The sequence below is a fragment of the Burkholderia sp. LS-044 genome (genome assembly GCF_004803625.1).
GTDB classification, from domain to species: Bacteria; Pseudomonadota; Gammaproteobacteria; order Burkholderiales; family Burkholderiaceae; genus Burkholderia; species Burkholderia cepacia.
In genome coordinates this window covers 55728-97876 of record NZ_SSWO01000024.1, presented here as the reverse complement: position 1 = coordinate 97876, position 42149 = coordinate 55728, and the positions used below count along the sequence as shown (strand labels likewise).

General features: G+C 68.9%; 39 protein-coding genes (1 of these 39 only partly in view). 26 read left to right on the top strand and 13 right to left on the bottom strand.

Annotation, left to right across the window (positions count from 1 at the left end; all coding sequences use genetic code 11):
• The 5 genes from E9536_RS37600 to E9536_RS37580 form a co-directional block, all read left to right on the top strand.
• Positions 1 to 595, top strand: a 595-nt coding sequence (locus E9536_RS37600; RefSeq protein WP_136472666.1) for a tetratricopeptide repeat protein, incomplete at its 5' end; no start/stop codon positions are given.
• 199 nt (positions 596 to 794) lie between these two features.
• The gene (locus tag E9536_RS37595; RefSeq protein WP_060083208.1) at positions 795 to 1346 is read left to right on the top strand and encodes a hypothetical protein; all 552 of its coding nucleotides are present in this window, start codon (positions 795 to 797) and stop codon (positions 1344 to 1346) included.
• A gap of 486 nt (positions 1347 to 1832) precedes the next feature.
• On the top strand, positions 1833 to 2753 hold the full coding sequence (locus tag E9536_RS37590) for a biotin--[acetyl-CoA-carboxylase] ligase (RefSeq protein WP_048023870.1): 921 nt from the start codon (positions 1833 to 1835) through the stop codon (positions 2751 to 2753).
• Positions 2750 to 3535: a type III pantothenate kinase gene (locus E9536_RS37585; protein WP_048023868.1), complete on the top strand. Its 786-nt coding sequence runs from the start codon at positions 2750 to 2752 to the stop codon at positions 3533 to 3535. Before E9536_RS37590 ends, E9536_RS37585 begins: the two co-directional genes overlap by 4 nt.
• A 197-nt stretch (positions 3536 to 3732) precedes the next feature.
• Positions 3733 to 3975 (top strand): hypothetical protein, encoded by a 243-nt coding sequence (locus tag E9536_RS37580; protein ID WP_136472664.1) that lies wholly within the window; start codon positions 3733 to 3735, stop codon positions 3973 to 3975.
• Positions 3976 to 3991: 16 nt separating this feature from the next.
• Here the strand turns inward: E9536_RS37580 and rfaE2 are convergent, their stop codons facing one another.
• The 6 genes from rfaE2 to E9536_RS37545 form a co-directional block, all read right to left on the bottom strand.
• Positions 3992 to 4477 (bottom strand): D-glycero-beta-D-manno-heptose 1-phosphate adenylyltransferase, encoded by a 486-nt coding sequence (gene rfaE2, locus E9536_RS37575; protein WP_012329309.1) that lies wholly within the window; start codon positions 4475 to 4477, stop codon positions 3992 to 3994.
• A gap of 152 nt (positions 4478 to 4629) precedes the next feature.
• Positions 4630 to 5508, bottom strand: coding sequence for a diiron oxygenase (locus E9536_RS37570; RefSeq protein ID WP_034195849.1), 879 nt, complete (start codon positions 5506 to 5508; stop codon positions 4630 to 4632).
• Positions 5509 to 5973: 465 nt separating this feature from the next.
• Positions 5974 to 7200, bottom strand: coding sequence for a patatin-like phospholipase family protein (locus E9536_RS37560; RefSeq protein ID WP_027789015.1), 1227 nt, complete (start codon positions 7198 to 7200; stop codon positions 5974 to 5976).
• 24 nt (positions 7201 to 7224) lie between these two features.
• Positions 7225 to 8007: a PhaM family polyhydroxyalkanoate granule multifunctional regulatory protein gene (locus tag E9536_RS37555; RefSeq protein ID WP_060349986.1), complete on the bottom strand. Its 783-nt coding sequence runs from the start codon at positions 8005 to 8007 to the stop codon at positions 7225 to 7227.
• Positions 8008 to 8095: 88 nt separating this feature from the next.
• The gene (locus tag E9536_RS37550) at positions 8096 to 8923 is read right to left on the bottom strand and encodes an enoyl-CoA hydratase/isomerase family protein (RefSeq protein WP_136472662.1); all 828 of its coding nucleotides are present in this window, start codon (positions 8921 to 8923) and stop codon (positions 8096 to 8098) included.
• 117 nt (positions 8924 to 9040) lie between these two features.
• Positions 9041 to 10033, bottom strand: a complete 993-nt coding sequence (locus tag E9536_RS37545) for a fumarylacetoacetate hydrolase family protein (RefSeq protein ID WP_027789012.1) — start codon at positions 10031 to 10033, stop codon at positions 9041 to 9043.
• Positions 10034 to 10190: 157 nt separating this feature from the next.
• On the opposite strand from E9536_RS37545, the gene E9536_RS37540 reads away from it, so the two are divergent.
• The 5 genes from E9536_RS37540 to metH all read left to right on the top strand — a co-directional run bounded on the left by E9536_RS37540 (position 10191) and on the right by metH (position 17014).
• Positions 10191 to 11066 (top strand): IclR family transcriptional regulator, encoded by an 876-nt coding sequence (locus E9536_RS37540; RefSeq protein ID WP_027789011.1) that lies wholly within the window; start codon positions 10191 to 10193, stop codon positions 11064 to 11066.
• Between the two features lie 113 nt (positions 11067 to 11179).
• Entirely contained in the window at positions 11180 to 12472 is a 1293-nt protein-coding gene (locus tag E9536_RS37535) for a DUF3108 domain-containing protein (protein WP_136472660.1), read from the top strand.
• Positions 12473 to 12726: 254 nt separating this feature from the next.
• Positions 12727 to 12984 carry a DUF3567 domain-containing protein gene (locus E9536_RS37525; RefSeq protein WP_006477667.1) on the top strand — a complete coding sequence of 86 codons (258 nt, stop codon included), beginning with the start codon at positions 12727 to 12729 and terminating at the stop codon, positions 12982 to 12984.
• A gap of 202 nt (positions 12985 to 13186) precedes the next feature.
• Complete coding sequence (locus E9536_RS37520; RefSeq protein ID WP_027789009.1) at positions 13187 to 14254, top strand: homocysteine S-methyltransferase family protein; 1068 nt, start codon at positions 13187 to 13189, stop codon at positions 14252 to 14254.
• Positions 14255 to 14296: 42 nt separating this feature from the next.
• Entirely contained in the window at positions 14297 to 17014 is a 2718-nt protein-coding gene (gene metH, locus E9536_RS37515; protein WP_059683933.1) for a methionine synthase, read from the top strand.
• Positions 17015 to 17128: 114 nt separating this feature from the next.
• Here the strand turns inward: metH and E9536_RS37510 are convergent, their stop codons facing one another.
• Entirely contained in the window at positions 17129 to 17452 is a 324-nt protein-coding gene (locus E9536_RS37510) for a DUF1840 domain-containing protein (RefSeq protein ID WP_011353361.1), read from the bottom strand.
• A 200-nt stretch (positions 17453 to 17652) separates the two neighbouring features.
• Here E9536_RS37510 and argS point away from each other — a divergent pair, with 200 nt between their 5' ends.
• From argS to E9536_RS37475, 6 genes are all read left to right on the top strand, one after another.
• Positions 17653 to 19434 (top strand): arginine--tRNA ligase, encoded by a 1782-nt coding sequence (gene argS, locus E9536_RS37505; RefSeq protein WP_059695321.1) that lies wholly within the window; start codon positions 17653 to 17655, stop codon positions 19432 to 19434.
• 117 nt (positions 19435 to 19551) lie between these two features.
• Positions 19552 to 20454, top strand: a complete 903-nt coding sequence (locus E9536_RS37500; protein ID WP_119338705.1) for an SPOR domain-containing protein — start codon at positions 19552 to 19554, stop codon at positions 20452 to 20454.
• A gap of 69 nt (positions 20455 to 20523) precedes the next feature.
• Positions 20524 to 21162, top strand: coding sequence for a thiol:disulfide interchange protein DsbA/DsbL (locus tag E9536_RS37495; RefSeq protein WP_059492004.1), 639 nt, complete (start codon positions 20524 to 20526; stop codon positions 21160 to 21162).
• 19 nt (positions 21163 to 21181) lie between these two features.
• Positions 21182 to 21955, top strand: a complete 774-nt coding sequence (locus E9536_RS37490) for an SDR family oxidoreductase (protein ID WP_027789005.1) — start codon at positions 21182 to 21184, stop codon at positions 21953 to 21955.
• A 441-nt stretch (positions 21956 to 22396) separates the two neighbouring features.
• The gene (locus tag E9536_RS37480) at positions 22397 to 23992 is read left to right on the top strand and encodes an ABC transporter substrate-binding protein (RefSeq protein ID WP_060082786.1); all 1596 of its coding nucleotides are present in this window, start codon (positions 22397 to 22399) and stop codon (positions 23990 to 23992) included.
• 199 nt (positions 23993 to 24191) lie between these two features.
• Positions 24192 to 25832, top strand: coding sequence for an ABC-F family ATP-binding cassette domain-containing protein (locus E9536_RS37475; RefSeq protein WP_136472658.1), 1641 nt, complete (start codon positions 24192 to 24194; stop codon positions 25830 to 25832).
• 16 nt (positions 25833 to 25848) lie between these two features.
• On the opposite strand, the gene E9536_RS37470 is transcribed toward E9536_RS37475, so the two are convergent.
• Positions 25849 to 26928 carry an MBL fold metallo-hydrolase gene (locus E9536_RS37470; protein WP_059695314.1) on the bottom strand — a complete coding sequence of 360 codons (1080 nt, stop codon included), beginning with the start codon at positions 26926 to 26928 and terminating at the stop codon, positions 25849 to 25851.
• Positions 26929 to 27233: 305 nt separating this feature from the next.
• Between E9536_RS37470 and aceK the strand changes: the two genes are divergently transcribed.
• The 9 genes from aceK (at position 27234) to bioB (ending at position 37461) form a co-directional block, all read left to right on the top strand.
• Positions 27234 to 29051 carry a bifunctional isocitrate dehydrogenase kinase/phosphatase gene (gene aceK, locus E9536_RS37460; protein WP_060356929.1) on the top strand — a complete coding sequence of 606 codons (1818 nt, stop codon included), beginning with the start codon at positions 27234 to 27236 and terminating at the stop codon, positions 29049 to 29051.
• Between the two features lie 62 nt (positions 29052 to 29113).
• A complete protein-coding gene (gene can, locus E9536_RS37455) occupies positions 29114 to 29884 on the top strand; it encodes a carbonate dehydratase (protein ID WP_059695311.1) in 771 nt (256 codons plus the stop codon).
• A 102-nt stretch (positions 29885 to 29986) separates the two neighbouring features.
• Positions 29987 to 30664 carry an SDR family oxidoreductase gene (locus E9536_RS37450; RefSeq protein ID WP_021157400.1) on the top strand — a complete coding sequence of 226 codons (678 nt, stop codon included), beginning with the start codon at positions 29987 to 29989 and terminating at the stop codon, positions 30662 to 30664.
• Between the two features lie 48 nt (positions 30665 to 30712).
• Positions 30713 to 31150 (top strand): YchJ family protein, encoded by a 438-nt coding sequence (locus E9536_RS37445; protein ID WP_059683922.1) that lies wholly within the window; start codon positions 30713 to 30715, stop codon positions 31148 to 31150.
• 107 nt (positions 31151 to 31257) lie between these two features.
• Entirely contained in the window at positions 31258 to 32535 is a 1278-nt protein-coding gene (locus E9536_RS37440) for a CocE/NonD family hydrolase (RefSeq protein ID WP_060082784.1), read from the top strand.
• Between the two features lie 484 nt (positions 32536 to 33019).
• Positions 33020 to 34366 (top strand): adenosylmethionine--8-amino-7-oxononanoate transaminase, encoded by a 1347-nt coding sequence (bioA, locus tag E9536_RS37430; protein WP_059492011.1) that lies wholly within the window; start codon positions 33020 to 33022, stop codon positions 34364 to 34366.
• Positions 34363 to 35667 (top strand): 8-amino-7-oxononanoate synthase, encoded by a 1305-nt coding sequence (gene bioF, locus E9536_RS37425; RefSeq protein WP_136472654.1) that lies wholly within the window; start codon positions 34363 to 34365, stop codon positions 35665 to 35667. Before bioA ends, bioF begins: the two co-directional genes overlap by 4 nt.
• A complete protein-coding gene (gene bioD, locus E9536_RS37420; RefSeq protein WP_027788995.1) occupies positions 35664 to 36383 on the top strand; it encodes a dethiobiotin synthase in 720 nt (239 codons plus the stop codon). Before bioF ends, bioD begins: the two co-directional genes overlap by 4 nt.
• Positions 36384 to 36438: 55 nt before the next feature.
• Positions 36439 to 37461 (top strand): biotin synthase BioB, encoded by a 1023-nt coding sequence (gene bioB / locus E9536_RS37415; RefSeq protein ID WP_021157406.1) that lies wholly within the window; start codon positions 36439 to 36441, stop codon positions 37459 to 37461.
• A 61-nt stretch (positions 37462 to 37522) separates the two neighbouring features.
• On the opposite strand, the gene E9536_RS37410 is transcribed toward bioB, so the two are convergent.
• The 5 genes from E9536_RS37410 to E9536_RS37390 all read right to left on the bottom strand — a co-directional run bounded on the left by E9536_RS37410 (position 37523) and on the right by E9536_RS37390 (position 41766).
• Positions 37523 to 38611 (bottom strand): suppressor of fused domain protein, encoded by a 1089-nt coding sequence (locus E9536_RS37410; protein ID WP_136472652.1) that lies wholly within the window; start codon positions 38609 to 38611, stop codon positions 37523 to 37525.
• A gap of 72 nt (positions 38612 to 38683) precedes the next feature.
• Complete coding sequence (locus tag E9536_RS37405; RefSeq protein WP_021157415.1) at positions 38684 to 39409, bottom strand: copper homeostasis protein CutC; 726 nt, start codon at positions 39407 to 39409, stop codon at positions 38684 to 38686.
• Positions 39410 to 39529: 120 nt separating this feature from the next.
• Positions 39530 to 39850, bottom strand: coding sequence for a hypothetical protein (locus E9536_RS37400; RefSeq protein WP_247873554.1), 321 nt, complete (start codon positions 39848 to 39850; stop codon positions 39530 to 39532).
• An 80-nt stretch (positions 39851 to 39930) separates the two neighbouring features.
• Positions 39931 to 40317 (bottom strand): hypothetical protein, encoded by a 387-nt coding sequence (locus E9536_RS37395; RefSeq protein WP_027788988.1) that lies wholly within the window; start codon positions 40315 to 40317, stop codon positions 39931 to 39933.
• Positions 40318 to 40479: 162 nt separating this feature from the next.
• Positions 40480 to 41766 carry an EAL domain-containing protein gene (locus E9536_RS37390; RefSeq protein WP_027788987.1) on the bottom strand — a complete coding sequence of 429 codons (1287 nt, stop codon included), beginning with the start codon at positions 41764 to 41766 and terminating at the stop codon, positions 40480 to 40482.
• 296 nt (positions 41767 to 42062) lie between these two features.
• On the opposite strand from E9536_RS37390, the gene E9536_RS37385 reads away from it, so the two are divergent.
• Positions 42063 to 42149: the 5' portion of a Na+/H+ antiporter gene (locus E9536_RS37385; RefSeq protein ID WP_027788986.1), read on the top strand. The gene runs 1581 nt beyond the window's last position; 87 of the gene's 1668 nt are visible here — the first part of the coding sequence; its start codon is at positions 42063 to 42065; its stop codon lies beyond the right edge, outside the window.

Below are 42149 nucleotides of genomic sequence, written 5' to 3'. Positions count from 1 at the left end.
CCGCGGCTCGGGCGACGCGCAGGCGGCGCTCGGCATCGCGCTCGTCGACGCGCGCGAACCGGGGCTGCGCGACGAGGGGCGCGGCTGGCTGGAAACGGCCGCGACGGCGAACGGCAAGGCCGACGCGCCGGCCGCCCGGCGGGCGCAGCTCGCGCTCGGCAAGGCGTTGCTGCTCGGCAGCAGCGACATGCCGAAGGACTATGCACGCGCCCGCACGCTGCTCGGCGAAGCGGCCGCGCAGGGCGACCCGGCCGCCGCGTATTACCTCGGGCTGATCTATCGCAGCGGCTACGGGATCGCCGCCGATCCCGTGCAGGCCGCGCACTGGTTCGAGGTCGCGTCGCGCGCGGACATCCCGGCCGCGGACTTCATGCTCGCGAACGCGTACCGCGACGGCAGCGGCGTGCCGCGCGACGACGCACGCGCGCTCGCGCTGTATCGCCGGGCCGCCGAGCACGAGTTGCCGGAGGCCGTGCAGACGCTCGCGATGGCCTATCGCAACGGCGAGCTCGGGCTCAAGCCCGACGCGGACGAATTCCACGCGCAGTGGATCGAGACCGCGCATGCGCTGAAGCATCCGGTCGTCGCGCCGTGACGCGAACCCGCATCGCACCGGCTGCCTGACGGGCAAGCCCCGACGCTCCGCGCATCGATCATCCGGCAACGGAATCGATCGCGGCGCGCGGGCGCGGGCCTGTTGCATTGCCGCCACCCGGCCGCTCCCCGTCGATCGGCCGGCGTGCGGCGATGCATTAACATGCAGCCTCACAATAAAACCTGAGAGAACTGCATTCATGTCCCTTCGCCTGTCCGGGCGTCGCGCCGCTGCCGTCGGCGCCGCCGCCATTGCCATTGCCCTCTCCGCCGTGCCGCTCGCTGCATTCGCCGCGCCGCCCGCCCAACCCGACATCTTCAACGCCGCGATCTGCAATCCGCCGTTCACGTCGGACCTGATGGACTCGATCTACAACACCGTCAAGGCCACCGATCCGAAGCCGGACGAATCGATGCTGGGCGCCGCGGTCTTCCGACTGCCGGAGCCGATCCACCGGGACGGCTTCACGACACAGCACGTCGTGTTCACCAGCACCGGGATCGGCGTGCTCGTGGACGGCGAAGTCGCCGGCCAGCTCGCGCAACGCTACAAGCTCGCGCCTGAAAAGGGGCATCTGCTGGGCGCGTCGTCGGCAGGCTATTCGCGCCGCCTGACGGTGCGCGGCCCGGGCGGCGCGCTGATCCTCGTGTCGGCCCGCCAGGGCCCGGCGCTGAAGGGCAAGACGCTGCTCGCGTGCGAAATGACGTCCGAAGAAGACATCAAGGCGCTGGAGCAGATGGAAAAGCATTGAGTCGTGCGGCGGCACGCCGGCGCCGCGCGTATGCGGGCGGCCGCGCGCCGCCTTGGTGGTGGATGCTGGTCGGTCACCGCCGGTTGGTCACCGCCGGTTGGTCACTGCCGGTTCGTCGCTACCGGTCGGTCGCTGCCGATTGGTCATTGCCGGTTGGTCATTGCCGGTTGGTCATTGCCGATCGGTCGCCGCCGGTCAGTCGCCGCCGATCGATCGCTGCCGGTCGATCACTGCCAATCGATCACTGCCGGTCGATCGCTGCCAATCGATCACTGCCGGTCGATCACTGCCGATCGGTCGCTGCCGGTCGACCACTGCCGGTCGATCACTGCCGGTCGATCACTGCCAATCGATCGCTGCCGATCGATCACTGCCGATCGATCACTGCCGGTCGATCACTGCCGGTCGATCACTGCCGGTCGATCACTGCCGGTGGCGCGCGCCGCTCGACGCGCGCCACCGCCCCCTGTCGCTACAATAGGCGCCATGAACGCCCCCACCTCCTCCGACACGCCCGATTCCGGCGACGCGCACATCGCGCGCAACCGGCTCGAGGCGCACCTGGACGCCGCGCCGCGTGCGTGGCCGCTCGACATCGTCGCCGCCACCGGCTCGACCAACGCCGACGTCGCCACCCGGCTCAAGGCGCTGCCGCGCCACGCGAACGCGCTGCCCGCGCCGCTCGTGCGCGTGGCGTTCGAGCAGACGGCCGGCCGCGGCCGGCAAGGCCGCCCGTGGTTCGCACAGCCCGGCAACGCGCTGCTGTGCTCGGTCGGCTGCATCGTGCCGCGCCCCGTCGACGCGCTCGGCGGCCTCAGCATCGCGATCGGCGTCGCGCTTGCGGAGGGGCTGGCCACGCTGCCGCTCGACGCCCGCTCGCGCGTCGCGCTCAAATGGCCGAACGACCTGCTGCTGACCGCCACCGACGACGGCACACCCCGCATCGTCGGCAAGCTCGCCGGGATCCTGATCGAAACCGCCTGGGCCAGCGCCGACGCGACCGCCGTCGTGATCGGTTTCGGCATCAACGTCCGCGGCGCGGAAGCCGTCGCCGCGCAGGTCGACGCGCTGCGCGCGCGCGAAGCGACGCTCGCGAGCGGGCTGCCGCCTGCTGCGCTGTCGATCGCGTGCGCATCGGCCAACCTCACCGATACGCTCGCCGCGTCGCTGAACGCGCTCACGCCCGCGCTCGCGCAGTTCGGCGCCGAAGGGCTCGCGCCGTTCGTGCCGCGCTGGCATGCGTTGCACGCGTATGCGGGGCGCGAAGTCGTCCTGCTCGAACAGGGCGTCGAACGCGCGCGCGGCATCGCGACGGGCATCGACGCGACCGGCCAGCTGCTCCTCGACACGCCGGACGGCATCCAGGCGATCGCGGCCGGCGACGTGTCGCTGCGCGAAGCGCAATGAACGAGCCGCACCTGCTGATCGACGCCGGCAACAGCCGGATCAAGTGGGCGCTCGCCGATGCGCAGCGCACGCTCGTCGAGACGGGCGCATTCGGCCACACGCGCGACGGCGGCGCCGATCCCGACTGGTCGAACCTGCCGCATCCGCGCGGCGCGTGGATCTCGAACGTCGCGGGCGCCGACGTGGCCGCCCGGCTCGACGCGCTGCTCGACGCGCGCTGGCCGGGCCTGCCGCGCACGACGATACGCTCGCGTCACACGCAATGCGGCGTGACGAACGGCTACACGACACCCGAACAGCTCGGCAGCGACCGCTGGGCCGGCCTGATCGGCGCGCACGCGGCGTTTCCGGGCGAGCACCTGCTGATCGCGACGTTCGGCACCGCGACGACACTCGAGGCGCTGCGCGCGGACGGCCGCTTCACCGGCGGGCTGATCGCGCCGGGCTGGGCGCTGATGATGCGTGCGCTCGGCACGCACACCGCGCAGCTGCCGACGCTGACCACCGATATCGCGAGCGGCCTGCTCGCGGGTGCGCAGGCCGATCCGTTCCAGGTCGATACGCCGCGCTCGCTGTCGGCCGGCTGCCTGTACGCGCAGGCCGGGCTGATCGAGCGCGCGTGGCGCGACCTTGCCGACGCGTGGCACGCACCCGTGCGGCTCGTGCTGGCCGGCGGCGCGGCGGACGACGTCGCGCGCGCGTTGACGGTGCCGCATACGCGGCACGATGCACTGATCCTGTCCGGGCTCGCGCTGATTGCGGCCGAAGCCGCGCAGGATTGACGGAACCGGCGCCGGCATCGCGCCGGCGTGCGGCGACGCGGGTCCGGACGGACATGCGGCACGCTGACGAAGCGGTACGCGCGGGGCGGCTGCAACGGCCCGTGCATTCGACCGGCGGAAGCCATGAAAAAGCCGGCCATGCGGCCGGCTCGACTGAATGACGTGAACGACGTCGATGACGACAAGGAGGTTCGACGATGCTGCGCTGGCTGATCGCTGTTCTCTTTCTCGCCAACATGCTCGCGTTCGTGGTGGCGCGCGGCGTGTTCGGGCCGCTGCCGTCGGCCGGCCCGCGCGAACCCGGCGTGCTGTCGCGGCAGGTCCGGCCCGATGCGCTGCGCGTGACGCCGCTCGCGCAGGCGACCGACCAACCCGTCGTCGGTGGCCCGATCGCGCCGCCGGCCATCACGACGGCCCCGCTCGCGGCGTCCGCGCCCTGACGGCGCCGGGCCGTACTCAGGACTGCTGCGCGCGCACCTTCTTCAGCAGCGCGGTGGTCGAGCGGTCGTGCTCGAACGGAATCGCCAGCGCACGGCCGCCCCAGCCGCGCACGAGCGCCGATTCCGGCAGCGCGTCCATGTCGTAGTCGCCGCCCTTCACGAGGATGTCCGGACGGACGGCCTCGATCAGCGACACCGGCGTCTTTTCCCCGAACGTCACGACCCAGTCGACGCTTTCCAGCGCCGCGAGCAGTGCCGCGCGGTCTTCCTCGCGATTGATCGGCCGGTCGTCGCCCTTGCCGAGCATGCGCACCGACGCATCGCTGTTCACGCCGACGATCAGGCACGCGCCGAGCGCTTTCGCGTCGGCGAGATACGTGACGTGGCCGCGGTGCAGGATGTCGAATACGCCGTTGGTGAACACGACGGGCGACGGCAGCGACGCACGCAGCGCGACGAGGGCATCACGGGTGATCAGCTTGCGTTCGAAGGTGGCGGACATGGTGGAGATCGGACGAAATGAGCAACGGCGCGCGCGACGGCGGCGCCAGATAAAAAGCCCGCCGGGCTGGCCAGGCGGGCTTCATGCAACGGATACGGCACGACAGCGCTACCGGCCGGCGCGATTTACGCCGGCGGCGGCGCCTGCCGGCCTCAGGCCGGCTGCGCGGCCGACGACGGGCCGCTTTCGGCCTGCAGGCGGCCGGTGACTTCCTTGCGGTAGCGGTTCAGCTCCTGCGCGGTCGCGAACGTGCGCTCGAACAGGATCGACAGGTTGTGCAGGATCCGCTCGACGACCTTCTTTTCCCACTCGCCGTCGAACCGGATCTGTTCGTCGAGCCAGCGCTCGAGCCATTCCGGATCGGGCAGGCGCGACTGCACGGTATCGCGCGGGAACAGCGCCTGGTTCACGTGCAGGTTGGTCGGGTGCAGCGGCTTCTCGGTGCGGCGCGCCGACGCCATCAGCACGCCGATCTTCGCGAACGCCGCGCGCGCGACGTCGCCGCAGTTGTTCAGCGCCTTCTTCATGTAGCGCAGGTAGGCGCCGCCATGGCGCGCTTCATCGCGCGAAATCGTCTCGTAGATCTGCTTGATGACCGGTTCGGTATGCCAGTCGGCCGCGCAGCGGTACCAGTGGTTCAGGCGGATCTCGCCGCAGAAGTGCAGCATCAGCGTCTCGAGCGGCGGCGCCGGGTCGAATTCGAAGCGCACCGCGTGCAGTTCCTCTTCGGTCGGCACCATCTCCGGCCGGAAGCGGCGCAGGTATTCCATCAGCACGAGCGAATGCTTCTGCTCCTCGAAGAACCACACGCTCATGAACGCGGAAAAGTCGCTGTCGTGCTGGTTGTCGCGCAGGAACATCTCCGTCGCGGGCAGCGCCGACCATTCGGTGATCGCGTTCATCTTGATCGTCTTCGCCTGCTCGTCGGTGAGCAGCGAAGCGTCGAACTTGTCCCACGGAATGTCCTTCTCCATGTCCCAGCGGACAGCTTCGAGCGACCTGTAAAGTTCCGGATAAAGCATGGTGTTCATGATGGTCCCACCCCTGTTCTGCGCAATGCGACTTCTCTAAACGTGACTGTTGCCGCAAAGGCGCGCCAAGCGCGCTTTTTGCGGCCAAGACTGTAATTTTACGCGTGAAACCGACCGGCCGGACGCCGATTGCTCGTCCGGCAGCCGGGCGGCCGCGCCGCCGTTGCGGCATGCCGCAGCCACGCTCCGTGCGAACGGAACCGGCTACGCGCTTGCCTGAGTGGGGGCCGGCGCTGGCCGGCTCGCTGACGAGCCCGCCCCCTGCCCCAGGCGGGTTCCCCGTAGGGCCCCGTGCGGATGCCGGATCGGCGGGCTGTTCGATATGGTGTATACGGCGGCGGCCATGATAGCACGCGTGCATGACGGTTCCGAGACGCCTGCCCGGTCGCGCGCCGCCAATCGCGGTGCGGCGATCGGTCGCGGCCGGCCGTCGCGAAAATGCAACCCCGCCACCCTCCCGGCGCATCAGACCCGTATTTCTCCGGTCGCGAGACCGTCGTCCCGCGGCATGCCGGCGGCCGGCGCGCTGCCGCCGTCCGCCAGCGCGATCCAGCCGGCCAGCGTGTCGCGCTGCGCGCGCCCGTCGCGGTAGCCGAGCTCGATCAGTTCGCGCGTGAACGCCTCCTCGAATAGCAGGTAGCTTGCAAACGACGCGCCGGCCGGCTGGCTGCCGCCGATCGCGCCGAGCAGCCCGCGCATCGTCGCCGGCATCTGCTTCAGGTGTTTAGCGGCGATCAGCTCGATACGCTCGGACGGCGCGATCGCGAGCACGTCGACGTGCCGCCAGCCGCTGTCCACCTCGACCTGGTGCGGCAGGTGCTCGATCATCCGGTTGATGTGCTCGATGCGCTCGATGTCCGAGCCGATCGAGTCGAGGAACACGCTCGCGAGCACCTGCTGGCCGATCTGCGCGAGCGTCGGGTAGCCGCGTACCAGCCCCGTGCCGTTCGCGGCCGGAATCTCGGGCCGCGGGTCGGCCGCACCGACCACGACGATCCGGTGCGCGCCGAAGTGGATCGCCGGCGACAGCGGCGCGATCTGCCGGATCGACCCGTCGCCGAAGTACTCGATCTGCCCGTCGAGCACGAGCGGCACGGCCGGGAACACGAACGGAATCGCCGACGATGCGAGCAGGTGCGACGCCGACAGGTCGACGAGCCGCGCGGTGCGCTGCGCGCGCCGCCACGCCTGGATCGGCTCGGCCGCCTGGTAGAACGTGAGGTGCCGGCCGCTCGAATAGCTGAGCGCCGTGATCGACAGCGCGTGCAGCAGGCGCGCCTCGAGCATCTGCTCGATCCGGTGGAAGCTCAGCTCGCGCTGCAGCAGGTGCGCGAGCGGCGCGTTGTCGAGCAGCCCGCGCGGCGAGCGGCGGGCCGCCCAGCCGAACGTCATCGTCGCGAGCCAGCGCGCACCGGCGGCCGCGATGCCGAGCCAGTCGGTGCGATACACGTAGTCGGCACGCAACGGCTCCCAGAATTCGAGCAGGCGCCGCACGCCATGGGAAAAGTCGTCCGCGTGGCTCGCGATCGACGTCGCGTTGATCGCGCCGGCCGACGAGCCGCACACGACCGCGAACGGCAGCGTATGCCGCTGCGGATCGGCCTCGCGCGCGATCTCGGCCAGTGCCTTGAGCACGCCGACCTGATAGGCGGCACGTGCGCCGCCTCCCATCAGAACGAGCGCGAGCCGCATGATCGACCTGCTATCTGCGCCGCGTCACGTCGAACGCTTCGGCGGACGGGTTTCGGGCGACGATGCGGCCGCCGCGCGCGCCGCGGCCGAACCGGTCGCGTCGGCCGCGCCGGTCGCGCCGGTCGATTTGGCACGCTTCGCGGCGGGCTTGCGCGGCGCGGCGGCGGCCGATGCCGGCTTCGCGGCCTGCTCCGGCGCAGCGGCCGCGTCCGGCGGCGCATCGCCCGGCGCGGCGGGCTGCATGCCCGGCTGCGCCATCGCGAGGCTCGCGAGCTGGTTGAACTGCGACTGCAGCAGGTTCCACCAGCCGGCGGGATCGAAGGCCTGCGCGGCGTCGCCCGCGGCTGCATCCGCGGCGGAAGCATCGGCATCCTCCGCCGCCGGCGCATCGCCCGGCGCAGCCGACGCGGATTTCGCCGCATGCGCCGCCGCGACGGCCGCCTCCTCGGCCGCCGACATCGAGCTCTGCGCGAACGCGCCGAACGCACGCAGCGTCGCGAGCGTCGCGCGCTGCACCTCGAGCGCCTGGATCGCCGACTGCAGCATCCCGAGATTGAGCTTCAGCCACTGCTCGACCGCGCGCAGGTCGGTGATGCGCTTGTCGAGTTCCTCGACGCTCGTGAGCGGCGCCATCATGTCGGACATGCTCGACAGCGACGGCGGCAGCCCATGCGCGCCGCCCGGAAACGGCGTCATCGCGCCGAACGGCGACATCCGCATCATGTCCCACATCCGGTCCATCATGTCGGCGGGCTTGAAGCCGGCAAAGCCGGCGAAAGGATTGGAGCCGGGGGCATCGGTCGTCATACGGGCATCCTGGTTGACTGGGTGAGGACGAGGCGGCCGCCATGGGTCGCGCGAGCCGCGCCTGGATCGATCATAGCGCCGGCGCGTGTCAGAACGGGGCGTCGCCGGGGAACTCGGGTGGACGCCGCTCGCGCAACGACCGGAGGCCTTCCTGCACGTCGGGCCCGGCAAACCCCATGAATTCGAGCGCAAGCGACGTATCGAAGGTCGGCCCGGCCGTGCGCAGCCAGTTGTTCAATGCGTACTTGGTCCAGCGGATCGCCGACTGCGAACCGTGGGCGAGCCGCTCGGCCACTTCGTACGCCTTCGGCAGCAGGTCGGCCGGCTCGACCGTGAGCGACACCAGCCCGATCCGCTCGGCCTCCTCGCCGCTCACCGGTTCGCACAGCAGCAGGTAGTACTTCGCCTTCGCCATCCCGCACAGCAGCGGCCACACGATCGCCGCGTGGTCGCCGGCCGCGACGCCGAGGCGCGTGTGGCCGTCGATGATGCGCGCGTCCTTCGCGGCGATCGAGATGTCGGCGAGCAGCCCGGCGACGAGCCCCGCGCCGACGGCCGGGCCATGCATCGCCGATACGATCGGCTTGCTGCAGTTGATCACGTTGTAGACGAGGTCGCGCGCCTCGCGCCACACGCGGGAGCGCACGTCGAAGTCGTTCGCCATGTCCTCGACGAGCGCGAGATCGCCGCCCGCCGAGAAGCCCTTGCCTTCGCCGCGGATCACCGCGACGCGCGTGTCGGGATCGCGGTCGACGTCGCGCCAGATGTCGGCGAGCTCGCGATGCATGCCCGCGTTCGCGGTCGCGAGGCCGCTGCGGTTCGCCCCCTCGCCGCTCATCACGATGTCGAGCACGCCATGGTCGCGGCGCGTCACCTTCAGTGCTTCGTAACCGCCGTATGCGGCGAGATCGGCCATGTGCCGCTCCTTCGAGTCGAGGCTCTTGAATCGAGTGTAGCCAAGCCCGCGCGGACAAACATCAGGCGAAACCCGGCGCGCAGGCCGAAGCCGGGTTTCGCGCAAGCGCCGCGCCGCTTACGCCGCGCCGTCGGGCGGGGCGACCGACTGCTCGATCGCACCGAAGATCGACTTGCCGGCCGCGTCGAACATCTCGATGCGCACGGTATCGCCGTAGCGCATGAATTCGGTCTGCGGCGCGCCATGCTCGATCGTCTCGAGGCAGCGCTTCTCGGCGATGCAGCAGTAGCCGCGCTTCGCGTCCTTGTTCGACACCGTGCCCGAGCCGACGATCGACCCGGCGCGCAGGTTGCGCGTCTTCGCCGCGTGCGCGACCAGCTGGCCGAAGTGAAACACCATGTCGGTGCCCGCATCGGGCTGGCCGACCTTCCTGCCGTTCCAGTGGACGATCATCGGCCGGTGCACGCGGCCTTCGCGCCATTCGTCACCGAGCTCGTCGGGCGTCACGGCGACCGGCGCAAATGCGGTGGCCGGCTTGCTCTGGAAGAAGCCGAAGCCCTTCGCGAGCTCGGCCGGAATCAGGTTGCGCAGCGACACGTCGTTCACCAGCGTGACGAGCCGGACGGCCTTCAGCGCTTCGTCGGGCGACGCACTCATCCGCACGTCGCCGGTGATCACCGCGACTTCCGCCTCGAAATCGATGCCCCACTCCTCCGACGGGCACACGACGTCGTCGCGCGCGCCGAGGAAATCGTCGCTGCCGCCCTGGTACATCAGCGGGTCGGTCCAGAATTCGGGCGGCATCTCGGCGCCGCGCGCGCGGCGCACGAGCTCGACGTGGTTCACGTACGCGGAGCCGTCGGCCCACTGGAACGCGCGCGGCAGCGGCGCCATGCAGTTGGCCGGATCGAATGCGAACGCATTGCGCGCGCGGCCGTGGTTCAGCGCGTCGTACAGGTCGCGCAGCTGCGGCGCGTAGAACGCCCAGTCGTCGAGGACACGCTGCAACGTCGGCGCGATCGCGTCGGCGATCGCCGCGGTGTGCAGGTCGCGCGACACGACGATCAGCTGGCCGTCGCGCGTGCCGTCCTTCAGCGAAGCAAGTTTCATAAGGGGGACTCTGCCGTTGTAGTGACGATGGAGGGAATCTATTTTACGATGGTGAATCCCGGCGGCGCGCCACGATCGTGCACGCCGTTTTCGCCCCGATTTTTCGCCCCCGATTTTTCACCCCCATTCCTGCCGCATTTTCGCGCACCCGCCGCCCATGCCCGCCAGCCCGCTTCCCGATGACGATCTCGCCGACTCCGACACCGACGACGCCGCTTCCGGCGAGCACGGCGAAAACAGCGAGAAAGTCCGTTCCGGCATCCAGTCGATCGAGGTCGGCTTCCGGCTGCTCGACGTGCTGACGAGCGAGCCGCGCGCGATGATGCTGCGCGACCTCGCGCAGCGCGCGGGCATGAGTCCTGCGAAGGCGCACCGCTACCTGGTCAGCTTCTCGCGTCTCGGCGTGGTGTCGCAGGACCCCGTCTCGGGCCGCTACGAGCTCGGCGGCTTCGCGCTGCAGATGGGGCTCGCGCGGCTCGCGCGCGTCGACGGCGTGAAGCTCGCGCGGATCGCGCTGACCGAATTCCGCGACCGCCTCGACCAGACGGTCGGCATCGCGGTGTGGGGCAACCAGGGGCCGACGATCGTGCACTGGATGGAATCGAGCCACCCGGCGAAGGCGTCGCTGAAGCTCGGCGACGTGATGCCGCTGCTCGGCTCCGCGACGGGCCTGCTGTTCGCCGCGTACCTGCCGCGCAGCAAGACCGCCGCGATGCTCGAGCGCGAACTCGCCGATACGCGCCGCTCGCCGCACCATGGCGGCCCGCGCACGCTCGACGAGGTCGAGGCGGTGCTCGCCGACGTGCGCAAGCACGAGGCCGCGCGCGTCGAGGGGATGCTGCTGCCGACGATCCACGCGTTCTGCATGCCCGTGTTCGATGCGGTCGGCGAACTCGCGCTCGCCATCGTCGCGCTCGGCCAGGAAGGCTCGTTCGACATTGCATGGGGCGGCGAGATCGACACGGCGTTGCGCGCATGCGCGCAGAAACTGTCTTACGAACTCGGCTATAGTCCCGACGCGCGCGACGCCTGACGCATTCCGCCCCCGTCACGGCACGCGCGCGAACGCGCGGCGCATTCGACAGTCCGATTCCTGTGGCGCGCGCCGCGCGCCCGACATCACGCGAGCGCCCCGATCCTGTTCCGATGCCCATGCAGCCTGCCGACATCCGCCCGAGTCACGCCTTGCCCCGCCGCTGGCTGCGCGTGGGCATCGCGCTCGTCGTCGTGCTGGTGCTGCACGCGCTCGCCGCGTTCTGGCTGATGCGCAACCGCGACGCGTTCACGCCGCCCGCGCCCGCCGAAGTCCCCGTGCAGATCGAGCTGCTGAAACCGCAGCCGATCGAGCGCCAGCCCGCGCCACCTGCGCCGAAGCCGGTCGAGCATCCGGCCGCGCCCGCCCCGGCGGCCCCCAGGGCCGCCGCGCCGAAACCCGCGCCGGCGCCGGTCCTCACGTCGACGCAAACGGCCGAACACGGCGAGCCGCCGGCCGCCGCGTCCGCGGCGAGTGGCGTACCGGGCGCCTCGGGCGCGCTCGCCGCGTCGGCCGCGGGTGCCGCCAGCGCCACGACACCGGGCCCCGCGACGAACGGCGTGAAGTTCATCGCGCCGCCCTCCGGCGACCTGCAGTACGACACGTTCTACAATGGCATGCAGAACATGATCGGCACGATCCACTGGCGTACAGACGGGCGCACCTACGACCTGTCGGTGTCGATGCCCGTGCCGTTCGTCGGCCCGTTCGCCTATCGCAGCGAAGGCCGCATCGACGCGTTCGGCGTCGCGCCCGACCGTTATGTCGAGAAGCGCGGCAAGCGTCCGGAAGACATCGCGATCTTCAATCGCGAGATCCGGCAGGTCGTGTTCACGCGCACGCCGAACAACGCACCGTTGCCCGACGGCATACAGGACCGCTTCAGCATGCTGATGCAGCTGTCGGGGCTCGTGCGCGGCAATCCGTCTGCGTACAAGCCGGGCGTCACGCAGCAGTTCTTCGTGATCGACAACAACAGCGGCGAGACCTGGCCGATCACCGTGATCGGCGACGAGCAGGTGCAGACGCAGGCCGGCATCATCGGCGCGCGGCACTTCATGCGCCTGCCGCGGCGCAACGGCGACACGCGCCGCATCGACATGTGGCTCGCACCGTCGCTCGGCTGGCTGCCCGCGCGGCTCGTGCAGACCGAACCGAACGGCGCGCAGATCGAACTGTTGTGGCACGGCCCGCTCGCGGCGCCGGGCGCGCCGTCCGACGAGACACCGGCAGGCGGCGCCACGCATGCGCCCGCCGCTGCACCGGCGCCCGAACCGTCGGCCGCACCGGCCGCCGAACCGGCACAACCCGCGCCGCCCGCCGCCGTGCAACCGCCGGCATCACCGGCTGCACAACCGGCTGCACCGCCCGCATCTTCGCCTGTCACATCGCCTGTCACACAGTGAACTCGCGCGCGAATGCGCGTGATTCGGCAATTTCGACCGATTACAGATTTCCGTGAAATCGCCGATGACACTCTTTAACAACTATTTCAGTCCACCGGTCGACAATGGGAAACGTTTCATAGACATCGGCTTCTAACCGATACACCCCACGCAAACGGGAACGGGGTGTGCAGCGCAAGCCCCTTGAAACCGGCAAGGCTCGCCCCACCTAGGGGACAACAAGGCCAGATGCCACTGCGAAGAGGAGTGCCGCCATGCAAATGATCTACAACAGCCCCAACTACTGCGTCGTCGAGTTCGCGCCGCAGGCCGGCCACCACCTGATGAATGCCGGCGGATACGAAATCGTCGACAAGAACGCACAGCGCGAGATCTTCATCGACGGCGAACTTGCCGAACGATTCCGCGCCCACGTGAAGCAGCTGATCGAAGATGAACCGTCGCTCGATGAAGTCGATGAATTCCTCGGACAATTCGACAGCCTGATGATGATGCCCGTCGTACTGCACTGACGACCCGCGGCCCGGCGCCTCGCGCGGCCGGGCCATTCGCCGCGCATCGACGCGGCGCCGCGAGCACTCCGATCATGCCCCTGCCCGGTTCGCCGGGCGGGGGTTTTCATTTGGCGGCCTGGCCGGCGCCGCGCAAGGCCGGGCGGCGCCCATGCGCACCGGCTACAATGACGGTTTTCCCGTCTTCGCCGGTCTTTCGCCCATGTCTGCGACTCCTCTCGCCGCTTCCGTCCCGCTCGACGCGCACTACACGCGCGGCGCCGCTCTGCCTGCGCTGCTGAAATCGCGCATCCTGATCCTCGACGGCGCGATGGGCACGATGATCCAGCGCTACAAACTCGACGAAGCCGCGTATCGCGGCGAGCGCTTCAAGGATTTCCCGCGCGACATCAAGGGCAACAACGAGCTGCTGTCGATCACGCAGCCGCAGATCATCCGCGAGATCCACGACCAGTACTTCGCGGCCGGCGCCGACATCGTCGAGACCAACACGTTCGGCGCGACGACCGTCGCGCAGGCCGACTACGAGATGGAAGATCTCGTCGTCGAGATGAACATCGAATCGGCGAAGCTCGCGCGCGAGGCGGCCGCGAAATATGCGACGCCGGACAAGCCGCGCTTCGTCGCGGGCGCGATCGGGCCGACGCCGAAAACGGCCAGCATCTCGCCGGACGTCAACGACCCGGGCGCCCGCAACGTCACGTTCGACGAGCTGCGCGCGTCGTACTACCAGCAGGCGAAAGCGCTGCTCGACGGCGGCGTCGACCTGTTCCTCGTCGAGACGATCTTCGACACGCTGAACGCGAAGGCCGCACTGTTCGCGCTCGACGAACTGTTCGAGGACACCGGCGAGCGCCTGCCGATCATGATCTCGGGCACCGTCACCGATGCGTCGGGCCGGATCCTGTCGGGCCAGACCGTCGAGGCGTTCTGGAACTCGCTGCGTCACGCGAAGCCGCTGACGTTCGGCCTGAACTGCGCGCTCGGCGCGGCGCTGATGCGCCCGTACATCGCCGAGCTCGCGAAGCTGTGCGACACCTACGTGTCGTGCTACCCGAACGCGGGCCTGCCGAACCCGATGGCCGAGACCGGCTTCGACGAGACGCCTGACGTCACGTCGGGGCTCCTGAAGGAATTCGCGCAAGCCGGGCTCGTGAACCTCGCGGGCGGCTGCTGCGGCACGACGCCCGAACACATCGCCGAGATCGCGAAGGCGCTCGCCGACGTGAAGCCGCGCCGCTGGCCGAACCAGTACAGCGACAACGCCTGACCCGACCGCCCCACGCCCTTCATCACCAGAATTCGCACCGCCATGACCGATCACATGATGCGCCTCGCCGGCCTCGAGCCGTTCAACGTCACGTCCGGAACGCTCTTCATCAACGTCGGTGAGCGCACCAACGTCACCGGCTCGAAGGCGTTCGCACGCATGATCCTCAACGGCCAGTTCGACGAGGCGCTCGCCGTCGCGCGCCAGCAGGTCGAGAACGGCGCGCAGGTGATCGACATCAACATGGACGAGGCGATGCTCGATTCGAAGGCGGCGATGGTGCGCTTCCTGAACCTGATCGCGTCGGAACCGGACATCGCGCGCGTGCCGATCATGATCGACTCGTCGAAGTGGGAAGTCATCGAGGCGGGCCTGAAGTGCGTGCAGGGCAAGGCGATCGTGAACTCGATCTCGCTGAAGGAAGGCGAGGAGGCGTTCGTCCATCATGCGAAGCTGATCCGCCGCTACGGCGCCGCGGCCGTCGTGATGGCGTTCGACGAGCAGGGCCAGGCCGACACGTTCGCGCGCAAGACCGAGATCTGCAAGCGCTCGTACGACGTGCTCGTGAACCAGTGCGGCTTCCCGCCGGAAGACATCATCTTCGACCCGAACATCTTCGCGGTCGCGACCGGCATCGAGGAGCACAACAACTACGCGGTCGACTTCATCGAGGCGACCCGCTGGATCAAGCAGAACCTGCCGTACGCGAAGGTGAGCGGCGGCGTGTCGAACGTGTCGTTCTCGTTCCGCGGCAACGACCCGGTGCGCGAGGCGATCCACACCGTGTTCCTGTACCACGCGATCCAGGCGGGGATGGACATGGGCATCGTGAACGCGGGCCAGCTCGGCGTGTACGCCGAGCTCGACGCGGAACTGCGCGAGCGCGTCGAGGACGTGATCCTGAACCGCCGCGACGACTCGACCGACCGCCTGCTCGAAATCGCCGACAAGTTCAAGGCGGGCGGCGCGAAGAAGGAAGAGAACCTCGAGTGGCGCAACCAGCCGGTCGAGAAACGGCTCTCGCATGCGCTCGTGCACGGCATCACGAACTTCATCGTCGAGGATACGGAAGAAGTCCGCGCGAAGATCGCCGCGGCCGGCGGCCGCCCGATCAACGTGATCGAAGGCCCGCTGATGGACGGGATGAACATCGTCGGCGACCTGTTCGGCCAGGGCAAGATGTTCCTGCCGCAGGTCGTGAAATCGGCGCGCGTGATGAAGCAGGCGGTCGCGCACCTGATCCCGTTCATCGAGGAAGAAAAGCGCCTGCTCGCGGAAGCGGGCGGCGACGTGCGCGCGAAGGGCAAGATCGTCATCGCGACCGTGAAGGGCGACGTGCACGACATCGGCAAGAACATCGTGTCGGTCGTGCTCCAGTGCAACAACTTCGAAGTCGTCAACATGGGCGTGATGGTCCCGTGCAACGAGATTCTCGCGAAGGCGAAGGTCGAGGGTGCGGACATCATCGGGCTGTCGGGCCTCATCACGCCGAGCCTCGAGGAAATGGCGTACGTCGCGTCGGAAATGCAGCGCGACGACTACTTCCGCGTGAAGAAGATCCCGCTGCTGATCGGCGGCGCAACGACCTCGCGCGTGCACACGGCCGTCAAGATCGCGCCGCACTACGAAGGCCCGGTGGTCTACGTGCCCGATGCGTCGCGCTCGGTGTCGGTCGCATCGAGCCTGCTGTCCGACGAAGGCGCGGCGAAGTACCTCGACGAACTGAAGTCCGACTACGAACGCATCCGCGACCAGCACGCGAACCGCAAGGCGCAGCCGATGGTCACGCTCGCCGAGGCGCGCGCGAACAAGACCCGGGTCGACTGGGCGAGCTACCAGCCGGTGAAGCCGAAGTTCATCGGCCGCCGCGTGTTCAAGAACTACGACCTGAACGAGCTCGCGAACTATATCGACTGGGGCCCGTTCTTCCAGACCTGGGATCTCGCAGGCCCGTACCCGGCGATCCTGAACGACGAGATCGTCGGCGAATCGGCGCGCCGCGTGTTCTCCGACGCGAAATCGATGCTCGCGCGCCTGATCCAGGGACGCTGGCTGACCGCGAGCGGCGTGATCTCGCTGCTGCCGGCGAATACCGTCAACGACGACGACATCGAGATCTACAGCGACGAGTCGCGCAGCGAGGTGCTGCTCACGTGGCGCAACCTGCGCCAGCAGAGCGTGCGTCCGGTGGTCGACGGCGTGATGCGGCCGAACCGCTCGCTCGCCGACTTCATCGCGCCGAAGGAATCGGGCGTCGCCGACTACATCGGGATGTTCGCGGTGACGGCCGGCCTGGGTGTCGACGTGAAGGAAAAGCAGTTCGAAGCCGACCACGACGACTACAGCGCGATCATGCTGAAGGCGCTTGCCGACCGCTTCGCGGAAGCGTTCGCGGAAGCGATGCACGCGCGCGTGCGGCGCGAGCTGTGGGGCTATGCGAGCGGCGAGACGCTCGACAACGATGCGCTGATCGCGGAAAAGTACGCGGGCATCCGCCCGGCACCCGGCTACCCGGCCTGCCCCGACCACCTCGTGAAGCGCGACATGTTCGACGTGCTGCACGCGGACGAGATCGGCATGAGCGTGACCGACTCGCTGGCGATGCTGCCGGCCGCAAGCGTGTCGGGCTTCTATCTCGCGCATCCGGACAGCACGTATTTCTCGGTCGGGAAAATCGGACAGGATCAGCTCGAGGACTACGCGCAGCGCATGGCGCTGTCGCTCGACGACGCGCGCCGCGCGCTTGCGCCGCAGCTCTGACCAGCCCTTCGGCGGACGCACCGCCGCCCGCTATCGTCAGACAAAAGAAAAAGCCCGCTCGGAAGCGGGCTTTTTTCTGCCTTTCGATCCTTTCGGACCGCCGGGCAAGGACGCTCAGAAGCCCCAGTGCACGTCGGCTTCGCCGGCTTTCGCTTCGCGCAGCATCGTGAGGAACGGCGCGACGCGCTGGGCCAGGCTCGGCGGCACTTCGTGGTGCGCGTGGTCGGCTTCGTCCTCGTGGAAATGGCCGGCATGCTCGGCGCGCTCCTGCTTCGCCTGCGCAACGGCGCCTTCCAGCTTGGCGATCGCGTGGTCCAGTTCGTCGTGCGTAATCACGCCGCGCTCGCCCAGCTGCTTGCCGACGAGACCCAGCACATACACGGCGAAATCCTTCAGCACGTCGAGATCCTGTGCCGCCTTGCTCTTGAACGTAATCATGACAATTCCCTTTTCATCTTGTTGTGCCTGCGCGGCGAGGTTGGGGAACGCCGGCAGACCGGCGTCCGGCCTCGCGGACGCGGGCCGCCTGAGCGGCATATTAGCACCTGTTAAAATTCTGCGATCCCTGAAACGCGCGCTTAAAAAGCGCGCCGGCGGGCCGGCGTTTCCGGCCGCCACCAACGAAGCCTTCTACCAGCATGCTGCCAGCACACAAACAGACCCTCGAAGCCCTGCTCGCGGATAGCGTCAAGCAGGTCGCACACGCGCTGAAAGGCGCCGACGCTGCATTCGTCGCCCCGACCATCACGCTGGAGCGCCCGAAGGTCGCCGCGCACGGCGACGTCGCGTGCAACGTCGCGATGCAGCTCGCCAAGCCGCTCGGCACGAACCCGCGCCAGCTCGCCGAGCAGATCGTCGCCGCCCTGACCGCCCAGCCGGGCGCGCAAGGCCTCGTCGACGCCGCCGAGATCGCCGGCCCCGGCTTCATCAACCTGCGCCTGTCGGCCGCCGCGAAGCAGGCGGTGATCGCCGCCGTGTTCGACCAGGGCCGCGCGTTCGGCACGTCGGATCGCGAGAAAGGCAAGCAGGTGCTGCTCGAATTCGTGTCGGCGAACCCGACCGGCCCGCTGCACGTCGGCCACGGCCGCCAGGCCGCGCTCGGCGACGTGCTCGCGAACGTGATCGCGAGCCAGGGCTACGCGGTGCACCGCGAGTTCTACTACAACGACGCAGGCGTGCAGATCGGCAACCTCGCGATCTCGACGCAGGCGCGCGCTCGCGGGCTGAAGCCGGGCGACGCGGGCTGGCCGGAAGCCGCGTACAACGGCGAATACATCGCCGACATCGCACGCGACTTCCTGGCAGGCGAAACGGTCGCCGCGTCGGACGGCGAGCCGGTCAAGGGCACGGGCGACGTCGAGGATCTCGACGCGATCCGCAAGTTCGCGGTCACGTACCTGCGCCGCGAGCAGGACATGGACCTGCAGGCGTTCGGCGTGAAGTTCGACCAGTACTACCTCGAGTCGTCGCTGTACAGCGAAGGCCGCGTCGAGAAGACGGTCGACGCGCTGATCAAGGCCGGCATGACCTACGAACAGGACGGCGCGCTGTGGCTGCGCACGACCGACGAAGGCGACGACAAGGATCGCGTGATGCGCAAGTCGGACGGCACGTACACGTACTTCGTGCCGGACGTCGCGTACCACGTGACGAAGTGGGAGCGCGGCTTCACGAAGGTGATCAACATCCAGGGTTCGGACCACCACGGCACGATCGCGCGCGTGCGCGCCGGCCTGCAGGGCCTGCACATCGGGATCCCGAAGGGCTACCCCGATTACGTGCTGCACAAGATGGTCACCGTGATGCGCGACGGCCAGGAAGTGAAGATCTCGAAGCGCGCGGGCAGCTACGTGACGGTGCGCGACCTGATCGAATGGTCGGGCGGCGCGGCGGCGGGCCAGGAAGCGGCGCCCGACCTGATCGACGAAGCGACCATCACGCGCGGCCGCGACGCGGTGCGGTTCTTCCTGATCTCGCGCAAGGCCGATACCGAGTTCGTGTTCGACATCGACCTCGCGCTGAAACAGAACGACGAGAACCCGGTCTATTACGTCCAGTACGCGCATGCGCGGATCTGCTCGGTGCTCAACGAACTGAAGGCGCGCTACAACGTCGACGCCGCGCAGCTGCCGGGTGCCGACCTGTCGCAGCTGACGAGCGCGCAGGCGGCGTCGCTGATGCAGAAGCTGGCCGAGTACCCGGACATGCTCACGCACGCGGCGAACGAGCTGGCGCCGCACGCGGTCGCGTTCTACCTGCGCGACCTCGCTGGTGAATTCCACTCGTTCTACAATGCGGAGCGCGTGCTGGTGGACGACGAAGCGCCGCGCAATGCGCGCGCCGCGCTGCTCGCCGCGACCCGGCAGGTGCTCGAGAACGGTCTGGCGGTGCTCGGCGTGTCCGCGCCCGCCAAGATGTAACGACGCAAGCGGCCCGAACCGGGCAGCGAATGGCCGTGGCAGCGCCCGCCGTCGGATGCCCGCCGTCGGACGCCCGCCGCAGCCTTTTCACGATTCTTTTTGCAGGTGACTCAAGCAATGGCACAACCACGCCGCACTTCGAAACAATCGAAACAAGCCGGAGGGACATTTCTTGGAATCGTGCTGGGCCTGATCGTCGGCCTCGCGATCGCGGTGGTGGTGGCGCTCTACATCACGCGTTCCCCGTCGCCGTTCGTGTCGAAGGTCGCGCCGCCGCCGGCCGACAACGGCGCGAGCCAGCCGCAGCAGTTCGATCCGAACCGCGCGCTGCAGGGCAAGACGCCGGGCCAGCCGGTGCCGCAGGCCGCGCAGCCGGCGCCGCCGAACACCGCGCCCGGCCAGGCCGCGAACCAGACCCAGGGCGGCCTGCTGCCCGAACCGCAGATCGTCGAAGTGCCGCCGTCGGCCAACGGGTCGAGCGGCTCGAACAATACCGGCAGCCCGAACGGCACGACCGCGTCGAACAATGCGTCGTCGGGCAACGGCGTCGCCGTCGCGCCGAAGCCGGCCGACACCACGCCGCCGCCGAAGAAGACGCAGCAGGCGCAACAGCAGCAGCAAGGCGGCGAGGACGACCTCGCACGTTTCGCCGCGCAGAAGCAGGCGCAGCAAGCCGCCGCACAAAAGCAGCAACAGCAGCAACTGGCCGCGAACACGCCGAAGCCGACCTCGTCGGCCACGGCCGCCGCGGCAGCGAAGCCGCCGACCGCGAACGACGCGAATACCGGCTACTTCCTGCAGGTGGGCGCGTACAAGACGGAAGGCGACGCCGAGCAGCAGCGCGCGCGCCTCGGCTTCCAGGGCTTCGAGTCGAAGGTGTCGAAGCGCGATGTCAGCGGTGTGACGTACTTCCGCGTGCGCGTCGGCCCGTTCTCGAAGTTCGAGGATATGAACTCGGCCCGCCAGCGCCTGTCCGATGCAGGTGTCGACACGGCGGTGATCCGTTTCACGAAGCAGTAAGCAACCGGCCGAGCCCACTCAGAACCCGTTACGTTCCGTAACCCGAGCAACTGATTCGACGTTCACAACATGAAAAAACTGCTTAGCACGCTCCTTCTTTCCCTGGGCCTGGCCGCCGGTCTCGCGCAGGCTTCGCCCGCCGCGCCGGTCGCCGGCAAGGACTTCGAGGTGATGAAGTCGCCGCAGCCGGTGTCCGCGCCGGCCGGCAAGGTCGAGGTGATCGAGTTCTTCTGGTACGGCTGCCCGCACTGCTACGAATTCGAGCCGACGATCGAGGCCTGGGTGAAGAAGCAGGGCAGCAACATCGACTTCAAGCGCATCCCGGTCGCATTCCGTGACGATTTCGTCCCGCACTCGAAGCTGTTCTACGCGGTGTCCGCGCTCGGCATCTCCGAGAAGGTCACGCCGGCGATCTTCAACGCGATCCACAAGCAGAAGAACTACCTGCTGACGCCGCAGGCGCAGGCCGACTTCCTGGCCACGCAGGGCGTCGACAAGAAGCAGTTCATGGACGCGTACAACTCGTTCAGCGTGCAGGGCGAAGTGAACCAGTCGGCCAAGCTGCTGAAGGACTACGCGATCGACGGCGTGCCGACGGTCGTCGTCCAGGGCAAGTACAAGACGGGCCCCGCTTACGCGAACAGCATCCCGGGTACCGCCCAGGTGCTCGACTTCCTCGTGAAGCAGGTTCAGGACAAGAAGCTCTGATCCCCGCCCGCGCGCCGGCATGACTACTCCGCTGAAGGTCTTCATCACCGGCGCATCGAGCGGCCTCGGCCTCGCGATGGCCGAGGAATACGCCCGCCAGGGCGCCACGCTCGCACTCGTCGCGCGACGCACCGATGCCCTCGACGCGTTCGCGCGACGCTTCCCGAAGCTGTCCATCTCCGTCTACTCCGCCGACGTGCGCGACGCCGACGCGCTCGCGACGGCCGCCGCGTCGTTCATCGCGACGCACGGCTGCCCCGACGTCGTGATCGCGAATGCAGGCATCAGCCAGGGCGCCGTCACGGGCCAGGGCGATCTCGCGACGTTCCGCGACGTGATGGACATCAACTACTACGGGATGGTCGCGACGTTCGAGCCGTTCGTCGGCCCGATGACGGCCGCGCGCCACGGCACGCTGGTCGGTGTCGCGAGCGTCGCCGGCGTGCGCGGGCTGCCGGGCTCCGGCGCGTACAGCGCGTCGAAATCGGCCGCGATGAAGTACCTCGAAGCGCTGCGCGTCGAGCTGCGGCCGGCCGGCGTCGGCGTCGTGACGATCGCGCCCGGCTACATCCGCACGCCGATGACCGCGCACAATCCGTACCGGATGCCGTTCCTGATGGACGCCGACCGCTTCGCCGCCCGTGCGGCCCGGGCGATCGCGCGGCAGCACGCGTTCCGCGTGATTCCGTGGCAGATGGGTGTCGTCGCGAAGGTGCTGCACGTGCTGCCGCGCTGGCTCTACGACCGCCTGTTCGAGAAGGCGCCGCGCAAGCCGAAGGCCGGCGCGCACTGATCGGCCAAACGGCCCGCGTGACGCATCGCGGGCCGCTTCTCCGCTTCTCCGCTTCTCCGCTTCTCCGCTTCTCCGCCTCTGCGCCTCTGCGCCTCTGCGCCTCTGCGCCTCTCCGTCTCCCCGTCTCCCCGTCTCCCCGCACCGACGCCTAACGGCTTCGACACCTCGAATCGCGGGGCCAGCCCACAACGCTTCCGCACCGTCCTCGCCGTGCCGCTGCCCGGCCTCCCCGGCGCCTGCGCTCCGCCGCTCGCCGCCCCAACACCCGTTCCGTCGCGAACGCAGCCGTTTTTCGGTCAATTCACCGCGTTCAGACGCCTTTTTCCACGCGTCGCGCGCTTTGACGGTATGCTATTCGCCAGCCGCGCCGGCCCTGCCCGCTTCCGGGCCGCGCCCGCATCCCGTCACCCAGCAAAAAACACAAGCCACGTGGGAGATCCTATGCAGGTCAAGCTGTTCGCCGCGGCCGCGCTCGCCGCCGCCCTCGCCGCCCCCGGCCTCGCCGCCGCCAAGCCGCTCACCGTCTGCACGGAATCGAGCCCGGACGGCTTCGACGTCGTGCAGTACAACTCGCTCGTCACGACCAACGCGTCGGCCGACGTGATCTTCAACACGCTCGTGTCGTACGACGAAGCCGCGAAGAAGGTCGTGCCCGCGCTCGCCGACAAATGGGAAGCGAGCGCCGACGGCCTCACGTACACGTTCCACCTGCGCCCGAACGTCGCGTTCCAGACCACCGACTATTTCAAGCCGGGCCGCGCGCTGAACGCGGACGACGTCGTGTTCACGTTCTCGCGGATGCTCGACGATTCCAACCCGTGGCACAAGGTGGCCGGCGCGAGCGGCTTCCCGCACGCGCAGTCGATGGGCCTCGTGAAGCTCGTGAAATCGGTCACGAAGGTCGACGACAGCACCGTGAAGTTCGTGCTGAACGAACCGAACGCGACGTTCGTGCCGATCCTGACGATGGGCTTTGCATCGATCTACTCGGCCGAATACGCGGACCAGCTGCTGAAGGCCGGCAAGCAGGCCGACCTGAACGCGAAGCCGGTCGGCACCGGCCCGTTCGTGCTGAAGAGCTATACGAAGGACGCGCTGATCCGTTACGACGCAAACCCGACGTACTGGGGCACGAAGCCGAAGGTCGACCGGCTGATCTACGCGATCACGCCCGACCCGTCGGTGCGCCTGCAGAAGGTGAAGGCCGGCGAATGCCAGATCGCGCTGTCGCCGAAGCCGCAGGACGTGCTCGCCGCGAAGGGCGACAACGCGCTGAAGGTCGTGCAGACGCCCGCGTTCATGACCGCGTTCGTCGCGCTGAACACGCAGAAGAAGCCGCTCGACAACGACAAGGTGCGTGAAGCGCTGAACCTCGCGTTCGACCGCGCGACCTACCTGAAGGTCGTGTTCGACAACACCGCGACGGCCGCGAACAACCCGTATCCGCCGAATACGTGGAGCTACGCGAAGGACGTCGCGCCGTATGCGTACGATCCCGCGAAGGCGAAGCAGCTGCTCGCGCAGGCCGGCTTCCCGAACGGCTTCTCGACGACGATCTGGACGCGCCCGACCGGCAGCGTGCTGAACCCGAACCCGAAGGTCGGCGCGGAGCTGCTGCAGGCCGATCTCGCGAAGATCGGCGTGAAGGCCGAGGTCAAGGTGATCGAATGGGGCGAACTGATCAAGCAGGCGAAGCTCGGCCAGCATGACATGCTGTTCATGGGCTGGGCCGGCGACAACGGCGATCCGGACAACTACCTGTCGCCGCTGTTCAGCTGCAACGCGGTGAAGTCGGGCATCAATTTCGCGCGTTTCTGCGACGCGCAGCTCGACAAGCTGATCGCCGACGGCAAGTCGACCGCCGACCAGGCCAGGCGCGCGAAGCTGTACGAAGCCGCGCAGAAGATCATCCACGACCAGGCGCTGTGGATTCCGCTCGGCTACCCGACCGCGGCCGCGCTCACGCGTACGAGCGTGAGCGGCTACCACGTGAGCCCGTTCGGGCGGCAGAACTTCACGACGGTCGCCGTGCAGTAACGCGCCCCTCGCGCGTGGCACGCAAGCGACGGTGCGTCGGGCCGTCGCTTGCGGCCCGCGCGCCGCGCTTGCTACACTGCGCGCTCATTCCTCATACCGGACGCCAGCCAAAGTGAACAACTAAGCCTTCCCAAAATGTTTTCGCCGCCGTGCCACGCACGCCGCGCGCGAAGGTCTTCACGCATTTTCGGAGGTGCTTATGGCTGCTGCCACGCCCACCGGCGCGCTCGTCGCGCTTCATCACGTTTCCTTCCGCTTCGACGACGGCGTCACGCTGTTCGATTCGTTCGACCTTTCCATCGACCGCACGCCGACCGGCATCGTCGGCCGCAACGGCATCGGCAAGAGCCAGCTCGCGCAACTGATCGCGGGCCGCTGCGCGCCGAGCACGGGGACGATCGACCGGTCGACGCAGGTCGCCTACGTCGCGCAGCAGCACGACGATGCCGCCGCCGGCCCGCGAACCGTCGCGCAGCTCGCCGCGCTCGATGCGCCGCTCGGTGCACTCGCGCGGCTCGCCGATGGCCGCGCGGAGCCGCACGACTTCGACCTGATCGGCGATCGCTGGGATCTCGCGGAGCGGCTGCGCACCGCGCTCGACGCGGCCGGCCTGCACGACGTGCGCGCCGACACGCCCGCGCAGGCGCTCAGCGGCGGGCAGCGCGCACGCGTCGCGCTGATCGGCGCATTGCTGTCCGGTGCCGGCCTGCTCGTGCTCGACGAACCGACCAACCACCTCGACGCGCCGGGCCGCGCGTGGCTGCGCGCGGCACTCGACGGCTGGCGCGGCGGCCTCGTCATCGTGAGCCACGACCGTGCGCTGCTCGCCGACGTGCAGCGCATCGTCGAGCTGACGCCACAAGGCGCGCGCTCGTACGGCGGCAACTACGCGTTCTACCGCGCGCAGCGCGACGCGGATCAGGATGCCGCGCAAGCGGCGCTCGACAACGCGCGTGCCGAGCGCGGACGCGCGAGGCGCAGGCTCGAACAGGAACACGACACGATCCAGCGCCACGCGGCCGCGTCGCTGCGCGATGCGAAGACGGCCAACCTGTCGTCGGGCGCGAAACAAAGCCGCAAGGGCGCGGCGCGCAACATCATGGGGCAGGTCCGGCGCCACCAGAACGACTTCAAGGCGACGCTCGACGAACGCGTGCAGCAGGCGGCCGCGCGTGTCGAAGCCGATGCGCCCGTGCTGGTGTCGCTGCCGGGCACCGAGGTCAGCGCACGCCGCCAGCTGTTCACGCTCGAACACGCGCGACTGCCGTGGGGCATCGCCGGCGCCGCCGATGGGATCACGTGGTCGGCGAGCGGCCCCGTGCGCATCGCGCTGACGGGCCCCAACGGCTGCGGGAAATCGACGCTGCTGCGGATGCTCGCGGGCGAGCTCGCGCCGTGCTCGGGCACCTGCACGACGCACGTGAGCGCCGCGTATCTCGACCAGCGACTCGCGCTGCTCGATCCGGAGCGTTCGATCGTCGAACAAATTGGGCTGCTCGATACGCCGCTCGCCGAAGGCGAACTGCGCAGCCGGCTCGCGCTGCTGCAGCTCGATGCGGCGCGCGCGACGCAGCCGGCGCGTCAGCTGAGCGGCGGCGAACGGCTGAAGGCCGCGCTCGCATGCGCGTTGTGGCGCGGCACGCCCGCGCAACTGCTGCTGCTCGACGAGCCGACCAACCACCTCGATCTCGAATCGGTGCGTGCGATCGAGGCCGCACTGGCCGGCTTCCCCGGCGCGATCGTGGTCGCTTCGCACGACACCGCGTTTCTCGCGGCGCTCGACCCGACGCACACGATGCAATGGCATCGCGACGGGTGGCGCTACGAACCCGTCGCATGAGGAGAACGAAGCGGTGTCAGCCGGCGCTGCGGAACCGCAGCACGCCGTCGTCGCCCTGCTCGCGCACGAGTTCGCCCGCGAGCCACAGCAGGTTCAGGTGCGCGAGCGCCTCGCCGAGCGCGAACGTCATCTGGTGGATGTCGAGTTCGCGGCGGCGGAACATGATCGGCACGATGTCGGCCGCGCTCATCGGCTTTTCCGCGCACGCGACGCGCACTTCGGCCAGGCGCGCGTCATGGTGTTCGCGCAGTTGCGCGATGCGCGTGCGCACGCCGCGGAACGGCTTGCCGTGCGACGGCAGCACCAGCGTATCGGGCGCCATCGTCTCGTAACGGCCGAGCGACTGCAGGTACAGCGCGAGCGGATTCGCCTCCGGTTCGAGGTCGAACACGGACACGTTCGTCGAGATGCGCGGCAGCACCATGTCGCCGGAGATCAGCACGCCGTCCGCTTCGCTATGCAGCGCGCAATGTTCAGGCGAATGGCCGAAGCCGGTCACGACGCGCCACGTGCGCGCGCCGATCGTCACCGCATCGCCTTCACGCAGGCGCCGGTAGCGCGGCGGCACGGCCGGCACGAGATCCGAGTAGTAGTTGCGACGGTTGCGCAGCTTGTCGAGCGCGGCCGGATCGGTCAGCCCGTGGCGCGCGAAATGATCGGCGGCCGCCGCGCCGCCCGCGTTCGAGCCGTTGCCGGCCGCCATCAGGCAGCCGAACAGGTACTCGCCGAGCGTCATCCACAGCCGCACGTTCCAGCGGCCCTTGTCGCCGCCTTCGCACAGCCAGTTCGCGAGGCCGAAGTGATCAGGGTGGCAGTGCGTGACGAGCACCCGCAGCACGGGCAGGCCGTCGAGATGCGTGTCGAAGATCTGCTCCCAGTGCGTGCGGATCGCGTCCGACGAGATCCCGCAATCGACGATCGTCCAGCCTTCCTGCCCGTCGATCTCGTCGCGCAGCAGCCAGAGGTTGATGTGATCGAGCGAGAACGGCAGCGGCATGCGCAGCCAGCGCACGCCGGGCGCGACCTCGAACGTGTCGCCCGCGGCGGGCAGCGTGTCGGCGAAGGGGTAGTCGAGTTGGTGTTCCAGTGCGTTCATCGGTGGGGCGTCTCGTCGTTATCGGTGCGAATGCGCGCCGGCGGCAGGCCGCGGCGGGCGTCGCGTCGATTCTATCGCCGTCACGCTCGACGCGCGCCCGGCGGCCGCCGCCCCGTCAAAAAAAGTTCGTGCCAGAATCGGTTCCGTACCCGTATCTTTACGCGAAGATGCACCGAACGGCACGCAACGGCGAACAACGCGCCGATTGAAGGCCGTGGGCGCGTCACCCCGAAAGTCATTGAAACGCCGACTTGGGCGCTAAAATGGCGAGTGCTTACAGCCCCTCCCGAACGAGCCTGCACGCAATGAATCACTTCCCCAAACTGCTGTCTTCGCAGATCGGTTTCGACGTCGCGCAGACGATGCTCGAAAACTTCGACCGCCACTACCGGATCTTCCGCGACGCGGCCGTCGAAGCGAAGACGCTGTTCGAGCACGGCGACTGGCACGGGCTGCAGCGGCTTGCGCGGGAGCGGATCACGTCGTACGACGATCGCGTGAAGGAATGCGTCGAGGTGCTGGAAGACGAATACGACGCGGAAAACATCGACGACGAAGTGTGGCAGCAGATCAAGCTGCACTACATCGGCCTGCTCACGTCGCACCGCCAGCCCGAGTGTGCGGAGACGTTTTTCAATTCGGTGTGCTGCAAGATCCTGCACCGCTCGTACTTCAGCAACGATTTCATCTTCGTGCGCCCGGCGATCTCGACCGAGTATCTCGAGAACGACGAGCCGGCCGCGAAGCCGACCTACCGCGCGTACTATCCGGGCACCGACGGGCTCGCGGCCACCCTCGAGCGCATCGTCACGAACTTCCAGCTCGAGCCGGCGTTCGACGATCTCCCGCGCGACATCGGCTGCGTGATGCAGGCGATCCACGACGAATTCGGCCACTTCGACGAAGCGCCGAATTTCCAGATCCACGTGCTGTCGTCACTGTTCTTCCGCAACAAGAGCGCGTACATCGTCGGCCGCATCATCAACGCCGACCGCGTGCTGCCGTTCGCGGTGCCGATCCGCCACGTGCGTCCGGGCGTGCTCTCGCTCGACACCGTGCTGCTGCGCCGCGACCAGCTGATGATCATCTTCGGCTTCTCGCACTCGTATTTCCTGGTCGACATGGGCGTGCCGTCCGCGTACGTCGACTTCCTGTGCACGATCATGCCCGGCAAGCCGAAGGCGGAGATCTACACGTCGGTCGGCCTGCAGAAGCAGGGCAAGAACCTGTTCTACCGCGACCTGCTGCACCACCTGTCGCATTCGAGCGACCGCTTCATCATCGCGCCCGGGATCAAGGGCCTCGTGATGCTCGTGTTCACGCTGCCGTCGTTCCCGTACGTGTTCAAGATCATCAAGGATCACTTCCCGCCGCCGAAGGAAACGACGCGTGCGCAGATCATGGAGAAGTACCAGCTCGTGAAGCGCCACGACCGCCTCGGGCGGATGGCCGATACGCTCGAGTATTCGAGCGTCGCGCTGCCGCTCGCGCGGCTCGACCACGCGCTCGTGCGCGAGCTGGAAAAGGAAGTGCCGTCGCTGCTCGAATACGAGGACGACAACCTCGTGATCAAGCACCTGTACATCGAGCGCCGGATGACGCCGCTGAACCTGTACCTGCAGAACGGCACCGATACCGACATCGAGCACGGCGTGAAGGAATACGGCAACGCCGTGAAGGAGCTGATGAAGGCGAACATCTTCCCCGGCGACATGCTGTACAAGAACTTCGGCGTCACGCGCCACGGCCGCGTCGTGTTCTACGACTACGACGAGATCGAGTATCTGACCGACTGCAACGTGCGCCGCGTGCCGCCGCCGCGCAACGAGGAAGACGAGCTGTCCGGCGAACCGTGGTATACCGTCGGCCCGCACGACATCTTTCCGGAGACCTACGGGCCGTTCCTGCTCGGCGACCCGCGCGTGCGCGACGTCTTCATGAAGCATCACGCGGACTTTTTCGATCCCGCGCTGTGGCAGGCCAGCAAGGACAAGCTGCTGCAGGGTGAATTGCCCGATTTTTATCCCTACGACGCATCGCTGCGCTTCAGCGTGCGCTACCCCGAGCGCTTCGGCGCGACGGACCAGAACGACGGCGAAGGCGACGCGCAGCGCGCCGCCTGACGCCGGTTACACCGAACCCGATACCGATACCGACCCGATTTCCGTCAACGGAAGCCACACCGATGAACACCCAAGACAATCCGCTTTCTCACCTGTTCGACAACAACGAAGCGTGGGTCAAACGCAAGCTCGAAGACGATCCGCAGTTCTTCGCGCGTCTCGCCGACCAGCAGGCGCCGGAATACCTGTGGATCGGCTGCTCGGATTCGCGCGTGCCCGCGAACCAGATCATCGGCCTGCCGCCGGGCGAAGTGTTCGTCCATCGCAACATCGCGAACGTGGTCGTGCACAGCGACCTGAACTGCCTGTCGGTGATCCAGTTCGCGGTCGACATCCTGCGCGTGAAGCACATCATGGTCGTCGGCCACTACGGCTGCTCGGGCGTGAATGCCGCGCTGCTCAACCGCCGCGTCGGCCTCGCGGACAACTGGCTGCATCACGTGCAGGACGTGCGCGAGCGTCACGCGGCGCTGCTCGAGGACTGGCCGGTCGGCGAAGCGCGCTATCGCCGCCTGATCGAGCTGAACGCGATCGAGCAGGTCGTCAACGTATGCCGCACGACGATCGTCAACGACGCGTGGGCCCGCGGCCAGTCGCTCACCGTGCACGGGCTCGTGTACGGCGTGCACGACGGCCGGATGCGCAACCTCGGGATGGCCGTGTCGAACTTCGACGCGCTCGACGAGACCTACAAGCGCTGCGTGGCCGCGCTCACCGCCGGCGGCAACCATGCGCCGGACAACGACATGATCGCGGCGGACGCCGCGCGGCGGCTCGAAGGCGTCGCGCAGGCGGTCGCCGACACGCTGAAGCCGTGCGACGACGCGAAGTAACGCGCAAGCCGCCGGGCGGCCGTTGCCGCGCGGCCGCGCCCCGCATCGAACGGATCTGACACCGGTACCGCCAGGGCGGCGCCAAGCAAAGGAGCGACGGGCATGAAAACCGCATTGATCGTCGGTGCATCGCGCGGCCTCGGCCGCGAATTCGTCCGGCAATACCGGCGCGACGGCTGGAACGTGATCGCCACCGCGCGCGACGACGCCTCGCTCGACGCGCTGCGCGCGCTCGGCGCGCAAGCACATGCGCTCGACATCACGCAGCCCGAGCAGATCGCGGCGCTCGGCTGGAAGCTCGACGGCGAGCGGCTCGATGCGGCCGTGATGGTGTCGGGCGTCTACGGGCCGCGCACCGAGGGCGTCGAGACGATCACCGCCGAGGATTTCGACGCGGTGATGCATACGAACGTGCGCGGGCCGATGCAGCTGCTGCCGATCCTGCTGCCGCTCGTCGAGGACGCACGCGGCGTGCTCGCCGTCGTGTCGAGCCGGATGGGCAGCATCGCCGAGGCGACCGGCACGACCGGCTGGCTGTACCGCGCGAGCAAGGCCGCGCTGAACGACGTGCTGCGCATCGCGTCGCTGCAGACGCGCCACGCCGCGTGCATCTCGCTCCATCCCGGCTGGGTGCGCACCGACATGGGCGGCGCGCAGGCCGCGATCGATCCGGAAACCAGCGTGACCGGCATGCGCCGCGTGATCGCCGAATCCGGCGCGGACGTGTCGCAGGCAAACGGCCGTTTCTTCCAGTACGACGGCATCGAGCTGAGCTGGTAGTCAGCCGGTAGTCAGCCGACAACCGGACGTCGTTAATTCCCGTTTCGCATGATTTTGAACCGACCTGACGCGTGCCCGTGCGGCGGCGCGTCCCCCGCTCCCGCCGGCAAAGCGCCGGCGCCCCGCTACGCGGCCTGCTGCGGCCGCTTCATCGACGGCGGCGAAGCCGCGCCGAGCGCACTCGAGTTGATGCGTTCGCGGTACAGCGCGTACGTGCTCGGCGCGACCGGCTACCTGCGCGCGACGTGGGCCGCGCGCACCTGCCCGCCCGATCTCGACACCGACCCCGAAGCGCCCGACGCGCCGCGCTGGCTCGGCCTCGCGGTCAAACGCCACGCGCCGCTCGACGAACGGCACGCGGAGGTCGAATTCGTGGCCCGCTACAAGATCGGCGGACGCGCTTACCGGCTCCACGAGACGAGCCGCTTCGAGCGCGACGAGCACGGTTTCTGGCGTTACGTCGACGGCGAAGTAAGTGAACGTTGACAAATAGTTGCTGTGTCAGACGCCGGGTAATTCCCGCATTGCACAACCTGAATTTGTCGGGCTAGGATGGCCCTCAGATCAGTCATGTTGCATGGCAGGGCTTACGAATGGCGTTCAGCAAGGTATTGGTGGGATGGATGGCGGCCTGCGCGCTGTCGGCCGCTCAGGCCGGTACGCTGCCGAACGTCAATACGGGGACGGGCGCCGGCGCCAGCGGGTCGCTCGCCCATGCCGAACGCTTCGACTACGGCGATTCGAACCTGCCGCAGGTCGCCGCCGACCTGAACGAACAGATCCTCCGCATTCCGGCCGACGCATCGGGCGCCGTCACGCTCGAGGCGACGCTCTTCAAGCCGAACGGCCCCGGCCCGTTCCCGCTCGTCGTCTTCAACCACGGCAAGAACACCGGCGATCTCCATCTGCAGCCGCGCAGCCGGCCGCTCGCGTTCGCGCGCGAATTCGTGCGCCGCGGCTATGCGGTGATCGCGCCGAACCGCCAGGGCTTCGCGGGCTCGGACGGCACGTACCAGCAGGAAGGCTGCAACGTCGGCAAGAACGGCCTCGCGCAAGCGGCCGACGTCGACGCGACGGTGCGCTACATGTCGCGCCAGCCGTATGTCGATGCGTCGCGCATCGTCGTCGCCGGCACGTCGCACGGCGGCCTCGTATCGGTCGCGTACGGCACCGAAGCCGCACCGGGCGTGCGCGGCATCATCAACTTCTCCGGCGGGCTGCGCCAGGACCTCTGCGACGGCTGGCAGCGCAACCTCGTCGACGCGTTCGACCAGTACGGCGCGCACACGGCCGTGCGGTCGCTGTGGCTGTACGGCGACAACGATTCGGTGTGGACGCCCGGGCTCGTCGCGCAAATGCACGACGCGTACGTGTCGCACGGCACGCAGGCCCAGTTCATCGATTTCGGCCGCTACAAGGACGACGCGCACCGGCTGATCGTCGATCGCGACGGCGTGCCCGTGTGGTGGCCGGCCGTCAACGCGTTCCTCGCGCAGCTGAACCTGCCGACCTCGGTACGCTACGCGGTCGCGAACCCGCACGAGCCGAAAGCCACCGGCTACGCGTCGATCGACGCGGTCAACGCGGTGCCGTACGTCGACGAAGCCGGCCGTGAAGGCTATCGCCGCTTCCTGAACCAGCATCCGAGCCGCGCGTTCGCGGTGTCGTCGGAAGGCGCATGGTCGTGGGCCGAAGGCGGCGACGACCCGATGGCGCTCGCGCTCGACAACTGCGCGAAGCAGGGCGCGGGCGCGTGCCGGCTGTATGCGGTCAACGACCGGGTCGTGTGGAACACGAACACGCAGACGGCCGACAACGGCGACGCCAATACGACACGCGATATCGATACGCGCGCGCTGGCTTCGCGCTGACGGGCGGCGGCCTTCGCTGCCCCGTTTCGTTTTTCCTTTCCCCCGTTTTTCATCGCTTCGCGCACGCGCTGCATGCCGCGTTTGCGTCGGGTGCCGCGTCCGCCGTTCGCATCGTTTGCCGGCCCGAGCGCGCCCCTCGTCACCGCTTTCAGTCATTCGCCTTCCGGCCACGTTGGGGCCACAACACCCACCCGATTCGCCCCTTCGCTCCCCGATTTCTCCCCCTGCCGCATCGCCCGCCCCCCGATTTTTTTCGGTTGGGGGGTCTCACTCGAACGTCGCCATCTGCGGTCATTTCCGGACTTCTGAACCGTACCGTCCCGAGCCGCTCCGATCTGCGCCGAACTCCCGCCCAGCAAGGCTCCGCGGCCTTTGTAACCGGTAGTGCAACCCGTCGCGGAACACGCTAATCTCAGCGCGTTTCGTGTCCCGCCGCGCGGCATCCCGTCGATGCCGCGCGGCCGTTTTATCCCCCGGAGCCGCCTTGAGTACGCCAGCCACCGACGACTGGGTCGCGCGCAGCCTGCGCGCGGTCTGGCATCCCTGCACCCAGATGAAGCACCACGAGCGCCTGCCGCTCATCCCCGTCGCGCGTGGCGCGGGCGTGTGGCTGTACGACCGTGACGGCCGCCGCTATTTCGACGCGATCAGCTCGTGGTGGGTGAACCTGTTCGGCCATGCGAACCCGGACATCAACGCGGCACTGAAGGACCAGCTCGACACGCTCGAGCACGCGATGCTCGCCGGCTGCACGCACGAGCCCGCGATCGAGCTCGCGGAGCGGCTGCACGCGCTCACCGCGCGCACGCTCGGCCATGCGTTCTTCGCGTCGGACGGCGCGTCGGCCGTCGAGATCGCGCTGAAGATGAGCTTCCACGCGTGGCGCAACCGCGGTCGCGCGAACAAGCAGGAATTCGTCTGCGTGGCGAACAGCTATCACGGCGAAACGATCGGCGCGCTCGGCGTGACCGACGTCGCGCTGTTCAAGGACGCGTACGATCCGCTGATCCGCCATGCGCACGTCGTCGCGTCGCCCGACGCGCGCGGCGCGCTGCCGGGCGAAACGGCCGCCGACGTCGCAGGCCGCGCGCTCGCGGACGTGCGGCGCCTGTTCGTCGAGCGCGGCGACCGGATCGCCGCGCTGATCGTCGAGCCGCTCGTGCAGTGCGCGGCCGGCATGGCGATGCACGATCCGTCGTACGTGCGCGGGCTGCGCGCGCTGTGCGACGAATTCGGCGTGCACCTGATCGCCGACGAGATCGCGGTCGGCTGCGGCCGCACCGGCACCTTCTTCGCGTGCGAGCAGGCCGGCGTCTGGCCCGATTTCCTGTGCCTGTCGAAAGGCATCAGCGGCGGCTACCTGCCGTTGTCGCTCGTGCTCACGCGCGACGACGTGTTCGCCGCGTTCTACGACGACGACACGACGCGCGGCTTCCTGCACTCGCATTCGTACACCGGCAACCCGCTCGCGTGCCGCGCGGCGGTCGCGACGCTCGACCTCTTCGCACGCGACGACGTGCTCGCGGCGAACGCGCGCAAGTCGGCCACGCTGCGTGCCGCGCTCGCGCCGCTCGACGCACATCCGCAGGTACGCCACCTGCGCGAGCGCGGCACGCTGTTCGCGTTCGACGTCGCGCTCGACGGCGATGCGGCGCGCGGCTTCTCGCGACGCTTCTTCGAACGCGCGCTGGAACGCGAGCTGCTGCTGCGCCCGATCGGCACGACCGTGTACCTGATGCCGCCGTACGTGATGAGCGACGACGACATCGCGTGGCTCGCGCAACGCACGCGCGATACGCTCGACGCCACGCTCGCGGAGATCGCACGATGACGCACCCGCTGCTCGACACGCTGCAACGCGGCCTCGCCGATCTCGACGCCCAGGGGCTGCGCCGCGTGCGCCGCACCGCCGACACCGCGTGCGACGCGCGCATGACCGTCGACGGCCGCGAGATCGTCGGCTTCGCCAGCAACGACTATCTCGGCCTCGCCGCGCATCCGGCGCTCGTCGCCGCGTTCGCCGAAGGCGCGCAGCGCTACGGCGCCGGCAGCGGCGGCTCGCACCTGCTCGGCGGCCATTCGCGCGCGCACGCGACGCTCGAAGAGGAACTCGCGGCCTTCTCGGGCGGCTTCTCCGACGCGCCGCGCGCGCTGTACTTCAGCACCGGCTACATGGCGAACCTCGCCGCGATGACGGCGCTCACCGGCAAGCGCGCCACCGTCTTCTCCGATGCGCTGAACCACGCGTCGCTGATCGACGGCATGCGGCTGTCGCGCGCGAACATACAGGTCTATCCGCACGCGGACACGGCCGCGCTCGCCGCGCTGCTCGACGCATCGGATGCCGAAACGAAGCTGATCGTCAGCGACACCGTGTTCAGCATGGACGGCGACATCGCGCCGCTCGCCGAACTCGTCGCGCTGGCCGAGCGCCATGGCGCGTGGCTCGTCGTCGACGACGCACACGGCTTCGGCGTGCTCGGCCCGCAGGGCCGCGGCGCGCTCGCGGCCGCCGCGCTGCGTTCGCCGCATCTCGTGTACGTCGGCACGCTCGGCAAGGCCGCCGGCGTCGCGGGCGCATTCGTGATCGCGCACGAGACGGTAATCGAATGGATGATCCAGCGCGCGCGCAGCTACATCTTCACGACGGCCGCGCCGCCGGCCGTCGCGCACGCGGTATCGGCGAGCCTGAAGGTGATCGCGGGCGACGAAGGCGATGCGCGGCGCGCGCATCTCGCCGCGCTGATCGAACGCACGCGCGCGCTGCTGCGCAATACGCGCTGGCAGCCGGTCGATTCGCACACGGCCGTGCAGCCGCTCGTGATCGGCAGCAACGACGCGACGCTCGCGGCGATGCGCGCGCTCGACGCGCACGGCCTGTGGGTGCCCGCGATCCGGCCGCCGACGGTGCCCGTCGGCACGTCGCGGCTGCGCGTGTCGCTGTCGGCCGCGCATTCGTTCGACGATCTCGCGCGGCTCGAAGCCGCGCTGGTCGAAGCCAGCGAGGGAGCCGCAGCCTCCGCTGACGCGGCCCCGCGGGAGACGGAACCGCCCCCACGCTCACTTCGTGAGCTGCCCCCCGAGGGGGCTGCAGCCTCCCTTGGGGCGGCCCGGCGGGAGACTGCGGCATGACCGCCCCGCTTTCGCTTTTCGTCACGGGCACCGACACCGAAATCGGCAAGACCTTCGTGTCGGCCGCGATGCTGCACGGCTTCGCACGGCACGGCCTGCGTGCCGCCGCGCTGAAACCCGTCGCGGCCGGCGCATATGAACGCGACGGCGTGTGGCGCAACGAGGACGCCGACCAGCTCGACGCGGCCGCGAACGTCGTGCTGCCGCCCGAGCTGCGCACGCCGTTCCTGCTGAAGGCACCGGCCGCGCCGCATATCGTCGCCGCGCGGGAAGGCGTGACGCTCGACATCGACACGATCGTCGCGTGCCATCGCGAAGCGCTGACGCGCGCGGATATCGTCGTCGTCGAAGGCGCCGGCGGCTTCCGCGTGCCGATGAACGACACGCAGGACATGGCCGATCTCGCGGTCGCGCTCGGCGTGCCGGTCGTGCTCGTCGTCGGCGTACGGCTCGGCTGCATCAGCCATGCGCTGCTCACCGCCGATGCGATTCGCCAACGCGGCCTCAAGCTCGCCGGCTGGGTCGCGAACCACGTCGACCCGGCGATGTCGTTCCCCGACGAGAACGTCGCGACGATGCGCGACTGGCTCGCCCGCGAGCACGGCGCGCCGCTGCTCGGCCGCATTCCGCACATGAGCCCGGCCGCCCCCGAATCCGCCGCGGCGATGCTCGACATCGCCGCGCTCGTCGATACGCTGCGCGCCGCGCGGCATTGACCCGACAGAAACAGATCCCCCGATCCCTCATCCCCGACCAGGACAGGAAAACGATATGACCCAAGCCCAGACCGCCGCCACCGTGCAACCCGACGCGATTCCCGTGGCCGCTCCGGCCTCGCAACGCTGGCGCGTCGCCGACGTCGTCGCGCTGTTCGAACTGCCGTTCAACGACCTGATCTTCCGCGCGCAGCAGGTGCACCGCGAGCACTTCGATGCGAACGCGGTGCAGCTGTCGACGCTGCTGTCGATCAAGACGGGCGGCTGCGAGGAAGATTGCGGCTACTGCTCGCAGTCGTCGCACCACGACACGGGCCTGAAGGCCGAGAAGCTGATGGACGTCGACGCGGTGCTGGATGCCGCCCGCGCGGCGAAGGCGAACGGCGCGAGCCGCTTCTGCATGGGCGCCGCGTGGCGCAACCCGAAGGAGCGCCACATGCCGGCGCTGACCGAGATGGTGCGCGGCGTGAAGGAGCTCGGCCTCGAGACCTGCATGACGCTCGGCATGCTGGAAGATGAACAAGCGCAGGAACTCGCGAATGCGGGCCTCGACTACTACAACCACAACCTCGACACGTCGCCGGAGTTCTACGGCCAGGTGATCTCGACGCGCACCTACCAGGATCGCCTCGACACGCTCGACCGCGTGCGCGACGCCGGCATCAACGTGTGCTGCGGCGGCATCATCGGGATGGGCGAATCGCGCCGCGAACGCGCGGGCCTGATCTCGCAGCTCGCGAACCTGAACCCGTATCCGGATTCGGTGCCGATCAACAACCTCGTCGCGATCGAAGGCACGCCGCTCGAAGGCACCGCGCCGCTCGACCCGTTCGAATTCGTGCGCACGATCGCGGTCGCGCGGATCACGATGCCGAAGGCCGTCGTGCGCCTGTCGGCCGGCCGCGAACAGCTCGACGACGGGCTGCAGGCGATGTGCTTCCTCGCCGGCGCGAACTCGATGTTCTACGGCGACCAGCTGCTGACGACGAGCAACCCGCAGTCGCAGAAGGATCGCGCGCTGTTCGAGCGCCTCGGCATCCGCGCGAGCGACGCGGACGCGATGTCGGCGAACGCGTAAGCGGAGCGGCCGTCGAGCCGGATCTGCAAACGGAAAAGCCGGGGCATGCCCCGGCTTTTCTTCACCCGATCGTCTGCACCGCGTTGCCCTGCGCGTCGCGGATCACGGTCTTCTCGACCCGCCAGCGCACGCCGTCGAGCCCATCGACCGCATACTCGCCGGCGCGCGGCTGCAGCGTGCGCGCCAGCGCCTGCACCGTCGCGTCGGTAAGCCGCAGCGTCAGCGTGCCATCCTCGTCGGTCACGCCATTCGCGTCGTCGTGCACGAACCGCACCGCGCCATCGTGGCCGACCAGCCGAAATGGCCGGTCGAACGGCAACCGCAGCGGCAGCAGCGTGACAAGTTCGTCCACCTGCCGTGCGCCGACGATGATCTCGATCACGGGCGCACGCAAGAGCCGCTTGCGCGTTTCCCATCCGAGCACGTCGGTGAACAGGTACCCGCTCGACGAGCCGTCGCGCTGCGTACCGGCGTCGACCTGGGCGCGCACGTCCGCGCGCTCGAGCAGCGACGCGCGCCCGAGATCGGTCACCCAGAGCGGCATATGCGGCAGCAGCGTGTCGAGCAGCGCGCGCGTGCGCCAGCGCTTCGCGGCGCGCTCCTCGTCGAGCGTCAGTCCGACGACCTGCAGGAACGCCAGGCGTCCGTGCTGCGTATCGATCGCCGGCAGCTCCGGATCGAAGGCGAAACCCATCGAGCAAAGCTGCGTGCCGGTATCGAGCGCGATCGGGCCGTTGGCCGTCATCCAGTGACCGTCGTCGAACGCGTTGCCGCTCTCGAACACGTAGCGCGCGAGGTTCTGCAGGAAGCTGAACACCCAGCGCGGCGGCTCTGCGTCGGTGTCGCCGCATGCGACACGCATCGTCAACTCGAATCCGAAGCCGCTGACGGCCGGATCGTCGGACTCCTTCGCATACAGTTCGCTCAACCCGTACGTGACGAAATGCCAGTGCGGGACGGGCTCCGCGCGCTTCCACACGCTGATCCCGTCGAGCGGATCGGGGCCGCCGAGCCGCCACTTGACCAGCGTGCCGTAGTGCTTCGGCTCCTGGCCCGGATAGAGGCGTGCGAGCGTGCCGTCGATCGCGTCCCAGCCTGGCGCGGCGTCATCGTCCGCGCTGCCCCGCTCGTCGTGTGTTGCGTCGGTCATGTGGCCCTCTCTCGCGATTCATGTTCCGTTTCGTGGTGCCGGCGCACGCAGCAGCGGCCGCTACCGCGCGCCTCACACGTGCGACGCGGCCCCGTCGATGGTCGCACGCACCTTCGCGACGAGCAGTTCGTCGACCGGTGCCAGCACCTCGCCGCGCGGCCGCACGCCCGAGCCGAAATGCACCGCGCGCACGCCGGTCGCGCGCACGAAATCGCCAACCGCATCGACCGTGAGCCCCGAGCCGGCCAGCACCGTGCAGGTCGAGCCTGCTGTCTGCCGCACCAGCCGCGTGATCGTCGCGACCGCGTCGAGCACCGACGGATGGCCGCCCGACGTCAGCACCGACGTGACGGCCGGCACGCGCAGCAGCGCGTCGAACGCGGCGTTGAGATCGCGCGACACGTCGAACGCGCGGTGGAACGTCAGCGCGCGGCCGTCCGCCGCGGCCGCGATGCGGGCCAGCGCGCCCAGATCGACGTCGCCGCGCGCGTCGAGCGCGCCGAACACGACGCCGTTCGCACCGGCCGCGACGGCCGCGCGCACGTCGCGCTCGATCACGCGCAGGTCGTCGGCGTCGTAGACGAACGACCGGCTGTGCGGCCGCACGATCACGTTGACGGGAATCGGCACGGCGGCCACGACGGCTTCGATCAGGCCGACGCTCGGCGTCAGCCCGCCTTCGGTGATCGCGGTCACGAGTTCGAGGCGGTCGGCACCCGCGCGAGCGGCGGCCTTCGCGTCGCCGACGGTCGTGGCGATCACTTCGAGGAGGATGGAAGAAGCGGCGTTTCGGCTCATGGGCGGCCCGCGAATCGTCAGGACAATTCGCGCATCCTAGCCGAGCCGCGCGACGGGCGCCAGCGTGACGGGCGCCCCGCCGTCAGCGGCGCCCCGTCAGTTCCGTCGCGAGTCGCACCGTCAGCCGCGCCGCGCGAGCCACACGCCGACGAGCGCGGACAGGCCGGTCACCACGGCGCCGGGCGCGAACCGGAACATCCGCGCGTTCACGTCGACGCCCTGCTGCTGCATCACGTCGACGATCCCCGGCGCCAGCAGGAGCGTCACCCAGCCGATCATCCCGAACGCGGTGGTCGCGGACGCGACGAGCAGTGCGATGCCCGCGCCGCGCGCGCGCGGCCGGAACACGCCGGCGAACGCGCCCACGGCCAGGAACACGGCCGACAGCACGAACAACACGGCGACGAACACGAGCATCGCGCGCGTATGGCCGAGCTTCATGAACGCCATCATCTACGCGGTGATCACGCACATGCCCGCGATCGCGAACAGCACGATCGCGAGCGCGTTGCGCACGACGCTCATGCGCTCGCCTGGCGGAAATACGCGGTCGCGGGGCGCCGGAACAGCAGGTAGACGAACAGGGCGAACAGCAGGAAGCCGGGGATCAGCACCGCGAACATCGACGCCGGCATGTTGACGAACGAGAACGCGAAACCGAACACGGCCGTCACGATATAGGCCTTGCGCGACCATTCGCGGCCCTTGAGGATCGCGATGCCGATCACGACATTCACGGCTTCGATGAGCACGCTGATGCCGAGCGTCGCCCAGACGGGCAGCAGGTAGTGCGACAGCAGCGCCTGGGTGGTCGGCATGCCGATCGTGAATGGCGTATAGATGCACGTGATCGCGTTGGTCACGATGATGATCCACGCGAGAATGGTCAGCGAAATCGGTCTTTTCATTGTGTTTTCCTTGTTATTCGCCGCCATGGTGGCCCCCGGGACGGCGCGCCCGCGGTCACGATGGCCGCGGTCGCGCCATTGTCGGGGAAGCGCGGGGCGAGCGCAACGGGCCGCCCGCGCCGGCCCGGATCGCCCTGCTCGCCGCCTGCGGTGCGCGCGTCGCTAGCCGGCGTCCGCTTCGTCGTCGGCCCAGTCGATATCGCCGCACAGCACGCGCTGCGTATCGCCGACGCGCACGGCCACCGACAGCGTCACGCACGGCTGCGCCTCGTTGATCGACAGGTACGGCCGCGTGACCTGCACCCGCCCCGGCTCGGCGATTGCCGAGCGGAAATACGGCCGGCGCAGCCAGTTCGCGCCCTGTGCGTCCGCCAGCGGCGAAAAGCGTGCCTCGGCGAGCGCGCGGTCGGCGCGCAGCACGACGTTGCGGCCCGACTGGCGGCCGTGCGCGTCGAGCAGGAAGCAGCGCGCGGCCGCGTCGAGCGCGAGGAAGTTCCAGCACACCTCGTCGAGCGGCTCGCCGGCCGCGAGGCGCTCGGCCGCGCGTTCGAACGCGCGCAGGTACGGCGCGAGCCGCTGCGCATCGCGCCGCTCGCGCGCCTCGGTCTGCTGGCGAAAACGCTCGGTCAGCTCGCCGATGCAGCCCGTCGCGGCCGCGCTGTCGGGCAGCCCCGGCGCCGGCCGGCCGAAGTAGTAGCCCTGCACGAAATCGGCCTCGCACGACAGCGCGATCTGCGCCTCGTGCTCGGTCTCGATCCCCTCGACGAGCACCAGCTTGCCGGCCTCGTGCAGCAGCGTCACGAGCCCGTGCAGGATCGCGGTGAGCCCGGTGCGGTGCGCCGCGTGCGACAGCATGATCCGGTCGAGCTTCACGATGTCCGGGTTCAGTTGCCAGATCCGCTCGAGATTCGAGTGGCCCGCGCCGAAATCGTCGAGCGCGATCAGGAAACCGTGCGTGCGGAATTCGCGCACGGCCTCGGCCAGCCGCTCGACGTCCTCCGCGCGCTGCTCGAGCACTTCGAGCACGATGCGGCGCGGCGGCATGCCGAGCCGCTTCAGGTTCGCGAGCAGCGCGGCCGCCTGGAACGGGTCGGTGAGCACCCCCGGATGCACGTTGAGGAACAGCCACTCGCGCTCGGCGCCGAGCAGCGCGAAGTTCTCGAGATGCAGCGCCTGCGCGAGCCGGTCGAGCTGCAGCAGTTCGCCCTGGCGCGCGGCTTCGCCGAACACGTCGAGCGGTGACACCGCGCGGTCGAGCGCATCGTGCGCGCGCAGCAGCGCCTCGTAGCCCACCGCACGCTGGTGCGACAGGCTGAAAATCGGCTGGAACACGGTCGTGAGCGTCAGGTCGCGGTGCTGCGTCGCCAGACGTTCGAGGCCGGAACTCACCTCCCGCTCGAACCGGTACGGCGATGCAGCGGCCGGACGCTCCTGTTGCACGATCGTCATGCCTTCCTCCTGGTAATGCCTTCGAACGCGGCGCCCGGCAAGGCGAACGGCGCGTGCAATGTCATGGTTGGACCCTCGGTTGCCCGGTCGAAGCCGGACGGTTGACCAGCATCAAGCAAGCTCCGTGCAAGGCGCGTAGAACCCATGCGCCGCGCGGGCTCACCGGGCCGCCGCACCACCGTGGCACACGCGCGACGCACCAGTTTCGTGCGCACGCACCGGCCGCTCGAACGCACCCGTCACGCTGTCACGCTACACTCCGTACGATCGTTTCATTCCCCGTATTCGCCGTATCGATGGAAATCGTCTTCACCGTCCTGATCCTGCTGCTGACCGTCGCGCTGTCCGGCGCCGTCACGCGCATCCTGCCGTTCCAACTGCCG

Bases quoted from the DNA above. Each gene is read 5' to 3' on its own strand.
- E9536_RS37595 (WP_060083208.1), top strand. From the start codon at position 795: ATGTCCCTTCGCCTGTCCGGGCGTCGCGCCGCTGCCGTCGGCGCCGCC.
- E9536_RS37590 (WP_048023870.1), top strand. From the start codon at position 1,833: ATGAACGCCCCCACCTCCTCCGACACGCCCGATTCCGGCGACGCGCAC.
- E9536_RS37585 (WP_048023868.1), top strand. From the start codon at position 2,750: ATGAACGAGCCGCACCTGCTGATCGACGCCGGCAACAGCCGGATCAAG.
- E9536_RS37580 (WP_136472664.1), top strand. From the start codon at position 3,733: ATGCTGCGCTGGCTGATCGCTGTTCTCTTTCTCGCCAACATGCTCGCG.
- rfaE2 (WP_012329309.1), bottom strand. From the start codon at position 4,477: ATGTCCGCCACCTTCGAACGCAAGCTGATCACCCGTGATGCCCTCGTC.
- E9536_RS37570 (WP_034195849.1), bottom strand. From the start codon at position 5,508: ATGAACACCATGCTTTATCCGGAACTTTACAGGTCGCTCGAAGCTGTC.
- E9536_RS37560 (WP_027789015.1), bottom strand. From the start codon at position 7,200: ATGCGGCTCGCGCTCGTTCTGATGGGAGGCGGCGCACGTGCCGCCTAT.
- E9536_RS37555 (WP_060349986.1), bottom strand. From the start codon at position 8,007: ATGACGACCGATGCCCCCGGCTCCAATCCTTTCGCCGGCTTTGCCGGC.
- E9536_RS37550 (WP_136472662.1), bottom strand. From the start codon at position 8,923: ATGGCCGATCTCGCCGCATACGGCGGTTACGAAGCACTGAAGGTGACG.
- E9536_RS37545 (WP_027789012.1), bottom strand. From the start codon at position 10,033: ATGAAACTTGCTTCGCTGAAGGACGGCACGCGCGACGGCCAGCTGATC.
- E9536_RS37540 (WP_027789011.1), top strand. From the start codon at position 10,191: ATGCCCGCCAGCCCGCTTCCCGATGACGATCTCGCCGACTCCGACACC.
- E9536_RS37535 (WP_136472660.1), top strand. From the start codon at position 11,180: ATGCCCATGCAGCCTGCCGACATCCGCCCGAGTCACGCCTTGCCCCGC.
- E9536_RS37525 (WP_006477667.1), top strand. From the start codon at position 12,727: ATGCAAATGATCTACAACAGCCCCAACTACTGCGTCGTCGAGTTCGCG.
- E9536_RS37520 (WP_027789009.1), top strand. From the start codon at position 13,187: ATGTCTGCGACTCCTCTCGCCGCTTCCGTCCCGCTCGACGCGCACTAC.
- metH (WP_059683933.1), top strand. From the start codon at position 14,297: ATGACCGATCACATGATGCGCCTCGCCGGCCTCGAGCCGTTCAACGTC.
- E9536_RS37510 (WP_011353361.1), bottom strand. From the start codon at position 17,452: ATGATTACGTTCAAGAGCAAGGCGGCACAGGATCTCGACGTGCTGAAG.
- argS (WP_059695321.1), top strand. From the start codon at position 17,653: ATGCTGCCAGCACACAAACAGACCCTCGAAGCCCTGCTCGCGGATAGC.
- E9536_RS37500 (WP_119338705.1), top strand. From the start codon at position 19,552: ATGGCACAACCACGCCGCACTTCGAAACAATCGAAACAAGCCGGAGGG.
- E9536_RS37495 (WP_059492004.1), top strand. From the start codon at position 20,524: ATGAAAAAACTGCTTAGCACGCTCCTTCTTTCCCTGGGCCTGGCCGCC.
- E9536_RS37490 (WP_027789005.1), top strand. From the start codon at position 21,182: ATGACTACTCCGCTGAAGGTCTTCATCACCGGCGCATCGAGCGGCCTC.
- E9536_RS37480 (WP_060082786.1), top strand. From the start codon at position 22,397: ATGCAGGTCAAGCTGTTCGCCGCGGCCGCGCTCGCCGCCGCCCTCGCC.
- E9536_RS37475 (WP_136472658.1), top strand. From the start codon at position 24,192: ATGGCTGCTGCCACGCCCACCGGCGCGCTCGTCGCGCTTCATCACGTT.
- E9536_RS37470 (WP_059695314.1), bottom strand. From the start codon at position 26,928: ATGAACGCACTGGAACACCAACTCGACTACCCCTTCGCCGACACGCTG.
- aceK (WP_060356929.1), top strand. From the start codon at position 27,234: ATGAATCACTTCCCCAAACTGCTGTCTTCGCAGATCGGTTTCGACGTC.
- can (WP_059695311.1), top strand. From the start codon at position 29,114: ATGAACACCCAAGACAATCCGCTTTCTCACCTGTTCGACAACAACGAA.
- E9536_RS37450 (WP_021157400.1), top strand. From the start codon at position 29,987: ATGAAAACCGCATTGATCGTCGGTGCATCGCGCGGCCTCGGCCGCGAA.
- E9536_RS37445 (WP_059683922.1), top strand. From the start codon at position 30,713: ATGATTTTGAACCGACCTGACGCGTGCCCGTGCGGCGGCGCGTCCCCC.
- E9536_RS37440 (WP_060082784.1), top strand. From the start codon at position 31,258: ATGGCGTTCAGCAAGGTATTGGTGGGATGGATGGCGGCCTGCGCGCTG.
- bioF (WP_136472654.1), top strand. From the start codon at position 34,363: ATGACGCACCCGCTGCTCGACACGCTGCAACGCGGCCTCGCCGATCTC.
- bioD (WP_027788995.1), top strand. From the start codon at position 35,664: ATGACCGCCCCGCTTTCGCTTTTCGTCACGGGCACCGACACCGAAATC.
- bioB (WP_021157406.1), top strand. From the start codon at position 36,439: ATGACCCAAGCCCAGACCGCCGCCACCGTGCAACCCGACGCGATTCCC.
- E9536_RS37410 (WP_136472652.1), bottom strand. From the start codon at position 38,611: ATGACCGACGCAACACACGACGAGCGGGGCAGCGCGGACGATGACGCC.
- E9536_RS37405 (WP_021157415.1), bottom strand. From the start codon at position 39,409: ATGAGCCGAAACGCCGCTTCTTCCATCCTCCTCGAAGTGATCGCCACG.
- E9536_RS37400 (WP_247873554.1), bottom strand. From the start codon at position 39,850: ATGAAGCTCGGCCATACGCGCGCGATGCTCGTGTTCGTCGCCGTGTTG.
- E9536_RS37395 (WP_027788988.1), bottom strand. From the start codon at position 40,317: ATGAAAAGACCGATTTCGCTGACCATTCTCGCGTGGATCATCATCGTG.
- E9536_RS37390 (WP_027788987.1), bottom strand. From the start codon at position 41,766: ATGACGATCGTGCAACAGGAGCGTCCGGCCGCTGCATCGCCGTACCGG.